This is a genomic window from Cryobacterium sp. 10S3 (assembly GCF_034344045.1).
Lineage (GTDB): Bacteria > Actinomycetota > Actinomycetes > Actinomycetales > Microbacteriaceae > Cryobacterium > Cryobacterium glucosi.
The window spans coordinates 2,745,936-2,802,261 of the sequence record NZ_CP133773.1; the positions used below are offsets into that span (position 1 = coordinate 2,745,936).

Annotated in this window: 53 protein-coding genes and 1 tRNA gene (2 of these 54 only partly in view); 20 read left to right on the top strand and 34 right to left on the bottom strand. The window is 68.8% G+C overall.

Annotated elements, in window-relative coordinates; translation table 11 throughout:
- Nucleotides 1-531: the 3' portion of an IclR family transcriptional regulator gene (locus RHM57_RS12725; protein WP_134560538.1), read on the top strand. It extends 339 nt beyond the left edge of the window; the window shows 531 of its 870 coding nt (coding positions 340-870); its start codon lies off the left edge, out of view; the stop codon is at nt 529-531.
- 18 nt (nt 532-549) lie between these two features.
- Here the strand turns inward: RHM57_RS12725 and RHM57_RS12730 are convergent, their stop codons facing one another.
- The 4 genes from RHM57_RS12730 to RHM57_RS12745 all read right to left on the bottom strand — a co-directional run bounded on the left by RHM57_RS12730 (nt 550) and on the right by RHM57_RS12745 (nt 4,398).
- Nucleotides 550-1,095, bottom strand: a complete 546-nt coding sequence (locus tag RHM57_RS12730; RefSeq protein WP_241975489.1) for a YbhB/YbcL family Raf kinase inhibitor-like protein — start codon at nt 1,093-1,095, stop codon at nt 550-552.
- Nucleotides 1,096-1,179: 84 nt separating this feature from the next.
- Nucleotides 1,180-2,745, bottom strand: coding sequence for a GMC family oxidoreductase (locus RHM57_RS12735; RefSeq protein ID WP_322135270.1), 1,566 nt, complete (start codon nt 2,743-2,745; stop codon nt 1,180-1,182).
- Nucleotides 2,742-3,320 carry a hypothetical protein gene (locus RHM57_RS12740; protein WP_174774654.1) on the bottom strand — a complete coding sequence of 193 codons (579 nt, stop codon included), beginning with the start codon at nt 3,318-3,320 and terminating at the stop codon, nt 2,742-2,744. The genes RHM57_RS12735 and RHM57_RS12740 overlap by 4 nt, the downstream gene beginning before the upstream one ends.
- A gap of 37 nt (nt 3,321-3,357) precedes the next feature.
- The gene (locus RHM57_RS12745) at nt 3,358-4,398 is read right to left on the bottom strand and encodes an NAD(P)-dependent alcohol dehydrogenase (RefSeq protein ID WP_134560542.1); all 1,041 of its coding nucleotides are present in this window, start codon (nt 4,396-4,398) and stop codon (nt 3,358-3,360) included.
- A gap of 252 nt (nt 4,399-4,650) precedes the next feature.
- Here RHM57_RS12745 and RHM57_RS12750 point away from each other — a divergent pair, with 252 nt between their 5' ends.
- Nucleotides 4,651-5,475: an aldo/keto reductase gene (locus tag RHM57_RS12750; protein ID WP_322135268.1), complete on the top strand. Its 825-nt coding sequence runs from the start codon at nt 4,651-4,653 to the stop codon at nt 5,473-5,475.
- Nucleotides 5,476-5,508: 33 nt separating this feature from the next.
- Here RHM57_RS12750 and RHM57_RS12755 read toward each other — a convergent pair whose 3' ends face one another.
- Genes RHM57_RS12755 through RHM57_RS12765 form a run of 3 tightly spaced genes read right to left on the bottom strand, consistent with a single transcriptional unit; the run spans nt 5,509 to nt 7,639 of the window.
- Entirely contained in the window at nt 5,509-6,495 is a 987-nt protein-coding gene (locus RHM57_RS12755) for an aldo/keto reductase (protein ID WP_322140945.1), read from the bottom strand.
- 34 nt (nt 6,496-6,529) lie between these two features.
- On the bottom strand, nt 6,530-7,414 hold the full coding sequence (locus RHM57_RS12760) for an alpha/beta hydrolase (RefSeq protein ID WP_322140946.1): 885 nt from the start codon (nt 7,412-7,414) through the stop codon (nt 6,530-6,532).
- Between the two features lie 3 nt (nt 7,415-7,417).
- Entirely contained in the window at nt 7,418-7,639 is a 222-nt protein-coding gene (locus RHM57_RS12765; RefSeq protein WP_134449340.1) for a hypothetical protein, read from the bottom strand.
- 209 nt (nt 7,640-7,848) lie between these two features.
- On the opposite strand from RHM57_RS12765, the gene RHM57_RS12770 reads away from it, so the two are divergent.
- Nucleotides 7,849-8,760 (top strand): DUF4349 domain-containing protein, encoded by a 912-nt coding sequence (locus RHM57_RS12770; RefSeq protein WP_322135266.1) that lies wholly within the window; start codon nt 7,849-7,851, stop codon nt 8,758-8,760.
- Nucleotides 8,761-8,827: 67 nt separating this feature from the next.
- Nucleotides 8,828-10,174, top strand: a complete 1,347-nt coding sequence (locus RHM57_RS12775; RefSeq protein ID WP_134449338.1) for a threonine/serine ThrE exporter family protein — start codon at nt 8,828-8,830, stop codon at nt 10,172-10,174.
- A gap of 94 nt (nt 10,175-10,268) precedes the next feature.
- Here RHM57_RS12775 and RHM57_RS12780 read toward each other — a convergent pair whose 3' ends face one another.
- Nucleotides 10,269-10,511, bottom strand: a complete 243-nt coding sequence (locus RHM57_RS12780) for a hypothetical protein (protein WP_134449337.1) — start codon at nt 10,509-10,511, stop codon at nt 10,269-10,271.
- Between the two features lie 150 nt (nt 10,512-10,661).
- Here RHM57_RS12780 and RHM57_RS12785 point away from each other — a divergent pair, with 150 nt between their 5' ends.
- On the top strand, nt 10,662-10,784 hold the full coding sequence (locus RHM57_RS12785) for a hypothetical protein (protein WP_255453709.1): 123 nt from the start codon (nt 10,662-10,664) through the stop codon (nt 10,782-10,784).
- 79 nt (nt 10,785-10,863) lie between these two features.
- On the opposite strand, the gene RHM57_RS12790 is transcribed toward RHM57_RS12785, so the two are convergent.
- The 4 genes from RHM57_RS12790 to RHM57_RS12805 form a co-directional block, all read right to left on the bottom strand.
- Nucleotides 10,864-11,661 carry a hypothetical protein gene (locus RHM57_RS12790; RefSeq protein WP_322135265.1) on the bottom strand — a complete coding sequence of 266 codons (798 nt, stop codon included), beginning with the start codon at nt 11,659-11,661 and terminating at the stop codon, nt 10,864-10,866.
- A 66-nt stretch (nt 11,662-11,727) separates the two neighbouring features.
- On the bottom strand, nt 11,728-12,921 hold the full coding sequence (locus RHM57_RS12795; protein WP_322135264.1) for an acetyl-CoA acetyltransferase: 1,194 nt from the start codon (nt 12,919-12,921) through the stop codon (nt 11,728-11,730).
- Nucleotides 12,918-13,631: a CoA transferase subunit B gene (locus tag RHM57_RS12800; RefSeq protein ID WP_322140947.1), complete on the bottom strand. Its 714-nt coding sequence runs from the start codon at nt 13,629-13,631 to the stop codon at nt 12,918-12,920. The genes RHM57_RS12795 and RHM57_RS12800 overlap by 4 nt, the downstream gene beginning before the upstream one ends.
- Before the next feature lie 72 nt (nt 13,632-13,703).
- Nucleotides 13,704-14,420 (bottom strand): CoA transferase subunit A, encoded by a 717-nt coding sequence (locus RHM57_RS12805; protein ID WP_322188268.1) that lies wholly within the window; start codon nt 14,418-14,420, stop codon nt 13,704-13,706.
- A 176-nt stretch (nt 14,421-14,596) separates the two neighbouring features.
- Between RHM57_RS12805 and RHM57_RS12810 the strand changes: the two genes are divergently transcribed.
- Entirely contained in the window at nt 14,597-15,415 is an 819-nt protein-coding gene (locus RHM57_RS12810) for an IclR family transcriptional regulator (protein ID WP_322135262.1), read from the top strand.
- Between the two features lie 105 nt (nt 15,416-15,520).
- Here the strand turns inward: RHM57_RS12810 and RHM57_RS12815 are convergent.
- The 4 genes from RHM57_RS12815 to galU all read right to left on the bottom strand — a co-directional run bounded on the left by RHM57_RS12815 (nt 15,521) and on the right by galU (nt 18,560).
- Nucleotides 15,521-15,593, bottom strand: a tRNA-Ala gene (locus RHM57_RS12815).
- Between the two features lie 96 nt (nt 15,594-15,689).
- Nucleotides 15,690-16,787, bottom strand: a complete 1,098-nt coding sequence (locus RHM57_RS12820; RefSeq protein WP_322135261.1) for a hypothetical protein — start codon at nt 16,785-16,787, stop codon at nt 15,690-15,692.
- 144 nt (nt 16,788-16,931) lie between these two features.
- Entirely contained in the window at nt 16,932-17,591 is a 660-nt protein-coding gene (locus RHM57_RS12825; protein ID WP_322135260.1) for a GNAT family protein, read from the bottom strand.
- A 75-nt stretch (nt 17,592-17,666) separates the two neighbouring features.
- The gene (gene galU / locus RHM57_RS12830; RefSeq protein ID WP_134558259.1) at nt 17,667-18,560 is read right to left on the bottom strand and encodes a UTP--glucose-1-phosphate uridylyltransferase GalU; all 894 of its coding nucleotides are present in this window, start codon (nt 18,558-18,560) and stop codon (nt 17,667-17,669) included.
- A 34-nt stretch (nt 18,561-18,594) separates the two neighbouring features.
- Here galU and RHM57_RS12835 point away from each other — a divergent pair, with 34 nt between their 5' ends.
- The 3 genes from RHM57_RS12835 (at nt 18,595) to mscL (ending at nt 20,125) form a co-directional block, all read left to right on the top strand.
- A complete protein-coding gene (locus RHM57_RS12835; RefSeq protein ID WP_134558258.1) occupies nt 18,595-19,173 on the top strand; it encodes a 5-formyltetrahydrofolate cyclo-ligase in 579 nt (192 codons plus the stop codon).
- A 74-nt stretch (nt 19,174-19,247) separates the two neighbouring features.
- Entirely contained in the window at nt 19,248-19,679 is a 432-nt protein-coding gene (locus RHM57_RS12840; protein WP_322135259.1) for an FmdB family zinc ribbon protein, read from the top strand.
- An 11-nt stretch (nt 19,680-19,690) separates the two neighbouring features.
- Nucleotides 19,691-20,125 carry a large conductance mechanosensitive channel protein MscL gene (gene mscL, locus RHM57_RS12845; protein ID WP_134449326.1) on the top strand — a complete coding sequence of 145 codons (435 nt, stop codon included), beginning with the start codon at nt 19,691-19,693 and terminating at the stop codon, nt 20,123-20,125.
- A gap of 65 nt (nt 20,126-20,190) precedes the next feature.
- Here mscL and RHM57_RS12850 read toward each other — a convergent pair whose 3' ends face one another.
- Entirely contained in the window at nt 20,191-20,472 is a 282-nt protein-coding gene (locus RHM57_RS12850; RefSeq protein ID WP_281535693.1) for a hypothetical protein, read from the bottom strand.
- 61 nt (nt 20,473-20,533) lie between these two features.
- Complete coding sequence (locus RHM57_RS12855; RefSeq protein WP_322188271.1) at nt 20,534-24,322, bottom strand: AAA family ATPase; 3,789 nt, start codon at nt 24,320-24,322, stop codon at nt 20,534-20,536.
- A 197-nt stretch (nt 24,323-24,519) separates the two neighbouring features.
- Between RHM57_RS12855 and RHM57_RS12860 the strand changes: the two genes are divergently transcribed.
- From RHM57_RS12860 to RHM57_RS12870, 3 genes are read left to right on the top strand one after another with little or no spacing between them, the layout of a single operon-like run.
- Nucleotides 24,520-25,512, top strand: coding sequence for an adenosine deaminase (locus RHM57_RS12860; protein WP_322135258.1), 993 nt, complete (start codon nt 24,520-24,522; stop codon nt 25,510-25,512).
- 33 nt (nt 25,513-25,545) lie between these two features.
- Nucleotides 25,546-25,833: a hypothetical protein gene (locus RHM57_RS12865; RefSeq protein WP_322135257.1), complete on the top strand. Its 288-nt coding sequence runs from the start codon at nt 25,546-25,548 to the stop codon at nt 25,831-25,833.
- Nucleotides 25,826-26,767: an alpha-L-glutamate ligase gene (locus tag RHM57_RS12870; protein ID WP_322135256.1), complete on the top strand. Its 942-nt coding sequence runs from the start codon at nt 25,826-25,828 to the stop codon at nt 26,765-26,767. The genes RHM57_RS12865 and RHM57_RS12870 overlap by 8 nt, the downstream gene beginning before the upstream one ends.
- Nucleotides 26,768-26,826: 59 nt before the next feature.
- Here the strand turns inward: RHM57_RS12870 and RHM57_RS12875 are convergent, their stop codons facing one another.
- Nucleotides 26,827-27,843, bottom strand: coding sequence for a magnesium and cobalt transport protein CorA (locus RHM57_RS12875; protein ID WP_134558253.1), 1,017 nt, complete (start codon nt 27,841-27,843; stop codon nt 26,827-26,829).
- Nucleotides 27,844-27,906: 63 nt separating this feature from the next.
- Between RHM57_RS12875 and RHM57_RS12880 the strand changes: the two genes are divergently transcribed.
- Nucleotides 27,907-28,602 carry a 4'-phosphopantetheinyl transferase family protein gene (locus RHM57_RS12880; RefSeq protein WP_322140949.1) on the top strand — a complete coding sequence of 232 codons (696 nt, stop codon included), beginning with the start codon at nt 27,907-27,909 and terminating at the stop codon, nt 28,600-28,602.
- Here RHM57_RS12880 and RHM57_RS12885 read toward each other — a convergent pair.
- The 9 genes from RHM57_RS12885 to RHM57_RS12925 form a co-directional block, all read right to left on the bottom strand.
- Nucleotides 28,559-29,983 (bottom strand): M1 family metallopeptidase, encoded by a 1,425-nt coding sequence (locus RHM57_RS12885; RefSeq protein ID WP_322188274.1) that lies wholly within the window; start codon nt 29,981-29,983, stop codon nt 28,559-28,561. The genes RHM57_RS12880 and RHM57_RS12885 overlap by 44 nt on opposite strands.
- Nucleotides 29,980-33,945, bottom strand: coding sequence for a Pls/PosA family non-ribosomal peptide synthetase (locus RHM57_RS12890; RefSeq protein WP_416172953.1), 3,966 nt, complete (start codon nt 33,943-33,945; stop codon nt 29,980-29,982). Before RHM57_RS12890 ends, RHM57_RS12885 begins: the two co-directional genes overlap by 4 nt.
- 97 nt (nt 33,946-34,042) lie before the next feature.
- Nucleotides 34,043-34,912, bottom strand: a complete 870-nt coding sequence (locus tag RHM57_RS12895) for an ATP-binding cassette domain-containing protein (protein ID WP_322188276.1) — start codon at nt 34,910-34,912, stop codon at nt 34,043-34,045.
- Nucleotides 34,909-35,895: an ABC transporter permease gene (locus tag RHM57_RS12900; protein ID WP_134449318.1), complete on the bottom strand. Its 987-nt coding sequence runs from the start codon at nt 35,893-35,895 to the stop codon at nt 34,909-34,911. The genes RHM57_RS12895 and RHM57_RS12900 overlap by 4 nt, the downstream gene beginning before the upstream one ends.
- Nucleotides 35,892-36,869: a sugar ABC transporter substrate-binding protein gene (locus tag RHM57_RS12905; protein ID WP_134449317.1), complete on the bottom strand. Its 978-nt coding sequence runs from the start codon at nt 36,867-36,869 to the stop codon at nt 35,892-35,894. The genes RHM57_RS12900 and RHM57_RS12905 overlap by 4 nt, the downstream gene beginning before the upstream one ends.
- A 130-nt stretch (nt 36,870-36,999) precedes the next feature.
- Nucleotides 37,000-38,457 (bottom strand): DUF2252 domain-containing protein, encoded by a 1,458-nt coding sequence (locus RHM57_RS12910; protein ID WP_322188278.1) that lies wholly within the window; start codon nt 38,455-38,457, stop codon nt 37,000-37,002.
- A 67-nt stretch (nt 38,458-38,524) separates the two neighbouring features.
- Entirely contained in the window at nt 38,525-38,902 is a 378-nt protein-coding gene (locus tag RHM57_RS12915; RefSeq protein ID WP_322135251.1) for an SHOCT domain-containing protein, read from the bottom strand.
- 122 nt (nt 38,903-39,024) lie between these two features.
- Nucleotides 39,025-40,650 (bottom strand): MFS transporter, encoded by a 1,626-nt coding sequence (locus RHM57_RS12920; RefSeq protein WP_322188280.1) that lies wholly within the window; start codon nt 40,648-40,650, stop codon nt 39,025-39,027.
- 149 nt (nt 40,651-40,799) lie between these two features.
- Nucleotides 40,800-41,942: a M20/M25/M40 family metallo-hydrolase gene (locus tag RHM57_RS12925; RefSeq protein WP_322135249.1), complete on the bottom strand. Its 1,143-nt coding sequence runs from the start codon at nt 41,940-41,942 to the stop codon at nt 40,800-40,802.
- Nucleotides 41,943-42,198: 256 nt separating this feature from the next.
- Here RHM57_RS12925 and RHM57_RS12930 point away from each other — a divergent pair, with 256 nt between their 5' ends.
- Genes RHM57_RS12930 through RHM57_RS12945 form a run of 4 tightly spaced genes read left to right on the top strand, consistent with a single transcriptional unit; the run spans nt 42,199 to nt 45,786 of the window.
- Nucleotides 42,199-43,038 (top strand): GNAT family N-acetyltransferase, encoded by an 840-nt coding sequence (locus RHM57_RS12930; RefSeq protein ID WP_322140950.1) that lies wholly within the window; start codon nt 42,199-42,201, stop codon nt 43,036-43,038.
- Nucleotides 43,035-43,676, top strand: coding sequence for a MurR/RpiR family transcriptional regulator (locus RHM57_RS12935; protein WP_322140951.1), 642 nt, complete (start codon nt 43,035-43,037; stop codon nt 43,674-43,676). Before RHM57_RS12930 ends, RHM57_RS12935 begins: the two co-directional genes overlap by 4 nt.
- Nucleotides 43,677-43,720: 44 nt before the next feature.
- A complete protein-coding gene (gene menC, locus RHM57_RS12940; RefSeq protein ID WP_322188282.1) occupies nt 43,721-44,842 on the top strand; it encodes an o-succinylbenzoate synthase in 1,122 nt (373 codons plus the stop codon).
- On the top strand, nt 44,839-45,786 hold the full coding sequence (locus RHM57_RS12945) for an aminodeoxychorismate lyase (protein WP_322188284.1): 948 nt from the start codon (nt 44,839-44,841) through the stop codon (nt 45,784-45,786). The genes menC and RHM57_RS12945 overlap by 4 nt, the downstream gene beginning before the upstream one ends.
- A 39-nt stretch (nt 45,787-45,825) precedes the next feature.
- Here the strand turns inward: RHM57_RS12945 and RHM57_RS12950 are convergent, their stop codons facing one another.
- The 6 genes from RHM57_RS12950 to RHM57_RS12975 all read right to left on the bottom strand — a co-directional run bounded on the left by RHM57_RS12950 (nt 45,826) and on the right by RHM57_RS12975 (nt 53,064).
- Complete coding sequence (locus RHM57_RS12950) at nt 45,826-46,455, bottom strand: hypothetical protein (protein ID WP_322135243.1); 630 nt, start codon at nt 46,453-46,455, stop codon at nt 45,826-45,828.
- Nucleotides 46,456-46,546: 91 nt separating this feature from the next.
- Nucleotides 46,547-48,673: an EAL domain-containing protein gene (locus RHM57_RS12955; protein ID WP_322140953.1), complete on the bottom strand. Its 2,127-nt coding sequence runs from the start codon at nt 48,671-48,673 to the stop codon at nt 46,547-46,549.
- A 103-nt stretch (nt 48,674-48,776) separates the two neighbouring features.
- The gene (locus RHM57_RS12960) at nt 48,777-49,793 is read right to left on the bottom strand and encodes a LacI family DNA-binding transcriptional regulator (RefSeq protein WP_322135241.1); all 1,017 of its coding nucleotides are present in this window, start codon (nt 49,791-49,793) and stop codon (nt 48,777-48,779) included.
- A gap of 19 nt (nt 49,794-49,812) precedes the next feature.
- The gene (locus RHM57_RS12965; RefSeq protein ID WP_322137272.1) at nt 49,813-50,643 is read right to left on the bottom strand and encodes a carbohydrate ABC transporter permease; all 831 of its coding nucleotides are present in this window, start codon (nt 50,641-50,643) and stop codon (nt 49,813-49,815) included.
- 63 nt (nt 50,644-50,706) lie between these two features.
- Nucleotides 50,707-51,576 (bottom strand): sugar ABC transporter permease, encoded by an 870-nt coding sequence (locus RHM57_RS12970; protein WP_322135240.1) that lies wholly within the window; start codon nt 51,574-51,576, stop codon nt 50,707-50,709.
- A gap of 183 nt (nt 51,577-51,759) precedes the next feature.
- Nucleotides 51,760-53,064 (bottom strand): ABC transporter substrate-binding protein, encoded by a 1,305-nt coding sequence (locus RHM57_RS12975; RefSeq protein WP_322135239.1) that lies wholly within the window; start codon nt 53,062-53,064, stop codon nt 51,760-51,762.
- 194 nt (nt 53,065-53,258) lie between these two features.
- Here RHM57_RS12975 and RHM57_RS12980 point away from each other — a divergent pair, with 194 nt between their 5' ends.
- The 3 genes from RHM57_RS12980 to RHM57_RS12990 form a co-directional block, all read left to right on the top strand.
- On the top strand, nt 53,259-55,298 hold the full coding sequence (locus tag RHM57_RS12980) for a beta-galactosidase (protein WP_416172954.1): 2,040 nt from the start codon (nt 53,259-53,261) through the stop codon (nt 55,296-55,298).
- Between the two features lie 241 nt (nt 55,299-55,539).
- Entirely contained in the window at nt 55,540-56,316 is a 777-nt protein-coding gene (locus RHM57_RS12985) for a TetR/AcrR family transcriptional regulator (protein ID WP_322135238.1), read from the top strand.
- On the top strand, nt 56,306-56,326 hold the 5' portion of the coding sequence (locus RHM57_RS12990; RefSeq protein ID WP_322135237.1) for a hypothetical protein. It continues 753 nt past the right edge of the window; only the first 21 of its 774 coding nucleotides appear in the window; it begins with the start codon at nt 56,306-56,308; its stop codon lies off the right edge, out of view. Before RHM57_RS12985 ends, RHM57_RS12990 begins: the two co-directional genes overlap by 11 nt.

The window sequence follows — 56,326 nt, forward strand, 5'->3', positions numbered from 1 at the left end:
GGCGTGCCCGCCGAGGTGCGCACCGAGATCGCCCGCCTGCACCGCAACGCCCAGGCGGCCGCGTACTTCGCCGTCTACCGGGGGGCCGATGTCGTCGTCACCTACATCGTGGATTCCCCGGCAGCCCCGCGCCTCACCCCGTTGAGCTTCGGGTTCCACGAGGCCGCGCACGCGACCGCGTTCGGCAAGATCATGTTGAGCGGCATGACCGGCGAACAGCGCGACCAGTACCTCGACGCTCATGGGCTGCCGCAGCTGACCCCGGCGACGATCACGGATCGCGGAGAACTCGAACGCCAGCTCGAGTCGATCTCCCGGTCACACGTCGCCTGGGAGCACGAGGAATTCGTGCCGGGCATGACGTGCGCCGCGGTCGGCGTGCGCAACTCCGCAGGCCTGCTCGTCGGCTCCGTGGCGATCTCGGCCCGCGCGGACTCCATCGCGATCCGCGAACGCGACCACGAGCGGATGCTGCGCGAGACCGCTGCCGGACTCTCGCGGTACTTCCGCTCCGGCAGCGTCCGGCGCTGAGCATCCGCTCCGCGACGGTCAGCGGGCCTCCCACCAGGGCGTGATCACGGCGCGCGCGAGGGTGTGCGCGCCGAGGTTGAAGGTGAGGAACGCGGGCGTCGACGTCTCAGGGATCCCGATCGTGTCGACGTCGAGGGCGTGCACGGCGATGTAGTAGTTGTGCCGACCGTGGCCGGCCGGCGGGGCCGCACCGAGGTACCGGCGGAGGCTCGCGTCGTTGGTCAGCTGCCAGGCGCCGGGCGGGAGCAGGGTGCTGTCCTCCTCCCCCGCACCGGTCGGCAGGCTCGTCGTCGAAACGGGGATGTCGGCGACGGCCCAGTGCCAGAATCCGCTCGCCGTCGGGGCGAGCGGGTCGTACATCGTGACCGCGAAGCTTCGGGTTCCCGCCGGGAAACCGCTCCAGTGCAGTTCCGGGGACGTGTCGCTGCCGCCGGCGCCGAAGATCCCGCTGCGCTGGGGCGGGTCGAGTTCCCGGCCGTTCTCGACATCGTTCGATTCGAGGGTGAAGGTCGGCACGTCGCCGATCTGGTCGTACGGGGTTCTCATCATCTGGTCGTGGGTCATGGGTGCGTCATCTCCTTGTCGAGCATGGTTCGGGACGGTGTCCGGGTGCCGGAGTGGTCCCGGATCCCGGAGCCGGTAGCCCGGTCACAGGGACCGGTTGGCGAGCTGTTCGGCGATATGGTCGGCCTGCCGGATGGCGAGGGCCACGATCGTGAGCGTCGGGTTGGCCGCGGCGCCGGTCGTGAAGACCGACCCGTCGCTCACGAACAGGTTCGGCACATCGTGGGCACGCCCGAACTTGTTCACCACGCCGTCCTCCGGTCGTGCGCTCATCCGGCTCGTGCCGAGGTTGTGGGTCGAGGGATACGGCGGGGTGCGGTGCGCCGAGATCGACCCGACCGCGTCGTAAAGCAGTTCGGCCTGGCGGTAGCCGTGGTCGCGCATGGCGACGTCGTTCGGGTGGTCGTCGAAGTTCACGTTCGCGACCGGCAGGCCGGCAGCATCCGTGACCGAGCCGTTGAGGGTGATCCGGTTGGTCTCCTGAGGCATGTCCTCTCCGACGATCCAGAGCCCCGCGGTGTGCGCGTAGCCGTCGAGGATCGACGTGAAGTCGCGCCCCCACGAACCCGGGTCCGCGAAGGCCGCGAGGAACGCCGGCCCGAGGGAGAGGGTCTCGAGGTAGTAGCCGCCCGCGAAGCCGCGGCGCTCGTCGTGGCGCGCCTCGTCCGCGATGATCCCGGCCATGGTCTCGCCGCGGTAGGAGTGCACCGGGTCGGGGAACTGGGCGTAGACGGAGCCGGTGGTGTGCCGCATGTAGTTGCGGCCGACCTGGCCGGAGGAGTTCGCGAGTCCGTCCGGGAACAGTGAGCTCGCGCTGAGCAGCAGCAGTCGAGGTGTCTCGATCGAATTCCCGGCGACACAGACGATGCGTGCCCGCTGCCGGTGCATGCCGCCGGCGGCATCGAGGTACAGCACGGCATCGGCGCGCCCGGTCCGGTCGTGCGTGATCTGCACGGCCTGGCTCAGCGGCCGCAGGTCGAGGTGGCCGGTCGCCTCCGCACGGGGAATCTCGCGCACGAGGGTGCTCCACTTCGCGCCGGACTTGTCGCCCTGGAAGTTGAAGCCGTCCTGCACGGATGCCGGGCGCCCGTCGTACGGCTCGGCGTTCGTCGCGTACGGACCGGTCGCGTAGAAGTTGTAGCCGACCCGGGCGGCACCGTTGGCGAACACCTTGTAGTTGTTGTTGGCGGGCAGGGCGGCGCGACCGTGCCGGTGCGTGGAGCCCATCGCGATCTCGGCGCGGTCGTAGTACGGCGCGAGTTCGGAGAGGGTGATCGGCCAGTCGAGCAGGTTCGCGCCGTCGATACCGCCGTAGGCGCTGCGGGCCTGGAATTCGTGGGCGAGGAAGCGCGGCGTGGCGCCGGACCAGTGCGTGGTGCTGCCGCCGACGGCCTTGACGATCCACGCCGGCAGGTTCGGGAAGTCACGGGCGATGCGCCAGGAGCCACTCGTCGTGCGCGGGTCGAGCCAGGCCATCTGCGAGAACGCCGCCCACTCGTCGTTGACGTATTCCGCATTGGTGATGTGGGGCCCTGCCTCGAGCACGACGACCGGGATGCCCCGGGCAGTGAGCTCGTAGGCGAGGGTGCCACCTCCCGCTCCGGACCCGATGATGACGACGGCCTCCTCGTCGTGGTCGATGGCGGTCACTTCGTCACCTCGTCCCTGCCCGAAGCGGATTCCGGGGCTGCGGATGCCGCAGCCGGGGTCGCGGGGGTCGCGGCACCGACCTGCCGGGTGAGCGGGCCGATCTCGACGTAGCGCAGTTCGCCGGTGTATTCCTCGATCCGCGGCTCGGGGAGCCAGTCGAGGTCGTTGAAACCGCGGTGCAGATAGCCGCCCTTGTCGAAGGATGCGCCCTCGTAGCCGAGCGCTTGCCAGACCTCCGGGAGGTTGTAGAGGGTCAGTACGGTGTTCGCACGAACGAAGCCGAAGAATTCGGTCTGTTCGATCGCGCGGAGGCGGGCCGTGGCATCCATCGCATTGAGGTCGAGGAACGCTCCGGCCGGGAGGGTGTCGAGGCTCGCGAGGCCGGACGACAGGGCGAGGAAGTGCCGTGGCGTCTTCTCGGCGAGCGCGATCAGGGCGTCTGCAGTCTTCTCGTATGCGGTGTCCGGCAGTTGCGCGTGCGGGAATGCCACCCGGATGACGCGCACGAGCAGGGCCCGCGCCTGCGGGGAGTCGAGGAAGCCGCTCGGGGCTTCCGAGGTTTCGAGGAACGTCACTGTTGGTCTCCTTCGGATGGATCGGGGTGGATCGGGCTCAGGCGGCGTGACCGGGTACGAGGATGCCGCGGCCGACCAGGCGACCGCTCTCGAGGTCGGCGATCGCGTCGTTGGCGGCCTCGAGCGGGTAGACAGCGGTGTGCAGGGTGACCTTGCCCTGGGCGGTGAGGGTCATCAGTTCGACAAGGTCGGTGTATGTGCCGACGAGGTTGCCGATCACATTGATCTCGCGGGAGATGATCTCGATCGTCGGCAGGCTGACCGTACCGCCGTAGCCGATCACGTAGTGCGAGCCACGGTTCCGGAGCAACTTCGGGGCGAGCAGTTCTGCGCCGCGTTCGCCGACGAAGTCGAAGACGATGTGCGCGCCGCCACCGGTGATCTCGGCGACGGCCTTCTCGACCGCCGCGTCGCTCGTCGCGAGCACGGTGTGGTGTGCGCCGATCTGCCCGGCGAGCTCGAGCGCCGCTTCGGAGCGGTCGACGACCGTGATTTCCGCGCTCGTGATCGCCGCGAGGCTCTGCACGCCGATGTGCCCGAGGCCGCCGGATCCGATCACGACGGCGTGGCTGCCAGGGAAGAGCACCGGGGCGGCCTTCCGCACGGCGTGGTACGCGGTGAGTCCGGCATCCGCCAGAGCGGCCACGTCCCGGGGCTGGAGCGCGGGGTCGAGCTTCACCACGGCGCGCGCGTTCGTGCGCAGCACCTCGGCCATGCCGCCGTCGACGTTGATGCCGGGGAAGGTGGCGTTCTCGCAGTGCGAGTCCTGGCCCTCCCGGCAGGCGGGGCAGAGCCCGCAGCTGGTGAGCGGATGCATGATGACGGTGTCCCCGACCGCGACGTTGTGCACGGCCGAGCCGCACGCCCGCACCCAGCCGGCGTTCTCGTGGCCGAGGGTATAGGGCAGGTGCGGGTGCTGGATCGGATCCCACTGGCCTTCGATGATGTGCAGGTCGGTGCGGCAGAGCCCGGCGGCGCCGACGTCGACGAGCACGTCCCACGGGCCGAGGATCTCGGGCTCCGGCACGTCGTCGAGGGTCGGCTGTGCGCCATAGGAATGGATCCGGACAGCCTTCACCGTGACCTCCTGCATCCCGGGTTCTCGCCGGGCGACGTTGCCCGGCCTGCCGCACCCCCGAGGGGTCGGCACGAGATCCTCATACTCTCGGTGCTGGGCCGCCGACTCGAAAGCGCGCCTCTCACCACGTGAGAAGCGCGCACCCCGCCGGGCCGCCCCTTCCGCGAAAGCGGGTGAATCGTCGTTCAGGCCGTGTCTAACCGACGATTCACCCGCTTTCGCGGAAAGCTGCATGGCCGGTTTAATGGAGCTATGACCTCTTCACCCGTTCTGCAGTTCCACGACGGCCACTCCATCCCGCAGCTGGGGCTCGGGGTCTACAAGATTCCGGATGCCGACGCGGCCGACGCGGTGCAGGTCGCGCTCGAGTCCGGGTACCGGCACGTCGACACGGCAGCGCTCTACGCCAATGAGGCCGGCGTCGGCCAGGGCATCGCCCGGGCCGGCCTCCCCCGCGGCGACGTCTTCGTGACGACCAAGGTGTGGAACGCCGACCACGGCTACGACAGCACCCTGCGTGCCTTCGACGAGAGCCTCGGCAAGCTCGGGCTCGACTACGTCGACCTGTACCTGATCCACTGGCCGGCCCCGCGCCAGGACAAGTACGTCGACACCTGGCGGGCCCTCGAGGCGATCCGCGCCGACGGGCGGGCCCGCTCGATCGGCGTCTCCAACTTCCACCCGCATCACCTCGACCGGCTTCTCGCCGAAACCGATGTCGTTCCCGTGGTCAACCAGATCGAGCTCCACCCCTGGCTGCAGCAAGCGGATGCCCGTGCCTACGACGCCGCCCACGGCATCCTCACCGAAGACTGGTCACCCCTCGCCCGCGGCAGGGCGATCGGCAACCCGACACTCGACGCCATCGGCGCCCGCTACGGCAAGTCAGCGGCGCAGGTCGTGATCCGCTGGCACCTCGACCTCGGGAACATCGTGATCCCGAAGTCGGTGACACCGTCCCGCATCCGCGAAAATCTCGACGTCTTCGACTTCAGCCTGGACGCGGCCGACCTCGCCGCGATCGCGACCCTCGACTCCGGCGAGCGCACCGGCCGGGACCCCGACGACCTCGGCTGATCGCACCCGCACGCACCAGCATCCGCGAGAGTTCTACCAGCGCGGGTGGATCTGGGCGCGGAGGAGGCGGTCGTAGATGTCGCGCACGCCGGCGAGGAACTCGGCGCTGAGCGGGGGAACCGACCCGGCCGCCGCGTTGCCCTGCGCCTGCGCGATCGAGCGCGCGCCGGGGATGACGGCGCTCACGCCGTCCTGCTGGGCGACCCAGGCAAGCGCGGCCTGTGCGGGCGTGAGTCCGGCGGGAACGAGTGCGGCGAACTCGGCGGCCGCCGTGAGCCCGGTCTCGTAGTCGACGCCCGAGAAGGTCTCGCCGACGTCGAAGTGGCTGCCGTCGCGGTTGTAGTTGCGGTGGTCGTTCTCGGCGAAGGTCGTGGCACGGGTGTACTTGCCGGTGAGCAGACCGCTCGCGAGCGGCACCCGGGCGATGATGCCGACCCCGGCGGCGCGGGCCGCGGGAAGCACGTTGTCGAGCGGCTTGAGCCGGAACGCATTCAGGATGATCTGCACCGTCGCGGTGGCCGGGCGGGAGATCGCCGCGAGGGCCTGGTCGCAGGTCTCGACGCTGAAGCCGTACGCGGCGATGGTGCCGTCGGCGACGAGGGTGTCGAGCGCGTCGTAGACCTCGCCCGATTCGACGACCGCGCTCGGCGGGCAGTGCAGCTGCACGAGGTCGAGGGTGTCGACACCGAGGTTGCGGCGGGAGCGTTCGGTCCAGGCCCGGAAGTTGGCGAGCACGTAGTTCTCGGCGAGCTGGTCGACGCGGCGGCCCATCTTGGTCGCGACCGTGATCCCGGCGTCCTTGCCGTCGCCGGCGAGGTAGCGCCCGATGATCTGCTCGCTGCGTCCGTCGCCGTAGACGTCCGCAGTGTCGAAGAAGGTGACGCCGGCGTCGACGGATGCTGCGAGAACGGCGGTCGCGTCGGCCTCGCTGACGTCCCCCCAGTCCGCTCCCAGTTGCCAGGTTCCGAGCCCGATCACGGAGACGGTTCGGTCGGTTCTTCCCAGGGTGCGTGTGTCCATGTCCCTAGCCTAATCACCCGGCCGGCCGCCCTGGTCAGCGTGCGACAGCGGATGCCGGTGTGCGCGGCCCGTCCGGGTCCACCGGTCGGTCGTCGACCCCGGTAGCAGTCTCGATGACCGCGAGCAGCTCCCTGGCCAGGCGCGGCCGGATCAGGTGGTCGTTCGCCTCCACGCGGTGCATCGAGACGTGGCGCATCCGCTCGATCACGGTCAGGCTGCCCGACTGGATGAACGCGTCGAGGCTGCCGTAGACGACGTCGACGGGCACGCGCAGGATCGCGATGTCGCTCACCAAGGTCTGCGATTCGATGCAGTGCTCGAGGGACTTCACGAAGGGGGTCCAGTTGCGTTCGGTGATCTCGAACACGCCCTTGGGCAGCAGCCGCGAGATGATCGCGGCGTTGCCGATGGTGAAGTCCTTGTTCTCCCTCAGGAAGGCGTATGCACGCAGGTAGACGCTGACCCGGGCGCGCACCCAGCGGTCGCCGATCTCCGTGGGTGAGAGGTACACGGGCGGCCCCACGAGCACGACCCGGGAGATCCGGATGCGACGGTCCCGCCATGAGGCCTGGAGCGCCGCGAGCCGGGCGACGATGAGGCTGCCGAGGGAATGGCCGACGAGCACGAACGGCTCGCGCAGCCGGAGCGAGCGGATCGTGGCTGCGAGCGCCTCGACGTGGTCCTCGAGCCGGTACTCGCAGCCCTCAGGAGCCGGCGATTCGCCGAAGCCGAGGATGTCGACCGCGATGACCCGGTGCCGCGGGGTGAGCAGCGGCACCAGTTCCCGGAACGTCACGGACGAACTGGCGATGCCGTGCACGAGGATGACGACCGGCCCCGTGCCTTCATCGGTCGCGATGTGCAGGAGGGGCGGGCGGCGTCGACGGAACCGATCCCTCATCGCCGCCCACCATCCCATGACTCAAGTATCGTCGCGCAGGCCTTCCTTGAACTCCTTGGTGGCCTTCGTCGCGTCGCGCTCGGCCTCGGCGTGCTTGACGCCGGCCTCCGCGCGCTTGACCTCGGCATCCGCCTTGATCTCGTCGACCTTGTCTTCGATCCGGTCCTTGGTGTCCTCGAACGTCCGGCTGATCTTCTGCCCGGTCGCGTCGAGGGCGTCCTTGGCGTTCTCTGCGAATCCCATGTTTCCTCCGTCGTGTGTCGAATGTGTCTCATGGAGCGTGCGTGTCAGGGAGAGCGCGTCTCGTGGAACGTGTGTCCCGTGGCACTCGGCCGGCGTTGCCTGGCCGATGAATCGACCCTAACAACTGCGCCCACACCGAGACGGGATTGTGATTCGACTCCCAGACGGCGTCCAGACAGTGGCCTCAGGGCGCGCCATACAGTTGCCCCATGAAACGTTTTCCCGCCGCCGCAGCGCTCCTCGCTGCCGTGCTCCTGCTGGCCGGATGCTCCGCCTCCGGCTCGTCGAACGATGCCGGCTCCTCCGTGACGAACCCCGGAACCGGCGCCGCAACGGGCGGCGGAACGACCAGGGATTCCGGGATCCTCGGGGCCCCGCAAGCCGGAGACGCCGCAGGGAGCGCCACCTCGGGCACCGTCGCCGGCAGCACGAGCGAAGTCGCGTCGGGCCAACGCGACGTGATCATGACGGGATCGATGTCGGTCACGGCAAAAGACCCGATCAAGGCGACGCAGGACGCCGTGACGATCACCGAGCAGGCCGGCGGCCGCATCGACAGCCGCACCGAGAACCCCGCGACCGACAACCAGCCGGCCAGCGCAACCCTCACCCTGCGCATCCCGGCCGCCGCCCTCGACCGCACGGTTACCGACCTGAAGAAGCTCGGCACCCTCAACTACGTGTCGCTCAACGCCTCGGACATCACCCAGCAGACCCAGGACCTCGACGCCCGCATCACCGCCCTGAAGACCTCCGTCGACCGGCTGCTCGCACTGATGCAGCAGGCGACGACGACGACAGACCTGATCGCGATCGAGGGCACGCTCTCCCAGAGGCAGGCGGACCTCGAAAGCCTGCAGTCGCAGCGCAATTTCCTGTCCGATCAGGTCGACTTCTCGACGATCACCCTCTCCCTCTATTCAACGGGCACCGTCGCGCCCGGCGCTCCCGGCGACTTCTGGACCGCGATCGGGGCCGGCTGGGCGGCCCTGGTCGGCGCGCTCGGCGCCGCGCTCGTCGGCATCGGCTACGCGCTGCCGTGGATCGCACTCCTCGGCGTGACGGCGCTCATCGTGATCCTCATCGTGCGGATGTCCCGGCGCAAGGGAAAGGCTGCTTAGGCTTGGGGGGTGACCCACTCCACCCCCCACCGCTCCCCGCCGGGCCCCACAAAGGTCCGTCGAACGGATGTCTGACGCCACCGTCAGCATCGGGGTCTTCGACAACGCGGGCTACACCCGCGCGGTCCTCGACCTGACCATGCGCCTCGCCGAGGTCATCTTCGCCGCCGGTGCCGGCGCCGAGGATGCCACCGCCGCGATGGAAGCGATCACCCGCGCGTACGGGCTCAAGGGCACCGAGGCGAACGTGACGCACACGATCATCGCCCTCACCCACGAAGACCCTGGCACGCACGAGTCGATCACGCGCAGCCGCAACGTCAAGTACCGCTCGCTCAACTACGGGAAGCTCACCGCCACGAGTGAGCTGATCGCCGAACTCATCGAGAATCCCATCGATGTCGCCGACGCGCGCAAGGCCCTCGCGACCATCGTGAGCGCCCGGCCCCAGGTCACCGCGCTCTGGCGTCGGCTCGGCTGGAGCCTCGTCGGCGCCGGCGCCGCCGTACTGATCGGTGGCGGCCTCACCGTGCTCGTCGCCGCGTTCATCGCGACCTTCTTCATCGACCTGATCACGACGGCGCTCGACCGGCGACAGGTGCCGGTCTTCTACCAGAACGTCGTCGGCGGGGCCATCGGCCCGATGACGGCCGCTGTCGTCGCGCTCGTCGACCCGTCCGCGAATCCCTCCCTCGTCGTGATCGCGACGATCATCATGCTCCTCGCCGGGGTCACGACCTTCGGCGCGGTCCACGACACCCTGTCCGGCTTCTACCTCACCGGAACCGCCCGCATGATGGAGGCGCTCCTCATCACCGGCGGCCTCGTGACCGGCGTCGCGGGGGCGTCGCTCCTCCTCGCCCGCTTCGGCCTGGTGCTGCGGGTGAATGGCAACGTCGCGTTGACGTTCGCCGACGTGGCCGCGCTGCTCGCGGCATCCGTCGTGATCGTCGTGGGCTTCGCGCTCGCGGTGCAGGTGCCGTGGCGCGCGTACTGGGTCGTCTGCCTGCTCGGGGCGCTCGCCGAAATCCTGTACCTGGGCGGCACGAGCGCGGGCTTCGGGCTGGTCTGGTCGTCGGCGGCCGCGGCCGTCGGAGTGGGGCTCGCCGCCGCGCTCACGTCACGGGTCGTGCGCACGCCGCCGCTCGTGATCGTCGTGACGGCACTCGTGCCGCTCGTACCGGGGCTGACCCTGTTCAGCGGCCTGCTGCAGCTCTCCGACGGCAACATCGACGGCGTGCTCAGCATGCTGACCGCCGGTGCGGTCGCCGTGGCGCTGGCGGCGGGGGCGATCCTCGCCCAGTACCTCGTGCAGTTCGTCTGGGGCCCGGCACGCAGGCTGCAGCGCCGCTTCGTCGGTCCGCTGATGGCGCTTCCGGTGCGGCTCAGCCGCAGCCCGGGCAAGCGCATCTAGCCACGCCACGTGCACCGTTCCGGTCGAGAGCGCCCGTTCGGCGCGTCACTCTCGACCGGAACGGAACACCTCCTGTCCGTCCGGCAGCCCGGGGTCAGTTCGGGACGTCGGCCTCTCCGGTTTCGTCGTGGAGGTCCTCGACGTAGCGGTACGAGATCGGTTCCTCGGTGACGTGCCCGAGCTTGAAGACGCGCCGCACGATCTGCCCGTCCTCCTCGACTTCGAGGGTGACCTCCTGGGCGTATCTGCCGTTGACGTATTCCAGTACTCGTTCGGTTCCCGCGGCGATCGGGTTGGCGCCGTAGAAGATCGCCCGGTACGTGTCGTTCTCGCTCATATTCCCTCAATCCCTCAGGTGGCTGGTCGCACACAGCCTACGACCGGCGCGCCCGGGCACAAGGGCCGGGCCGAGCGGATGCCGTTCCCAGCGATTCCGCGTAGGGTCGAGGAAGACGATGCCGCTGGGGCTCGGGTCGAAGGAGTGCACATGGCTGACAAATCACCCAAGAAGGACGCGACCAAGAAGGTCGCCGGAAAATCTCTCAAGGAGAAGCGTGCCGACAAGCACGCCAAGTCCAACGAGACGGCCGAGAAGGCACGGAAGGCATAGCTTCCGCCCGATTAGTTTCGCTCAGTTCCACTGCAGACAGGGTGCTGTCCCGCTTCGGCGGGGCGGCACCCTTCTTCCGTTAGGCCAGGTCCCGCCGGATGCCGGAGACGGCCTCGGAACCCCGGATCTCGACGAGGAGCTCCAGGATCCGGTCGACGACCGCCGTCGTCACCGCCCGGCAGACGATGCTGTGGCGGCCCAACTCCGTGAGGCCGCCCGCCCGCACCCGGATCACCTCCCAGCCGACCTCGTTCAGGGCCGCGTCCTTCTCCCGGTCTGAGGCCTCCTTGAGGCCGCGATGCGCCAGGCCGTCGCGCCCAGGGTCGTCGTATTCGATCGCGATCCGGAGCGCCGGAATGATGATGTCCGGCCAGACCTCGGGCTTGCCGTAGAAGGTGCGGCTGATGCGCACGGCATTCACTCGGTGCGGCAGACGGATGCGCTCCCCGAGCGCCACCCGCAGCCGTTGCTCGGTCGCGGAGGTGCCGAGCCGCAGGCCGGGCTTCATGAACGGCACGCCGCCCTCGAACCGGGCAGCCGGGGCGGCGGCGTTGGCCTGGCACCGGGGGCACCCGGGGCCGGTGAGGGCTTCACGGACCGTCGCGGTGTACCGGGAGTGGCCGCGGGTGCAGATCCAGTCGTAGACGGCGCCGATGCGGGTCTCCTGCGCGAGGGCGCCGCGCGCGCCCGCCGCGACCGTGCCGACCAGCTGGGCCCTGGTGCGCCGGGTCTCACGCAGGAGCACGCAGAGCGGGCAGTCCCTGTGCAGGGTGATGCGGGCATCCGCTGCCGGGGCGCCGTGGCCGCAGCGGAACCGCACCGCAGTGCCGCCGCTCGCTGTGCCGCCGCCTCCTGCCGGGATGTCCGTGCCGCTCATGCCCCGCTCCCTCGTTCGTGGCCGAGGCTACCGGGCACCCCCGACACCGGTGCTGCGGATGCCGCGTCAGACGGCCTCGAGCACGCTCACGTAGTTCGCGACGCCGACTCCACCCATGTTCTGCACGAGCGCACGGCGCGGGGCATCGAGCTGCATGTCGCCGGCCGTGCCGGTCAGCTGCATCGCGGAGACGACGTGCTGCGACACCCCGGTCGCCCCGACCGGGTGGCCCTTCGCCTTGAGTCCGCCGGAGATGTTGACCGGGAGCCTGCCGCCGCGGTACACCCAGCCCTCCTCGACGGCCCGGCGGCCCTCGCCGGGCGGGGTGAGCCCCATCGCCTCGTACATGATCAGCTCGGCGATCGTGAAGCAGTCGTGCACCTCGGCGAAGTCGAGCTCGTCGAGGCCCACCCCCGCCATCCGCAGGGCGCGTTCGAACGAGATCCGGGTCGCCGCGAAGGCGGTGGGGTCGCGGCGGGCGGCGGGCAGGAAGTCGTTGGCCTGACCGAAGCCGGTGAGCCGCACGGGATCGGTCGCGGCTCCGGAGCGGCGGGGCGCCCCTGCCGTGAGTACGATCGCGGCGGCCCCGTCTGAGACCGGGGAGCAGTCGGTGCGCCGGAGCGGCCCTGCCACGATCGGATTCTTCTCCGAGACGGTGCGGCAGAAGTCCTCGCCGAGGTCCTTGCGCAGCTGGGCGAAGGGGTTGTCGACGCCGTTGCGGTGGTTCTTGGCGGCGATGGAGCCGAGCACGTCGCCGACGTCGCCGTAGCGGTCGGCGTATGCCTCGGCGACGACGGCGAAGAGGCCGGCGAAACCGGATGTCGACGGCTGGCCGGCCAGGTCGTAGTCGGCGCCGAGCAGCGCGGATCCCACCCGCTCGGATGAGGCATCCGTCATTTTCTCCGCCCCGATCACGAGCACGGTGCGGGCGGTGCCGGCGAGCAGGGACTTGACGCCCTGCTGGAACGCGGCCGAGCCGGAGGCGCAGGCGTTCTCGACCCGGGTGGCCGGAACGTACGCGAGCGCCGGGTCGGTCTGCAACGCGAGCGAGGACGCGAAGGCGAGCGGAACGAGCCCGGAGTTGAACTGGCCGAGGTAGATCTCGTCGATCTCGCCGGCGTCGACGCCGGAGTTCGCGATCGCCTCGGCGGCGACCTGCACGATCAGGGTCTCGAGGGTGTCGTCGCTGAGCTTGCCGAAGCGGCTGTGCCCCCAGCCGGCGAGGAGGACGTCGGTGCCGAATTGTTCCTGGAGGCTCACAGTCGCACTGCTTTCTGGTCGGTTGCGGTGTTGGTTGCGGTGTCGGTTGCGGTGTCGGTTGCGGTGTCGGTTTCCGTCTCCGAGACGGTGAAGTCCGGTTCCGTGCAGGCGCGGAGCTCCTTGAGGGTGACCCCGGGGGCGCGGCGACGCAGCACGAGCCCGGTCTCTGTCACGTCGAACACAGCGAGGTCGGAGATGATCCGGTTGACGACCCCGACGCCGGTCAACGGCAGGCTGCACTCGGTCACGATCTTGGGGGCGCCGTCCCGTGCCACGTGTTCGGTCAGCACGACCACCCGCGGGGTGCCCGCGACGAGGTCCATAGCGCCGCCCATTCCCTTGATCATCTTGCCGGGGATCGTCCAGTTGGCGAGGTCCCCGCTGCCGGACACCTGCATCGCACCGAGGATCGCGACCTTGACGTGGCCGCCGCGGATCATGCCGAACGAGGTCGCCGAGTCGAAGACGGATCCGCCCGGCAGGATCGTCACGGTCTGCTTGCCCGCGTTGATCAGGTCGGCGTCCTCCTCGCCCGTCCAGGGGAATTGCCCCATGCCGAGCAGCCCGTTCTCGCTCTGCAGCGTGACCGAGACCCCCTCAGGCAGGTTGTTGGCGACGAGCGTCGGGATGCCGATACCGAGGTTGACGTAATCGCCGTCGTGCAGTTCGCCGGCCGCGATCGCGGCCATCTGGTCTCTGGTCCACGTCATGGGGTACTCCCTGGGTGTCGATCGGATGGGGGGTCTCTGGTGGGTGGGTCGCGGGCGGCTCAGACCGGACCTTCAGGCCGACACCACGACCGCGCGCTCGCGCACGGTGCGCTGCTCGATCGGCTTGGCCCGGGCATCCGCCTGCACGAGGCGTTGCACGTAGACGCCCGGCGTCACCACGTCGTGCGGGTCGATCGTGCCGCGCGGCACGATCTGTTCGGCCTCGGCGACCGTGACGATGCCGGCGGTCGCGACGAGCGGGTTGAAGTTTCGGGCGGTGTACCGGTAGACGAGGTTGCCCTCCGTGTCGGCGCGCCAGGCGTGCACGAGGGCGACGTCGGCGACGATGCCGCGTTCCTGCACGTAGCGGATGCCATCGAACACCGCGTGGGGCTTGCCCTCTGCCACGAGGGTGCCGACCCCGGTCTTCGTGTAGAAGGCGGGGATTCCCGCTCCCCCGGCCCTGAGGCGCTCGGCGAGGGTGCCATGGGGGCTGAATTCGACCTCGAGCTCGCCCGCGAGAAGCTGCTCGGCGAAGAGCCGGTTCTCGCCGACGTACGACGCGATCACCTTCCGCACCTGCCCGGTTTCGAGCAGCCGACCGAGACCGATCCCGTCGACGCCCATGTTGTTCGAGACGACCGTGAGATCACGAACACCGGATGCCCGCACCGCGTCGATCAGGTCGGCGGGAATCCCACAGAGGCCGAAGCCGCCCACCGCGAGCACGATCCCGTCGTGGAGGACGTCACCGAGTGCGTCGGCCGCGCTGGTCAGTACCGTGGACATGGTCGTCTCCTCATTGAGCATTCACTGTGTCCACCCTGTGGACACGCTGTCTGACGGCCATGCTAACCGGGCGGCGAAGACCCTGTCAATCGCGGAAAACCGTGCGTTCGATTGCGCATCCACCCCGTGAACACTAGGCTCACCATTATCCACATTATGGACACATAGGAGTCGAGATGACCACGGTTGACGCAAAGGGACCGAGCGGCACCGTGCAGGGCGGCACCGTGCAGGGCGCCCAGGTGACGGCCCGGATCGCCCTGCTTCTCCGGCTCGTGGGCCGCGCGCCGCGCGGGGCTGCGCTCTCCGACATCGTGCGGGACTCCGGCCTGACCCGGCCGACCGTGCACCGCCTGCTCACCTCGCTCGCCGCAGAGGGGCTGCTCGACCACGATCCCGTGCGGCACACCTGGCACTACGGGCCCGAGATCTTCGTGATGGGGGTCGTCGCCGCCGACCGATACCCGATCGAGGAGCTCGCCCGGCCGAGCCTGCGCCGGCTCGCCGAGGAGACCGGCGAGAGCGCCTTCCTCTCCATCCGCCGCGGCGCGGAGACCGTCTGCCTGCTGCGGGAAGAGGGCAGCTTCCCGATCCGGTCGTTCGTTCTGCACGAGGGCGTGCGGTTCCCGCTCGGCGTCGCCTCCGCCGGGCTCGCGATCCTCGCGTACCTGCCGGAGGACGAGGTGACGGCATTGCTGGGCGGCGAGCTCGCAGCGACGTGGGGTCCGGCGCACACGGCGGCGGGCATCCGCTCGAACCTCGAGCTCACCCGCACCACGGGGTATGCGGTCAACCCCGGGCTGATCCTGGAGGGCAGCTGGGGCATGGGAGCGGCGATCTTCGACCGGTCCGGCCGGCCGGCGTGGGCGCTGTCCCTGACCGGGATCGAGCCCCGGTTCCGGCCGGAGCGACAGGAGTTCCTCGGTCGCCTGCTCCTCGAGGAGGCGAACCGGATCACCCAGGAGTTGCAGAAGCCCGGCCCGCTCGCGCACTGATGCGCGCAACCATCACGTGTCGCCGAGTATCGTCGTGGCTGGAATTCACCCCGGAAACGACAAAAGGACCGGGGCCGCTGGGCCACGATCCTTCTGTCTTGCCGGTGGAGCTAAGGAGATTCGAACTCCTGACCTTCTCATTGCGAACGAGACGCGCTACCAACTGCGCCATAGCCCCCAACCGCTTATGAAGAATATCACGCGTTGGGCCTCGTTCTGAGCACACCCCGTGCGCGGCGACCTCCTGGCGGAACGGGGGCGCTCCTCCGAGTGCCTACCCGGCGGCGCGGCGGCGGCGCAGAACGGCGTCGAGGTCGGTCATTCCCGGCTCGGTCTCGCCGACGATGCCCATCGACGCGAAGCGGCTGACCGGTGCGGCGACCGTTGCCTTGCCCGCGACGGCGACCGGCCCTGTCTTCGTGGCCGGCCTTGTGCCCACGTTCGTGCCCACGTTGCTGCCCAGGCTGCTGCCCTGGGCGAAGATCGTTCCGGTGTGCCGGAGCGGCGTGACCGCGACCTGCAGCTGCTCGGCTCGGCGGGCCACCTCGGCCTCCGCGGCTGCCCGGCGGAGCTGCGCGGCGGCATCCGCTGAAGCCATGGCGACCTGGGCGACCGTGCCGGGGGCGAGGTGCAGCGGGCGGGGCAGCGGGTGCGGCGTCCAGGTCTGCACGGGAACGGGGGTCTCCTCGAACTGCACCGGTTCGAAGTCCTGCCCGACGAGCGGCCGGGAGCGGGCTTCGGCGACGGCGGGGCCCGCGGCGACGGACCGGGCCCTGGCGTGCGCGCTGGTGCGGGCGAGGCGGTTGAGGGTGCCGAATGCGAGGACGCCGGAGGCGGCGCCGACGGCGAGGAGGACGGCCGAGCCGCCGGAGACCAGGGCGACGAGGCCGAGTGTGACGCCCAGGAGGCCGCCGAGGAGCACGAGGGTCGCGAGGGCACGCACGCGGCGCACGCGCCGGCTCCTGGCCGCTGCGTGCCCGATGACGGTGGACTGGGCGGCGCGTTGGGCGGCGGCCTGTACCGCGGCGACCTGCGCGGCGGCGGCGCGTTCTGCTGCGGCCTGGGCGGCGACCGCGCGGCGGGCGGAACTCGCGGCGGCCATCACGGCCTTGGCCTCGACGCGAGCGTCCTCCTCGGCCTGCGCGAGCAGCTTCTGCTGGGTCACGACGGTGCGGGCATTCGCCTCGAGTCGTACCTCCTGCGGAATCTCCGACGTCTCCGCGAGGATACGCATGGTCTGCTGCAACCGAACCGCATTGCGTTCGATCGTGAGATATTGGCGTCGTCGGGTCCAGGTCGGCATCAAATAGGCCACCCAGAGCACGGCGGCGACCCCCACCATGACTCCGCCACCCAGGACCTCGCTACTCATGCTCCCTACGGTATGAGTCAGGGGCCGTTCCGGCGCTGATTAGACGGGGTGTGTCCGCCGACTCGCCGGTGAATCGACGATTCTTTTTGCGCGGCGTGTCTTTTTGCGCGGCGTCTCTGTTGTGCGCGGGTTGTGGTTCGATGCTCAGTACTCGGCCACACCGAGCGGATGCGCCGCCGCGGCCCGGTCCGCGGCGGTCACCGCCGCAGCATCGGCGGGGGCCGCCCCGTCGCGCCAGCGGCGCAGCACGCCCTGGCGCACTTCCTCGGCCACGAGGGCGAAGCAGAAGTGGTCGCGCCAGTCGCCGTTGATGTGGATGTAGCGGCGGCGGAGGCCCTCGTAACGGAAGCCGAGCTTCTCGACGACGCGCAGGGAGGGGCCGTTCTCCGGCCGGATGCAGATCTCCATCCGGTGCAGGCCGAGCTGCCCGAAGCAGTAGTCGGTCGCGAGGGCCACGGCGATCGGGGTGATCGAACGACCGGCGAACTCCTCGGCGACCCAGTATCCGATCGTCGCGCTCGACAGCGAGCCCCAGCTGATCGAGGAGACGTTGAGCTGGCCGGCCAGCCGGCCCTGGAATTCGATCACGAACGGCAGGCCGTTCCCGGTGCGCGAGTGCGCGAGCAGGCTGCGGATGCTCGCGCGGGTGTCGAAGGACATCGGCGCGTACGGGCTGGTCGCCTCCCAGGCGCGCAGCCAGCCTCGGTTCTCCATCAGGGAGCGTTCGAGGTTTTTGTCATCGCGCAGCCGGATGGGACGCAACGTCACATCACCGTCGAAGAGCGTCGGAATCGCGATCGCCACAACCTGCCTGTCTACTCGGATTCAACTGGTGTTCCCCCACTGTAGTCACCCGGATCAGTCCCCGAGTCACCCCGATCAGTCGAGGGTGGCGGCGAATCCCTTGAGCCATGGGCGCAAGTCGGGACCGAGGTCTTCGCGGTCGACGGCGAGCTGCACGATGGCCTTGATGTAGTCGAGCCGGTCGCCGGTGTCGTAGCGGCGACCGCGGAAGATGACGCCGTAGACGCCGCCCGTGGTCTCGGGGTTCACCGCCATCTCCTGCAGGGCGTCGGTCAGCTGGATCTCGTTGCCCTTGCCCGGCTCGGTGTGCTCGAGCACGCCGAAGACCGAGGGGCGGAGCACATACCGGCCGATGATGGCGAGGCTCGACGGGGCATCCGCTTCAGCGGGCTTCTCGACGAGGCCGGTGATGCGCACGACGTCGGGGTCGTCGGTGGCCTCGATCGCGGCGCAACCGTAGAGGTGGATCTGCGAGGGCTCGACCTCCATGAGCGCGATGACGCTCGTGTTGCGTTCGACCTGCTCGGTGAGCATCTTCTCGAGCAGCGGGTCGCGGGCATCGATGATGTCGTCGCCGAGGAGCACGGCGAAGGCCTCGTTTCCGACGTGCATCTTCGCGCGGAGGACGGCGTGGCCGAGGCCGAGCGGGTCGCCCTGGCGAACGTAGTGGATGTCGGCGAGGTCTGTCGCGAACTGAACCTTGGCGAGGCGGTCCTTGTCGCCCTTCTGGATCAGGACATCCTCGAGCTCGGTCATCCGGTCGAAGTGGTTCTCCAGGGCGTTCTTGTTGCGCCCGGTGATCATCAGGACGTCGTTCAGGCCGGCCGCGACGGCCTCTTCGACGACGTACTGGATCGCCGGTTTGTCGACGACGGGGAGCATCTCCTTCGGCATTGCTTTCGTGGCCGGGAGGAAGCGAGTTCCCAGACCAGCAACGGGAATGACGGCTTTCGTGATGCGTGTACCCATGGCCCCTACGCTATCGGCATCTAGGATGACTTATATGGACTCCGAGACCGTTCACCGAAAGCGGGCGCTCCGCGCCGAACTGCGTGAGCGCCGGCAGAACATGACCTCGGTCGAGACGGATGCCGCGACGGCGGGCTTCACCGCGAACCTGCAGAGCATCGTCGTCGACCTCAGCGCTCGCTCCATTTCCTGCTACCTGTCCGCCAGGAACGAACCCAATACCCGGCCGTTCGTGAACTGGGCCGAGGCCCAGGGCATCCGGGTGCTCTTCCCGGTCTCCCGGGACGACGGCCTGCTCGACTGGACCGTCGGCGAGGACCAGACCGAATTCCCCGGTGTCTCCGGGATGCCAGAACCCGCGGGCAGCCTGCTCGGGCCGATCGCGATCAATGACGTCGACCTGATCATCGTCCCCGCGGCCGCCGTCGACACGACCGGGCTGCGGATGGGCTGGGGCCGCGGCTACTACGACAAGACCCTCGGGTCGATGGAGAAATGTCCCCCGGTCTACGCCGTCGTCTTCGACAACGAATACGTCGACTCCGTGCCGCGTGAAGTGCACGACCAGCCCGTCGACGGCCTGGTCACGCCCACGCGCATCATCACCTTCTAACTCATCCACCCTCACGTTCATCTATTTCAATCAGGGTTCCCGGCGCGCGCCGGGTTCCTACAGCCGGAGTTTCAGTGCCTACCTATTCCTACCGTTGCACCGAGTGCGACACCGCGTTCGATATCCAGCAAGCCTTCACCGACGACACGCTGACCGTCTGCCCGACCTGCGGCGGCAAGCTGCGCAAGGTGTTCTCCTCGATCGGCGTGAGCTTCACCGGTTCGGGCTTCTACCAGAACGACTCCCGCTCGGACGCGAAGGCGGCCCTGCAGGCGCACCCGAAGAAGCACGCCAAGTCGCACGCGGACGCCGCGTCGCACGGCGAGAAGGGTTCGCACTCCGACAAGGGTTCTGACAAGCCCAAGAAGGCCGAGAAGTCGGAGAAGAAGTCGGGCGCGTCGTCCGAGAAGTCGGGCGGGGCATCCGCCGGCCCGTCGTCGTCATCGGTATCATCAGCATCACGTTCGACCCCCACTTCGAGTGCGGCCCCGTCCGCAAAACCCTAAGGAGGATCCCCATGATCCAGGGCTTTAAAGAATTCATCATGCGCGGCAACGTGATCGACCTCGCGGTCGCGGTCGTCATCGGCGCGGCGTTCACGTCCGTCGTCACCGCCATCGTCACCGGGATCTTCAACCCGTTGATCGCGGCGATCTTCAACGCGGAAGACATCTCCAAATCGATGAATGTCCCGTTGCCCGGCGGCGGCAGCCTGTCCTTCGGGCTCGTGCTCGCGGCGATCATCAACTTCCTGCTCATCGCAGCCGTCGTGTATTTCGTGTTCGTGATGCCGATCAACAAGCTCAAGGAGGCGCAGGAGCGCCGCCGAGCGGCAGGCCTGCCGCCGAAGGACGCGACCGTCCCCGCGACCGAGCTCGACCTGCTCACCCAGATCCGCGACCTCCTCGCCGCGGACGCCGCCAAGCCCGACACCGGCCCGTCCCCGAGGTAGCTCTCCTCCGGCGTGCCTGCCGTAGCGTCAGAAGCGCGTACGCAACGGCGGATGCCGGGCGCAGGCTACCAGTGCGGCGGGCGGTCCTGACGCAACTGGGCCTCGTTCGCGCTCCGTGACGGCTCGGTTCCGGCGACGTGCGGTGCGACGCCGCCCTCCTCGCGCAGGACCGGCGGGTGCGGGTTCGGATCCGTGTCCGGCGCCGGCGTCAGGCGCGCCCGGCGGGCTCCGCCGCGGGCTTTCACGACGGACTGGCGCGGCGCTGACGCGGGATTCGCCGGGTCGAGTCCGTGCGACCGGTCGGCGGCACTCTCCGGGGTTTCGACCCAGTCGTCGGTGTCTTTCACGACAGGTCCTTCAGGTCTTCCCCGGACGGCACTGCAGTCACGAGGGCGCGGGCGCCGTCCGTCACGCGTGCGGGTACTGAGCTGCCGGCGGCGTGGGGGGTGTGACGCCGACGAGGCCGGCGACGCGGGTGGCGACGGCGTCCGGGTTGCTGAACAGTTCGAAGGAGTGCACCCGCAGGTAGTGCCAGCCGAGTCGCCGCAGCACCTCTGGACGGAGCCTCAGCGACTCGCGCAGGCTCGCCCGGTCGACGACGGCATCCGTTTCGACGACGACGGCTCGACCGGCGTGCGAGCCCGCGAGGGCGAGCTTGCCGCGATGGCCGAGCGTCACGGTGACGCCGAGGCGTTCGAGGCGCTGGGCGAGGTCGACGAGCATCGGCTCGGTGGCATCGGGGACCTGCGCCTCGTTGTGCCTGGCTTCGGTCTCGGTGAGCACCTGGGCGAGGGCGAGGATGCCGTGGCGCTGGCGGTCCTCGTCGATGTCGGCGGGGCGGAAGCAGGAGACGATGTCCATGGCGCGGCGGGCCCGGGTCATGCCGATCGCGAGCAGGCGGTCGCCGCCGGGTTCGCCGAGCGAGCCGAAGTTGGTCAGCAGGCGTCCGTGCGGGGTGCGGCCGTAGCCGATCGAGAAGATCACCCGGTCGCGGCTCTGGGCGACGGCCTGTTCGAGGGTGAGCACGGTGAACGGTTCGGCCCGGTCCTTGAGGATGAAGTCGGCCAGGTCTGTGCGCTTGGAGAAGGCGGAAAGCACCGCCTGGTGCACGCGAACGGCGTGGCGTGCGCTCGCGGTGATCACCATGAGCGATTCGCGCGGGCGCTTGACGGCGTGGTCGAGCACGAGGTCGACGACCTTCGTGACCTCGGCGTCGACGCTCTCGACGGCTCCGCTGTCGGCGTCGGGCATGCCGTGGCCGCCCGCGACGTAGTTCAGGGTGAGGCTGCCGTGACCGAGGTAGCTGCCTGCCCACGGGAGGGAGTCGATGCGGCCACCGTAGAAGCGGTGGTTGACGAGTTCGGTGAGGTCTTTGCCGCCGGCCCGGTAACTGCGGGTCAGGGTGAGGGTGGGCAGCAGTTCGCCGAGGCGGGCGAGGGCGGAGTCCGCGTGCAGGGCGTCGACGTTGGTTTCGCGCTCTGCGCGGTCTGCGAGGCTGACGCGGCTGACGCGCGCGTTGGCGTTCGTGCCGCCGCCGGCATCCGTGATACCGGTCTCGAACGGCGACGGCGTCTGGGTGACGGGGTCGCCGAAGGCCACGATCTGCTTGCCGCGACGGATGGCGCCGACGTTCTCGGCGAGGGTCGTCGCGCCGGCGTCGACGAGGAGCACGGCGTCGAAGTGCTGGTCGTCGAGCTTGGAGACCTCGTACGGCGAGGCGAGCCAGACCGGGGCGAGCACGCGGCCGAGGTGCGGGGCCGCCTTGTTCAGGCGGGACGGGGTCGCGCGGTCGGCGCGCAGCAGGCGGCGAAGGCGGTCGGCCTCCTCGGGCCAGTCGACGATGCCGATCTTCCAGGTTTCGGCGAGGAGCCAGCCGAGGCGCTGCCCGGTCGTCGACGCGTGGGCCTCGTCGACGAGACGGAAGTCGGCCTCGAGCCGGTCGAGCACCTGGGTGTTCGCGTTCAGGAGCGCCTTGTCGGCACCGAGCATGGTCTCGAGCACGGACTGCCACCAGGCGAGCTCGAGTTCGTTGGCGACGTTCTCCTCTGAGACGTGCCGCTTCGCGAGGTCGGTCATCAGGGGGTCGAGGTTGTGTTCGCGCAGCGTTGCGAGCAGCGCGGTGCGCTCGTGCAGGTTGGCGAGCACCTCGCTCTCGGCGGCGAGGCCGGAGATCGTGTAGATCAGTTCCTTGACCGGGCGCATCGCGAGCTGCCGGTTCGTGCCGGTGTTGCGCAGTGGGATGTCGAGAGCCGCGAGGTCCTCGGAGACGCGCTGGAAGGCGACGTGGACGTCGGAGATCCCGACGGGCACCTCCGGCATGACGCCGGCGACGACGTAGCGCTGCCAGAGGGTGCGCTGCTGCTGGATCCGGCGGAGGCTGTCGTTCAGGTCGGTGACGTGCACGCCCGGCCGCAGGTATTCCTCGGCGAGGCGGCGCAGGCGCCGGCGGCTGGTGCCGGTCATGTCCGGAGAGTCGCGGCGGGCGGAGGTCGCCGAGATGAGCTCGGTGAGCGAACGGTCGAACACGGCCGGCTGGAACTTGTCGAGGGTGTCGCGGATGTCGAGCAGCAGCCGCAGGTACACGCCGAGCTCTGCGATGGTTTCGAAGGGCCGCAGCCGGGTCTGGCCGACGAGGCCGGCGGCACGCTCGAGCAGGCGCGGCAGCTCGACCTGGTTGACCCGCTTGGCGAGCTGGTGGGCAGCGGATGCCTCGGCCGGCACCGCGAAGGACGCCCCGTACCAGGGCGAGTCGCCTGGACCGTAACGGAACTGGCCGAGCGCGGCCGCCTTGATCAGCGTCTGCGCCGCGGTCGCCCGGTTCTGGGCGAGGCGCTCGAGCGCGTGCCGCTCGAGCCGGGCGGTCGTCGACGGCGGGGAGGACAGCTGGGCGAGCCTCGCGAGTTCGCCGAGGGCGTCGAGCACGGAGACGCCGAGGGCAGGGTCGCGCCGGGTGAGGGCGCCGCGGTAGTCGAGCAGCACCTTGCGGAGCCGCACGAGGGCGTCGTCGACGTCGCCGACCATCGGCTGGACGGCCTTCTCGTTGCGGGTGATCGAGGCGATCAGGTCGCGGCGCAGCAGCCGTGGGGTGACGGCGACGCCGGGGAGGCCGACCTGGGTGAGGCGCTGGTTGATGCCGTCGAGGCTCGAGCGGCGGGCGCTCACGACGAGGACACGCTTGTGCTGGGAGATCAGGGAGCCGATCGCGTTGACGATCGTCTGGGTGCCTCCGGTACCGGGCAGGGTCTTGACGACGAGGGAGTTCCCTGCCGCGATCTGCGCGACGACGTTCTCCTGTTCGGGGTCTGCGTCGAGCAGCAGCACGTCGGTCGCGGGCGGCCGGGAGTCCTGGCCGATCGGCACGACGGGGTTGTATGCGCCCTCGATGGCCTGTCGGGCGCTCGGGTTCCCCGCGATCGCGTCGAGCAGCGGATGCTCGAGGTGCGCGGCATCCGCCTTCATGGCCCGGCCGACGTCGGCGAAGGACGATGCGACGAGGCGCGGGGTGACGTTGAACCAGGGCAGGTGCGAGGTGAGGCCGCGGAGGCGGTCGATCACGGGCTGCGGTTTGAAGGCGCCGTTGGTCACGGCGAGCGCGACGAAGGCGTCGGCGTCGAGGGTGATCTGGAACTGCTCGTGCAGCGCGCGGCCGAGTTCGGGATTCAGGAACGGCTGGCCCTTGAGCTTCAGCTCGAAGTCGCGGCCGTAGCGGCGGATCGCGAGCGGGCGGAGCAGCACCGGGCCGAGGAAGTCGACGTCGCCGAAGCGCCATTCGGCGAGGCCGATGCCCAGGTGCACCGATTCGATGCCGCGCATGGAGCGCAGTTCGATGCCCTTCTGGGTGATCTCACCGGCCGCGAGGCGGGCGTTGCGCAGCGCGAGTTCGTCGCGGATGAGGTTGGAGAGCAGGGTGGACTTCCCGGTGATGAACTGCGGGAGTCCTCCGGGGTGGGCCTGGCTCAGTTCGATGCGGGTGCGCGGCTCGTCGGCGAAGTGCAACAGAGGCGAGCGCCCGCCGATCTCGGCGAGTTCGGTGCGCCATCGGTTCCAGACCGGCTCGGCGATGTTTCCCGCGACGACCGAGGGATCCCCGAGGCTCACGGTCTGCGGGGAGACCGCATTCCGCGGCTCACCCGACGGAGCATCCGGGTTGGTCGACAGGATGTCGTCGTCATCTTGTTTTCTATCGAGGCGCCACACACCGACACCCTAAGTCCGGAAAACACCGTTCGGCCGCAGGCTCCCCGGGTTTCGCGGGGATTCGCGGGAAAACCCGCGGATTTGTCGTGTTTGCCGACCGTCGTGCTGGACCGTGCGCTGGCGGGCGCTTCCGCCGGTGCGCTGAAGGAGGACACCACTGGTGAATCGGAGCCGACCGGGCTTGCGAGAATGGGGAAATGAAACTCCCCCTGGTCGAACTCCACCTGCACATCGAGGGCACTCTCGAACCGGAGCTCATCTTCGAGCTGGCCGAACGCAATGCCGTCGTCCTGCCTTTCGCGACCCTGGCGGAGTTGCGGGCGCAATACGAGTTCACCGATCTGCAATCCTTCCTCAATCTGTACTACCACAACCTCGACGTCCTGCGCCAAGCCGCCGACTTCACGGACCTGACCCGGGCCTACCTCCGCCGGGCCGCTGACGCGGGAGTGCGGCACGCCGAGATCTTCTTCGACCCGCAGGCGCACACGAGCCGCGGCATCCCGTTGCTGACCGCGCTCGGCGGGGTGGCGGATGCCCTCGGCACCTCGGTCCCGGACTTCGGCATCTCGACGAAACTGATCGTGACGTTCCTGCGCGACCGGCCCGCGAACGAGGCCCTGCAGATCCTCCGCGAGATTCTCGCGAGCGGCTACACGATCGACGGTGTCGGACTCGACTCCGCGGAGGTCGGCTACCCTCCGGAACTGTTCGAGGAGGTCTTCGCGCTCGCCGCGGCGAACGGGCTGCGCCGGGTCGCGCACGCCGGCGAGGAGGGCCCGCCCGAGTACGTCTGGAGCGCGCTCGACCGGCTCGGGGTGGAGCGGATCGACCACGGCATCCGCAGCCTCGAGGATCCCGCGCTCGTCGAACGGCTCGTGCGCGAGCGGGTGCCGCTCACGGTCTGCCCGTTCTCGAACGTGCGGCTGCGTGCGATCGACACGCTCGCCGACCACCCCATCGTGCGGATGCTCGACCTCGGCCTGCTCGCGACGGTCAACTCGGACGACCCCGCGTACTTCGGCGGGTACATCGACGACAACCTCGCGGCGCTCGACGCCGAGTTCGGACTCGGGCCTGACCGGCTCGCCCTCCTCGCCCGGAACGGGATCGAAGCCTCGTTCCTCGATCCGGCGGAGAAGGCCGCGCTCGGCGCGGACGTCGACGCCTGGCGCGCCGCCCAGGCGTGACCGGCACCGCGAACGAGGGCTAGGGCCCCTGAGGTGCAGGGCGCCGGGACCGGTGAGGCCCTCGTCCGTGCCGCGATCGACGAGGCCCGCGCCTGGGGCGTCTCCGCCGTCGTGCCGGTTTTCACCGCCTGCAGGACCGTGCGATCCCGACAGCAGCGAGACGAACAACTGGATGTCCGAGTCGGCTGGCTCGTGCTCGGCACGGTGGTTGTCCGGGTCCCCGAGCGCGGTGCTCGCCGGTCACGCACCGTCACAACCTGCCACGGAGACGACCCTGGTCGCGCGGCCTCTGCCGTGTTCGTACGCTGGAGTGATGACTGAGCTGCCGCGCGTGTACATCCTCCACGAGAACCCCGACTGGCTGCCGCCGTTCACCGCGGCCTTCGCCGCAGAAGGCGTCGCTGCGGAGGAGGTCCTGCTGACCCGTGGCTCCATCGATCTCGACGCCGAACCCGCACCGGGCGTGTACTGGTCGCGGATGAGCGCCTCGGCGCACAGCCGCGGAAACGTGCACTCGAAGGACTACACCCGGGCCTATCTCCGCTGGCTCGAAGACTCCGGACGCCGCGTCGTCAACGGCGGGGACACGATCAACTTCGAGGTGAGCAAGGTGCAGCAACACCGCGCCCTGCGCGCGGCGGGCTTTGACGTTCCGAAGACCGTTGCCGTGTTCGGTCGTGACGACCTGCGTGAGCGCTCCCGCGAATTCGCGACGCCGTTCATCACGAAGCACAACCAGGGCGGCAAAGGACTCGGCGTGCGGCGCTTCGACTCGTTCGAGGAGTTCGACGCCTACCTGGCCTCGCCGCTCTTCGAGGAGCCGGCCGACGGCATCACTCTGCTCCAGGAATACCTGCCCGCGGAACGGCCCTTCATCACCCGGGTCGAGTTCGTCGGCGGGCGTTACGTCTACGCGGTCCGGGTCGACATCTCGGCGGGTAGTTTCGAACTGTGTCCGGCAGACGCGTGTGTCATCGACCCGGGAAACGACGCGGCACCGGTCGAGCCGTTCGCCCTGCGCGAGGGCTTCGACAGCGACCCACTGATCGCCCGGTACGAGGCCTTCCTCGCCGACCACGGCATCGAGATCGCCGGCATCGAGTTCATCGAGACCGCCGACGGCCGCCGGGTCACCTACGACGTCAACACGAACACGAACTACAACCCCGCCGTCGAGGCCAGCGCCCCGCTGCCGGCTGCCCGGGCGATCGCCCGGTTCCTCGGCGGGTTGCTGACGGCGAGCGTCCCGGCCTGACCCTTCGCTTCGGGCCTCAGGCGATCGGTTCTGATCTGCGCGGCGGGCGCCCGAAGCAGCTACAGCCAGTTGTTCTTCTTGAAGACGCGCCAGAGCACGAAGCCGCCCGCGACCATCAGCCCGAGGGCATAGGGGTAGCCGTACTCCCAGTGCAGCTCCGGCATGTTCTCGAAGTTCATCCCGTACACGGTTCCGACGAGGGTCGGGGCGAACAGGATCGCCGCCCAGCTCGAGATCTTCTTGACCTCTTCACTCTGGGCCAGGCCCGTCTCCGAGAGGCGCCGGGTCTCGTCGTTCTGGCGCTGGGTGACGAGGGTCGAGTGCACGATCAGCGCGTTGTCGAGGATCTGCCGGAAAGCCGAGCCGCGCTCGTTGATCCGCAGCACGTGGTCGAGCACGTCGTCGAGGTGGTGGTGCAGCTCGACCTCGACGTTGTACTTCGCGAAGCCGCGCTTGAGGGCCTCGAGCATGCCGATCAGCGGCTGGGTCGCCCGCTGGAACTCGATCACCTCGCGGGACAGGTCGTAGATGCGCCGGGCGACCTCGGGGTCGCCGTCGAAGATCTCGTCCTCGATCTCGTCGATGTCGTTCTCGAGGCCGGCGATCACGGGCGCGTATTCGTCGACGAGCTGGTCGAAGATCGCGTAGAGCACCGCCTCAGGGCCGAGGGCCAGGAGCCTCGGCGTCGACTCCATCCGTGCGCGCACCTTCGCGAGGTCCGGGGATTCGGCGTGGCGGATGGTCACGACGAAATCGGGCCCGACGAAGACGTGCAGTTCGCCGAATTCGACCCGCTCCTCGGCGTCGATGTACCGGGCCGGGCGGAGCACCACGAAGAGGATGTCGTCGAACCGTTCGAGCTTGGAACGCTGGTGTCCCTTGAGCGCGTCCTCGACCGACAGGTGGTGCAGGTTGAACTCCGCGGCGATGGAGCGCAGCTCAGCCTCTTCTGGCCGGTACATCCCGATCCAGGCGAAGCCGCCGCATTCGGTCAGAGTCGCATAGGTCTCATCGAGGGAGGCGGGCGTCGCGAGGCGTCGACCGTCCACGTAGACCGCGTTGTCAATCAGTGTCATGTCGTGCTCCTCGAGTGCAGCTACCAGTGTGCCACCGGCCGTGGGTTCGGCCACACTTGGTGCATGGAATCCATCGGCGAGGTGATCGTCATGGTCGCGCCGCGTTCACCAACGGATGCCGCCGACCGAGCCGTGCTGGCGGCGGCCGCCGCGTGGGCGCTCGGCCTCGATCCCGCGAGCGTGCGGGTCTGTCGCCGCTGCCCGCACTGCGGGAGCGCCGAGCACGGGGTGCCCTCCCTCGCGGCCGTGACATCCGGGTCTGCGCCGCACCCGACCGTTCACCTGAGCCTCAGCCGGGCGTCCGGCCACGTCGCCGTCGCGGTGAGCTTCGCCGGGCCCGTCGGCGTCGACGTCGAAAGCGTGGACGCCGTCGCCCGCTCCCCCCTCGCCGACGTCGCCCTGTCTCCTCGCGAGCGGGCGGCGAACGCCGCAGACCTCGCCGGGATCTGGTGTGCGAAGGAGGCGATCCTGAAGTCGACCGGAGACGGCCTCCGCGTCGATCCGCGCGACCTCACCCTCGCCCCCGCCCCAACGGCCGGGTTCGGCCCGGCGCTCGCCTCCTGGCCCGGCGCCGGCGTCGCCCTGGCCGGCATCCTCCTCGCGAGCTTCGACCCCGGCGCCGGTCTCGGGCTCGTCGGCCGGGTCGCCGTGCTCGCCCGTCCCGGAACCGGCCCCGCGTCTCAGCCGGCCCTCCGACTGCTCGCCGCCCCCGACGTCAGAGCTTGGGGAGGGCGGTCCGGTAGATCCAGCGGTCGATGATGCGGCGGATTTCCTCGCTCCCGGTGTGGATGGAGACGAACTCGACAAAGGCATCCGTCGAGACGAGGCCGTGCCGGTTCGCGCGGGCCCAGGCGCGCAGGGTGTCGAAGAACACCGCGTCGCCGAGGGAGCGCCGCACGGCGTGCAGGGCGAGCGCACCGCGCTTGTAGACCCGGTCGTCGAACATGTTGTGCGGGCCGGGATCGCCGATGAGGAGGTCCTGCGGTTGCGCCTCGAGCCTGCCGCGGTGGAACACCGCGCTCTGCTCCGCGGTGCGTCCGCCGGCGTGTTCGCCCCAGATCCATTCCGCGTAGCAGGCGAAACCCTCCTGCAGCCAGATGTCGCGCCACGCGGCGGCGGTGAGGCTGTTGCCGAACCACTGGTGCGCGAGCTCGTGGGCGATCAGGCGGTCGCTGCCATGGTTGCCGTCGACGTGGTTGCGGCCGAACACGGCGAGGCCGTGCGCCTCGAGCGGGATCTCGAGCACGTCATCCGTCACGACGACCGAGTACCCCGGGAACGGGTAGGGGCCGAAGGTCGTGCTGAACACCGAGACCATCTCGCCGAGCCTGCCGAAGTCGACGCCGACGTTGTGCGCGAGGTTCGACGGGAAGTGCAGCATGATCGGCACCGGGGCCGGGCCGCCCGCCGCAACCGGCGGCAGCACACTCGAACGGTACCGGCCGATCATCACGGAGGCGAGGTAGGTCGCCATCGGTTCGACGACCTCGAAGGTCCACCTGGTGTGGCCGGAACGGGTCGACTTCGCGGTGAGCGTGCCGTTCGAGACCACGGTGTACGGCGCCTCGCAGCTCACCGCGATCCGGTACGTCGCCTTGTTGCTCGGGTGGTCGTTGCAGGGGAACCAGGACGCGGCCCCGCACGGCTGGCCCGCGACGAGCACGCCGTCGAGCAGTTCCTCCCAGCCGACCTCTCCCCAGATGCTCCGCAGCGGATGCGGCGCCCCGCGATACCGCACGGCGATCTCGAACCGTTCCCCGGCTTCCATCGTCGTCAGCGGGGTCACCACGAGCTTGCGTCCGGTGTGCACGAACTTGCGCGGCCGGGCGCCGTTGACCGTGACCCGGTCGACGCTCAGCCCGTCGAAGTCGAGGCTGAACCGGTCCAGGCGCATCGTCGCCACGAGGGTGATCGTCGCGGTCGCGCGCAACTGGTTGGTCGCGACCCGGTAGTCCAGGTCGAGGTCGTAGTGCAGCGCCCGGTAGCCGCCGTTGCCCGCGCCGATCAGATAGGGATCGCCGGCCGTGCCGGCGCCGATCGTCGTCGGGAGGTTGAGGGCGACCTTGCCGGGCGAGCCGGCGGAGCCCTTGCCTGCGGAGCCCTTTTCGGCGCCGTTCTTCCCGCCGGTCTGCGGGCTCACGGTGTCCACGGCAGTCTGCGCCACGGCGAGATCGGGTTCCCTGACCAGACCGACCCGGCAGGAACCCGCTCGCCGCGCATCACGAGAGACGCGGGGCCGACCGTCGCTCCGGCATCCACCGATGCGGCGGGCAGGATCACGCTGTGCGGTCCGAGGGTGGCACCCTCGGCGAGCGCGACCTGGTCGAGCTGCATGATCCGGTCGTGGAACAGGTGAGTCTGCACGACGCAGCCCCGGTTCACGGTGACCCCGTCGCCGAGGGCCACGAGGTCCGCTTCCGGCAGCCAGTATGTCTCGCACCAGACGCCGCGGCCCACCCGGGCCCCGATCGTGCGCAGGAACATCGACAGGGCGGGGGTCCCTGCGGCCTTCGCCGCGAACCACGGCCGGGCGACCATCTCGACGAAGGTGTCCGAGACCTCGTTGCGCCAGATGAACGATGACCAGAGCGGATGCTCGCTCACGGAGATCCTCCCGACGAGCGCCCACTTGGCGAGGCTCGTCACGACCGCGGCGACGGCACCGGCCGCGAGGAGCACGATCCCGCCGAGCAGGATCGCCCAGCCGAGACCGAGGCCGAGCCAGAGGGCGTCGAGCGCGGCGAGCACGCCGAGGGCGATCAGCCCGGTCACGACAACCGGCACGATCCGCAGCACCTCCCAGAAGGCACGGGCCGTGCGGAGACGGGCGGACGGCTGGAACGTGCGCGCCTCGTCGACATCCGTCACGAGCCGCCGCAGCCGCTCTGGCGGGTTGCCGAGCCACGAGGACCCGCGCTTGGCCTTGCGCGGCGTGGACGAGAGCACGGCGACGAGTCCGTTGCGCGGCACCGTGCGGCCGGCGCCGGCCATGCCGCTGTTGCCGAGGAAGGCACGGCGGCCGACCTTCGCGGGCCCGATGTGCATCCAGCCGCCGCCGAGTTCGTAACAGGCGACCATCGTGTCGTCGGCGAGGAACGCTGCGGGCGCGATCGTGGTGAGCGCGGGGATGAGCAGCACGGTCGACGCCTCGACGCCCGCGCCGACCTTCGCGCCGAGCAGGCGCAGCCACACCGGGGTGAGCAGGCTCGCGTAGACGGGGAAGAGCAGAGTGCGCGCGCCGTCGAGGATGCGCTCGGTCATCCAGACCTGCCAGCCGAACCGGCTGCGCACCGGGTAGTAGCCCTCGCGGAGCCCGACGCCGAGCACCCGTACGGCGAGCACGACGAGCAGCGCGTACACGAGCCCGGCGACCACCACGGCGAGCGGCATCATCAGCGCGGCCCGGCCGAGCGCGAGGCCCAGGGTGCCGGCGTCGCCGATCGCGGCGCCGACGAGGAGGGCGGCGAGAATCACCGCGACCGCGGGCATCGCGGTCATGCCGAGCGCGCCGAGGGCGTATGCCGCAAGCCAGCGCCGGCCGCGTGGCGGGTGTTCGGCCGGCCAGGCTCCGCGGGCGGCCCCGACCCGGGTGGCGGGCGAGCCGGCCCAGCGTTCGCCTTCCGGCACGTGTCCGGACACGGCGGCGCCGGGTTCGATCACGGCGCCCTCGCCGATCACCGCTCCGCCGAGGAGGGTGCTGCGCGCGCCGATCGTGGCGCCGGCGCCGATCTTCACCCGTCCGATGCGCAGCACGTCGCCGTCGATCCAGTAGCCGGACAGGTCGCTCTCTGGTTCGATCGCGGCGCGCTCGCCGATGGACAGCATCCCCGTCACGGGCGGGAGCGCGTGCAGGTCGACGCCCGGTTCGATGCGGGCGCCGAGGGCCCTGGCGTAGTAACTGATCCAGGGCGCTCCGGCGAGGCTCACGGCGTCGACGAGCAGGGACACCTGCTCGGCGAGCCAGAGCCGCAGGTGCACGGACCCCGCCCGCGGGTAGGCGCCCGGCTTCACCCCGCGGAGGAGGAGCCGGGACGCGAGCACGGAGAGCGCCATCTTGCCGGGCGGGGTGACGAAGACGAGGAATCCGGTGAGGATCCACCACCAGGACAGGGTCGGCGCGAACGTGGCGCCGCCCGCGGCGAGCAGGTTGTTCGCCGCCGCGAGGTAGACGAGCCAGCGGGCGCCGACGAGCGCGTGCAGCGGGATGCCGAGCAGGGTCTGCAGGAGCTGGCTGCGGAACGGGACCGGAAGCACGGTGCGCGCCGCGGCCACCGCGGCGGGGGTGCGGGAGTCGAGTTCGTCGGCGAGAGCGCCGATGCGGGGGTGGTCGTAGATGTCGTTGACCCGGGTGTCCGGGTAGCGTTCGCGGAGCGCGGAGACGAACTGGGCGGCCGTGAGCGAGCCACCGCCGTGTGCGAAGAAGTCGGCGTCCGGACCCTCGACGGTGGACCCGAGGATGGCAGCCCACTTCTCGGCGAGCCAGGCCGCCGTCGGAGACAGCAGGCCGGCATCCGTGTCGTCGCCCGTCGCCGGGAGCGGCCAGGGCAATGCAGCCTTGTCGACCTTGCCGGAGACCCGCGTGGGCAGCTCGTCGACGACGGCGAGCAACGGCACGAGAGCGGCGGGTAATTCCTCCCTCAGGCGCACGGTCGCCTGGCCGCGGTCGAAGGCGGATGCCCCGTCGACGAGTGCGAGGTAGCCCACGAGCACCTGGTTCCCGGCGGGGGTGCGCTGCACGACAGCGGCGGCACCGGCGACGCCCGGCAGCGTGCGCAGCGCTGCCTCGATCTCGCCGAGCTCGATGCGACGTCCGCCGAGCTTGACCTGGTCGTCGGCGCGGCCGGCGAAGACGAGGCCGGCCGCCTCGAAGCGCACGAGGTCGCCGCTCCGGTAGGCGCGCGGCCAGCCGAGGCCGGCGTGCGGGGCGTACTTCTCGGCGTCCTTGGCCGGGTCGAGGTAGCGGGCGAGGCCCACTCCCCCGATGATGAGTTCCCCGGTCTCGCCCTCGGCGACGCGGGCGCCCGCGGAATCGACGACGGCGAGGTCCCAGCCGTCGAGGGGCAGGCCGATCCGGATCGGCGCGCTGCCGTCGAGCAGCGCGGCGCACGCGACGACGGTCGCCTCGGTCGGCCCGTAGGTGTTCCAGACCTCACGGCCCCTGGCCTGCAACCGGTCGGCGAGTTCGGGCGGGCAGGCTTCTCCGCCGAAAATGAGCAGGCGCACCCGTTCGAGGGCTTCCTCCGGCCAGAGGGCGGCGAGGGTCGGCACCGTCGACACGATGGTGATCCCGTGCGCGATCAGCCACGGGCCGAGGTCGACGCCGCTGCGCACCAGCGAACGGGGAGCGGAGACGAGGCAGGCGCCGTTCCGCCAGGCCAGCCACATCTCCTCGCAGGAGGCGTCGAAAGCGACCGAAAGGCCCGCAAGCACCCGGTCGGCGGGGCCGATCGGGTCGGCCCGGAGGAACAGTCCGGCCTCGGCGTCGACGAACGCGGCCGCGGAGCGGTGCGAGACGGCGACGCCCTTCGGCACCCCCGTCGAACCGGAGGTGAAGATCACCCAGGCGTCGTCGCTGCCGCGGGGCAGGGTGCGGTGGGTGTGCGCGAGGGTCAGGTCCTCCTCTGGCGGCAGCATCCGCTGCCTGAGCATGACGTCGTCCACCGCCGGCCGGAACTCGAAGACGCCGCCGCGGCCGATCACGCCGACGACGCGGGCCTCGCTGAAGACCAGGTGAGCGCGTTCCTCTGGGTCGTCGGCGTCGACCGGGACATAGGCGGCGCCGACCCGCAGGGTCGCGAGGATGGACACGTAGAGTTCGCGGGTTCCGGAGGGGATGCGGATGCCGACGGTGTCCCCGCGGCGCACGCCGGCCTGGCTGAGGGCGAGGGCCTGCTCGTCGACGAGGTGCCGGAGCTGGCGGTAGCTGACGGTGCCGGACTGGTCTTCGAGCGCGAGGGCGTTGGGGTGCCTGGCTTCGGTGGCGAAGAGGATGTCGATGAGGGTGCGCGCCTCCGCCGTGCGCGATCCGGCCTCGAGCACGTCCTGGGCGGCGGACTGCGCTGCGGCCTGGGTTGCGCCCTGCGGAACGGGGGTCTCGGTCACGCTCGCTCCTCGGATCGGGACGCGGTGCTGCACACCGCACGACGATTCCCCAGTGTAGAACAGGCGTGTGAGGCCGGGGTGTCGGCCCGCACCTCGGTCAGCGGGCGTCCCCAGCGGATGCCGGTCGGCCGAGCACAGGACCGAGCGCGTCGAGCTCCTCGCCGCCGGCCATCAGCCTCGTGAGCTCGTCGACCGTGATCCCGTCGCGCGCGAACTCGCCGAGGCTCGTGCCGCGGTTGAGCACGAGGAACCGATCCCCGACGGCCCAGGCATGGTGCGGGTTGTGCGTGATGAACACGATGCCGAGGCCGCTGTCCCTGGCCCGCGCGATGTACCGCAGCACGAGGCCGGCCTGGGTGACGCCGAGCGCGGACGTCGGTTCGTCGAGGATGACGAGTTTCGCGCCGAAGTGCACGGCGCGGGCGATCGCGACGGCCTGGCGTTCCCCGCCGGAGAGGGTGCCGATCGGCTGGTCGACGTCGCGGAGGGTGATGCCCAGGGTCGCAAGGCTGTCCCGGGTGGTCGCCCGCATCCTGGCGACGGCGAGGCGGCGGAACGGCCCGCGGCCGACCGTCTCCTCCGCTCCGAGGAAGAAGTTGCGCCAGACCGGGAGCAGCGGCACGAGGGCCAGGTCCTGGTAGACCGTCGCGATGCCGAGGGAGAGCGCGTCACGGGGGCTCCCGAAGTGTTGTTCGACGCCGTGGGCGAGGAGGGTGCCTTCGGTGTGCCCGTGTGCCCCGGCGAGGACCTTGATCAGTGTGGACTTGCCCGCGCCGTTGTCGCCGAGCACGCAGAGCACCTCGCCGGCTCCGATCGAGGCCGTCACCCCGCTCAGCGCACGCACCGAACCGTAGCTCTTGCCGAGACCGCGGACCTCGAGAAGAGGCGTCCGGGCATCCGCCGCCGTGCCCAGGGGCTCCGCCGCGCCCAGGGGCTCCGCCGCGCCCAGGGGCTCCGCCGCGGTCATGAGCGCTCACCGGCCTGGCGGCGCACCCAGAGGTTGACGAGTACTGCGAGCAGCAGCATGCCGCCGAGGAAGGCCTTGAGCCAGTTGCTGTCCCACTGGGCGAAGACGATGCCCTGGAGCGCCATGCCGTAGATGAGGGCGCCGAGGGACGCGCCGATCGCGGAGCCGAACCCGCCGGTGAGCAGGCAGCCGCCGACGACGGCGCAGATGATGTAGACGAATTCCTGGCCGATGCCCGTCGTCGCCTGCACGGTCGATACGTCGAAGAGCTGGAGCATTCCGACGAGCCAGGCGGCGCCTGCGGTCGTGAGGAAGAGCCCGAACTTCACCCGGCGCACGGGCACGCCGACCTGGCGGGCGCTTGCGGCCTGGCCGCCGACCGCGAAGACCCAGTTGCCGAAGCGGGTGCGCAGCAGCACCCAGGTCGCGAGCGCGGTCAGCAGGATCCACCAGACGATCGAGATCTTGACGTCCATGCCGAACAGCGGGAACGAGGAGCCGAAGAGCACCCGGGCCTGGTCGAAGCCGGTGACGGCTCCGAGGCCCTGGATCGCGACGGTCCCGGTGAGCAGTTTGGTGACGGCGAGGTTCAGGCCCTGCAGGATGAAGAAGGTTGCGAGGGTCACGATGAAACTCGGCAGGCCGGTCGAGGTGACGAGCCACGCGTTGAATGCCCCGACGAGGAGGGCCGCGGCGAGCGCGAGCACGAGGGCGAGCCACACGTTCAGGCCCCACTGCGTCGTCGCGATGCCGACGATCAGGCCGGTCGTTCCCGTCATCGCGCCCGCGGAGAGGTCGAACTCTCCGCCGATCATCAGGAGCGCCACGGCGACGGCCATGATCCCGAACAGCGACGACGAATACAGCCAGGTTGCGACGCCGGCCGGCGTCAGAAAAGCGGATGTCGAGATCGAGAAATACAGGAAGATCCCGAACGCGGCGACGAACGCCCCGACCTCGGGGCGGCGGAGCAGCCCGGTCATCGGGTTCCGTGTGCCGCGTAGGTGGCGACCTGCGCCGCGTTCTCCTTCGTGACGAACCCGGGGCCGGAGAACACCGGCTGGCCGCCGCCGACGACGTCGCCGTTGCGCTTCTGCAGGGTGAGGAACACCACCGGAAGGTAGCCCTGGGAGTATGGCTGCTGGTCGACCGCGAACAGGATCGAGCCGGCCTCGATGAGCGTCGTCACGTCTTTGGACACGTCGAAGGTCGCGAGCTGCGCGTGGCTGCCTGCGTCGGTGATGGCCTGGCTCGCGGCGACGGCGATGCCCGGGTTCAGGCTGAGCACACCGTCGATCGTCGGGTCGGCCAGGAGCGTGCTCTTGATCGTGTTCTGGGCGTCCGCGAGGTTGGCGATGTCGACCTGCACGTTCGTGACCGGGCTGCCGAGCCCGGCGGCGGCTCCCCGGCAGCGGTCCTCGAGGCCCGTGTTGCCTGCCTCGTGGATGACGCAGATCACCTTCGTGGCTCCCGCCTTGGCGAGGCGCTCCCCCGCGGACTGTCCGGCGGCGTACTCGCTCTGGCCGACGTGGGTCTGGGCGCCGAAGGCGAGGGACTCCTCGAGTCCCGAGTTGATCGTGATCACCGGGATGCCGGCCGCCACGGCCTTCTCGACGGACGCCTTGACCCCGTCGGGGTTCGCCATCGAGACGATTAGTCCGTCCGGATGCGTCGCGACGGCCGAATCGATCAGCTGGCTCTGACGCACGGGGTCACCGTCGCCCTGGTACGTCACGGTCGCGCCGAGGTCGGTGCCTGCCTGCTCTGCGCCACTCTTGACCACGTCCCAGAACGCGTCGCCCGGGTTTCCGTGGGTGACCACCGCGATGGTCGTCTTCCCGGCGGATGCCGCGTCCGATCCGGTCGCGGTGCTCCCGTTCGTCGAGCATCCTGTGAGGGCGAGCGGAAGCAGGACCAGGGCGGTGAGCCCGGCGAGCAGGCTGGTTTTGTGCAACATCGGTGGGTCGTCCTTCGAGGCCAGTCGTCAGCCAGCTGCCGGAGTTCGGCAGGCGAGCGGGACGCCGCTGAGGATGACCCTCCTGAATCTTAGGCTGCAGCGCTGCGCGGCTGGTTCGGAATTGACGTTCCTACAGGCCGGCGATGGACGGCAGCCGTCCGGAACGGACGGCCTCGGCGAAGGCCTCATAGTCGCGGTCGTTCTGGTCCGCGTAGCGCAGCGAGAAATCAGTGATCGCCGTGTCGAATTCAGCTCTCTTCCCGAGGTAGGCGGCGATGGCGACGGGGTCACCCGAGCGTGCGTGCGCGCGAGCGAGCGTCCAGCCGCACAGTCCGGCATAGAGGGTCATGCCGAACGGCACCATGTTCTCCACGACGACGGACCCCTTCATGTCGCGCAGCTGGCGCCAGTACAGGAACCGGTTCTGCTGCACCCCTTTCGTCCAGCCCAGGTAGATGTCGCTCGCGGCCTGCATCATCCGTTGTCCCTGTACGACGCGCTCACCGGGTTGTCCGTAGCGGCTCGTGTCGAGGTGGTCCTCGAGCACCGAGGCCCTGGCCTCCTTGACCTGGAGAAAGAGGGGATCCTGCTGGTCACGCCCCTGGAGCAGCGCTATGTAGGCGCGCGTGCCGACGCTCCCGACGCCGACGACCTTACGGGCAACGTCGACGAGTTCGAAACGTTCGAGCAGCTGGCGGCGATCGTCCTGGAGATTGGCACGGTAGGAGCGGAACGCCGTCCGCACCGATTCCTCGATCTCGTCGGGCGACAGTCCCGTTGTCGTCGTCAGCTCCCGGACGGGGATGACGATCGGCGGCTGGCTGATGATGCGGTACTCCCCGTCGACGAACTCCGCGAGCTTCGACAGCGCCTGCAGGCTGTCCCGGGTGCGGGCCTTCTCGGCGATCGCCCTGGTCCTCTTCTCCGCGTTCACCGCAGCCTTGCGCTCCGTCCGGTCTCCGCTCGTCCTGCCCGCGGCGACCTGGAGGGTCGCCAAGACCGTGTCCTCGGTCATGCGGGCGTACCAGACGTCCATCGTGCGCATCTTCGCGAATTCCGCCATCGCCTCGCGATACGCCCGCACCGAGGCGAGCGTCACGTCGTGGACCTGGGAGCTCGTGAACCTGTTGTTGCGGGCCGCGATCGTGAAACTCGCGCACATCCGCTGGACGTCGTATTCGAACGGGCCGGGCAGGGTTTCGTCGAAGTCGTTCAGGTCGAAGAGCAGGGCGCGCTCTGGCGAGGCGAACAGGCCGAAATTGGACAGGTGGGCGTCACCGCAGAGCTGCACGATCAGCCCGGACCTCGGGGTGTCCTTGAGGTCGGCGGCCATGATCCTGGCCGCGCCCCGGTAGAACGTGAACGGCGATACCAGCATCCGGCCGTGCCGGACCGGCACCAGGTCCTGCTCCCTGGTGAGGTTCTGTTCCTCGAGCAGCGCGACCGGGTCTGGCCGGTCAGCGGCCGGCGACCAACCCGAGTGACTGGCGCGGGGAGTCTGCTCCCTGGCCCGCTTGCCCCTGGCCTTGCGCTCCTCCACGGTCGCGTGCTCGACGACATTGTCGAGCGCGGCCCTGTCCTCATACATGGTGGACGACATCCATGCTGGACGACCTCTCTGTCGTTTTCTTCTGTCGTTTTCTCCCCGGGCAGGACTAGCCCAGCGCGCGGGCCTTGAGCCGCTCGTATTCGGCCTGGGTGATGACGCCGGAGTCGAGTAGCTTCTTCGCGTCCGCGATTTCCGTGGACGGCGACGAACCCGCGACGGTCTTGATGTATTGATCCGTCTGGCCCCGGTACTGGTTCCTGCGCTGCTCCTGGCGCTCGGACATCCCGGAACCCCGCGCGATCAGGTAGACGAGGGCGGTGAGGAAAGGCAGGAAGACCAGGAAGACCATCCAGATGGCCTTGACCCCGCCGCTGACCTGATGGTCGCTGAACAGGTCCCCGATGACGGTCACGAGCACCATCAGGTAGGCGAGGAAGACAAAGGACCAGAAGAAGAACCCGACAAAGTTCCAGAAATTATCCATGAGCCGTCTTCCCTCGGATACCGGGACACCCGTGTGATGCCCTCGTCGCTGACAAAATACTGTCGTTCGGCCGCTTCTGGAATGGGCACTGCCTGGAATGGCACCGCCGGGAATGGGCCAGGTCACGGCGATTGCCGCGCCTCCGGGGTCTTCCCCTGACGCCTCGCGACGGTCTGGTTCGGAATGTTCCTGGAGAACACCAGGGATCCGAGGGCGAAGAGGACCAGCGCGAAGAAGGACACCCGCAGGGAGGACACCTGTGATTCGCTGTAGATCCTGGTCAACTCGGCACTGTCGGAGCTCGACAGTCCCGCGTCCGTCGCGATGCCGGCCACACTCGAGACGGGAACGATGGCGACACCGGCCGCTGTCTGCGTGCTGACCGCGGCTTTCGCGGAGTCGGGAAGGCTGCTGCTCTCCACCGAGCTCAGGAACGAGGACGAGAGCGACGCGATCAGCACCGATCCGATCAAAGCGGTACCGAGCGACGAGCCGAGGTTCTGGAAGACTCCCTGAAGCCCGCCGACCTCGCTCGTCCTCTCCTCGCCGACACTGGACATGTTCACGTTTCCGAGTTGCGAGGCGAGAAGGCCGAGTGCAGCTCCCGCGGTGAACATCCCGACGCCGAACACGACGCTCTTCAGGTCCAGGGAGACGGAACCGAGCAGGCATACGGCGCTTCCTACCAGGACGAGCTGACCGACGCGCACGATCCGGCGCGGTGACCACAGCGTCGACAACCGGGTGCCCACCACAGAGAAGAGGATGAGCGCGATCGACAGCGGGAAGATCTTCAGCCCGGTTTCCAGCGCGTTGAGCCCCAGGGTCATCTGCAGGTAGATCGGGATCATGAAGAACACCCCGGCCGTGAACGCGTACTGCGCACCGAGCACGGAGAGCCCGGCCCGCAGCTGCGTGATCGAGAACATCCCGACGTCGAGGAGCGGGGCGCGGCCCGTCTCGCCCAGTCGCCGTTGGCGACCGGTGAACAGCCAGAGGAGGAAGACGCCCAGCAGGATCAGGTAGGGCACGAGGGACAGGCCCAGGGGCTCGATCGGGGTCCCGTTGATCTCGGGAGCCTGTTTCGGGAGGATCCACCCCCAGGTCTTGCTCTGCAACATCCCGTACACGACGAGGACGAGGCCCGCCGCCGAGAGCAGGACGCTCGGGACGTCGATTCGGGTGCTGCTCGGCCTGCTGCTGTCGGAGATGAGGCGCGCCGTGAGGACGACGCCGATCATGATCACGACCTCGGACACGAGGACGTAGCGCCAGTTCAGGTAGGTCGTGACGTAGCCTCCGATCAGGGGGCCGGCCGCGACCGCGGCCCCGGACACGGCGCCGATGATCGCGTACGCGGTCACGCGGTCCCTGTCCCGGTAGTTCTCCGCGACGAGAGCTGCGATGGCCGGGATCACCAGCACGGCGCCGAGTCCTTCGATGACCGACCAGCCGAGGAAGAGCACCGCGAAATTCGGGCTCAGTGCCGTCAACAGGGAACCGCACGAGTAGACGACCGCACCGATCACGAACGCGCGCCGCCGGCTCCAGATGTCGCCGAGCTTTGCGCCGAGCAGCATGACCGCCGCCATCGTGAGGGTGTAGAACGTGATCGCGCTCTGCATGGCCGCGACCGTGGTGTCCAGGTCTGTGACAACCGTCGAGATCGACACGTTCATGACGGTGCTGTCGAGCACCATGACGAACTGCGCACTGCCGAGGACCGCGATTGCCGTCCACTTACTCATCGAGTCACCCGCAATCCGACGCGAACGCCGCTGGCCCCCTCATCCGGCCGGTTTCCGGCACCCCCGTTCGAGGCGAGTATGACATCGCTCCGAACCACGCGAAAGAGGATCGATCGGCCGCCGCGTCGACCCGCGACGGGCGAGACTGCTCAGCGCGGCAGGTGGATGACGGTGAGGACCTCGGCGAGGAGGCGGATGCGCTCCCAGAGCGACTCGATGATGATGTGCTCGCTGCGGGCGTGCGCACCGCCGCCGCGGGGTCCGAAACCGTCGACGATACCGAGAGCGGATGCGCCGAGCAGGTTGGTGTCCGCGGCGCCGGCCGCTGGACGAGCGCCGAGTGGAGCCCTGTCGGAACCACCGTCGCCGAACCCGGCGTCGCAGCCCGAGATGACGGCGGCCAGGGCCTGGTCGGCGGCGCGTGGCTGCCAGGCCGGGCGGTAGGACAGCCGGGTGACGGCCACCTGCGCACGCGGGCGGACGGGAGTCAGCGCCTCGATCTCGTCGAGGACTTCGCCTTCGATGTCCGGATCGGAGAAGCGGAAGCCGAGGACGGCCACGGCGTCGTCCGCGACGACGTTGGCCAGGCCGGGGGCTGTGATGGAACCGAGGTTGTAGAGCACCTTGGCGGCCGGGTGTTCTTCGGCGCGGATCGTGGCCCTGGCCGCGATGTCGCGCACCCGCAGCAACTGGTCGATGATCTCCTCCGTCGCGGAGACTCCCTTCTCGGGGTCGAGGGCGGCGTGGGCGGGAACACCGGAGACGGCGAGAGCGAGGCGGGTGCTGCCGAGACGCCCGACCTTGAGGTCGCCGTCGGGGTGCGGCGACTCGAAGCCGATCGCCGCAGAACAGCCGTCGGCCGTGGCCAGGAGCAGCGCGCCAGAGGTCGGGGAGCCGATTTCCTCGTCTGCCGTGACGATGATCCGCACCGGCACGTGGTCCACGGCACCGGCATCGCCCAGGGCGCGGAGCAGCTCGAGGGCCTCTTCCATGACCACCAGGCCGGATTTCATGTCGTAGGCCCCTGGGCCGGTGATGCGGATTCCATCGCTCGTCCACGGCACGTCGCCGGCGAGGGTGCCGACCGGCCACACCGTGTCGGAGTGCCCGATCAGGAGAACGGGAGCGGCGCCGACGCCACTGCCCCTCCCGGGGAAGTCAGCGACCACGTGGGGGCCTCCCGGAGTCGGGTGCAGCACCACCGTGCCGCCGAGTCCGGAATAGCGGGCGGCGAGTGCATCCGCGAACGCCGTGATGGCCGCGCCCGCCCCGGTCGGCGTTTCGCGCAGCACGTAGTGCTCGAGGGTCGCCAGCGCACGAGCCCGCGCGGAGGCGTCCGGAATGACGGGTCCAGTGGATGTGATGACGGCATCTCCTCAGGCGGTGGCAGGCTCGGAACAGGTAGAAGATATGTTACCTATCCTTCGACCAGTTCGCGGATTTGCTTGAGAGTTACGAAACGAATACGACACATAAGTTGTTTATGATTGTCAGATTGGTTCTGGAACATCGTGTTCCGACAAGACGAGGACAGGGAAACGACACAACATGGGTGACCTGAAACTCACGGTGGAATCCACCCGGTCACGCGCCGAGTTCAGCCACGCCAGCGAGCTGTATACCCGGGTGTTCGGCTATACCGCGGCCGATCACAGCCTGAACCCGAAGCTGCTCTCGGCAATCGTGGGCAACGGCGGTGCGGCCGTTGCCGCGCGGGACGGCGCCGGCGAGCTCGTCGGTTTCGCCTACGGCTTCGTGGGTTTCGAATCCGGGGCGCCCTACCTGTACTCGCAGGCCGCGTTCATCGACCCCGCCTGGCAGGGCAAGGGAGTGGGCCGCCTGCTGAAGCAGGAACAGGCCATCATCGCGAGAGCAGAGGGACTCACCTCGATGCGCTGGGCGTTCGACCCGACCCTTGCCCGCAATGCCCACTTCAACCTCGACGTGCTCGGCGCCTGCGGAGTGCGCTTCACCGCGAACTACTACGACGAGCCGTTCTCCGACCGCCTGATCGTCGACTGGGCGCTCTCGGGCGCCACCGGTACCGAGTCGGCCACGCCGCCCCGCGCCGCGGCGTCGATCCCCCCGGGCTTCCCCGTCGTGGACCCCACAGCACTGGGAACGACGCTACCCCGGCACTGGGGTCGGCCGGTGGGCGACGGCGACGTCATCCACGTGCCGATCCCGTCCGACAATCCCGCGAAGACGCTCGCCCCCGTCATCGTCCAGGCATTGAGAGCCGCCGTGGCCGAAACCTTCACCGAGCTGTTCGAGCGCGGCTACGTCGCCGAATCCTGCGTCCGGGTTGACGGCACGAGCGCCGCATACGTCTTCGTCGCGGCCAGCTCCCAGGAGGCCGCGCCGCGCATCCGCCAGGCAGCCCGTTGACAGAGGCGAACGAGGCCCTCACAAGCCCGGAGGACCGGTACGCCGCACGACTGCAGAAGCGGTCGTCGTCGTCGGTCTTGCGCGCGCGCATCGTGGAGAGCGAAAAGAAGAACCTTGCCGAGACCTTCGCCCACCTCGGGGAAGACGATGCCCTCGTTCGCGCGCCGGCCCGGATCGTGGCCGCCCGCAGGCGGTATGTGCTCGGCGCGGGCAAGTCATTCGCATACGCGACCCTGTTCGCCTGGGACCTCTCGGCAGGACTCTCTCAGGTGCTCCTTATCGACGAAGCCGCCGTCCGCTCGATCGACGTCCTCAGCGACGTCCGCCCGACCGATGTGCTCGTCGTGTTCTCGTTCCGCCGGTACCAGCGGCAGAGCGTGCTCGTCGCCGAACGGTTCGCCGAGGCCGGCGGAACCGTGATCGCCGTCACGGACTCCCCCGATGCTCCGGTCGCAGCCTTCGCCACCGAAACCGTGACCGTGCCGACCAGCAGCGCCTCGTACGCCGACTCCCCCACGGCGGTCGCCGCCGTCATCCACCTGGTGAGTACCTTGAGTATTGCCAGTGCCAAAGGAGCCCGGCGCAGGTTCGCCGAGCGGGAGCAGCTGAACCAGATCCTGAACAGTTACGTGGAGTGAACGATGGACGAGCGCAGCACCGAACGCAGCACCGAAGGAGCACGATGAAGGTAGTGGGCGTTTCCCTGTTCGTCACCCGGTTGCCGCTGGTGCACGGTTTCGAGACCAGTTCTCACCGCAAGAGCCACCTCGACCACATCGTGGTGCGCCTCACCGACGAATCCGGCGCGGTCGGCTGGGGCGAGATCGCCTCGGCGAGCGACCCCTTCTACTCCTCGGAGACCGTGGACACGGCGCTCCTCGTCGCGAAGAAATACATCGTCCCCGCGATCATCGGGCACGAGTGGGAGACGCCGGCCGAGCTGGCGACGACGTGGGCACGCATCCGCGGCCACGAGTTCGCCAAGGCCGGCTTCGACATGGCCGCGTGGAGCCTGTACTCCGGCGCGCGCGACGAACCGCTGTCTGCGGCACTGGGCGGCACCCGCGCCGAGGTCGCCGCGGGCGTCTCCCTCGGCATCGAATCCTCCATCGACGCCCTGCTCACCGAGGTCAGCCGCCATGTCGACGCCGGCTACCGCCGGGTGAAACTCAAGATCAAGCCGGGCTGGGACATCGGTCCCGTTCGGGCGGTACGCGCCGCCTTCCCGAAGCAGGACGTCCATGTCGACGCGAACGGGATCTACGCGGATACCGACGAAACCACGGCCCTGATGCGCGGTCTCGACGAATTCGGCCTCAGCATGATCGAACAGCCGTACGCACCCCGCAATTTCGTCGCCCATGCCAGGCTCCAGGCCACCCTGGAGACCCCGATCTGCCTCGACGAGGGGGTCGTGGACCTCGACGACATCGGCACGATGATCGGCCTCGGCGCCGGCCGGATCCTGAACATCAAGGTGTCACGGATGGGCGGTCTCACGGTTGCCCGCGCCGCACACGATCTCGCGAGGGATGCGGGCATCCCGGTGTGGTGCGGCGGGATGCACGAGTTCGGCATCGGGCGCGCGGCCAACGTCGCCCTGTCGTCGCTGCCCAACTTCAGCTACCCGTCCGATGTGTCGGCGTCGGAGAAGTATTACGCAAAGGACATCATCGACCCCCCGGTCACCGCACTCGACGGCATGGTGACCGTTCCCACCGGGCCGGGTCTCGGCTACGCGGTGCTGCCCGACTGGATTTCCGAGAACACGATCAGCCACGATCACTATGGAGTAGAACGATGAGCACAGCAGACACGAATCCCGTTGCGACGAACGCGGACGCCTCGCCCACAGACGGTGCGGACGCCCGCGTGCTGTTCATGCTGGACGACCCGACCCAGACCGGAACGGATGCCTCCGCGCTCGCGGCCTCGGTCCGTCGGGCCGACCCGGCAGACCCGCAGATCTCGGTGCTCGACCTCGCGGTGACCCGCGGCGACGGCATCTTCGAAACGCTCGACGCCATCGACGGTTTCGGCCAGGCCCTCGAGCCGCACCTGGCCCGTCTGTCCAATTCGGCCAGGTTGCTCGACCTGCCGGCTCCGTGCCTCGACCTCTACCGCGAGGGCATCTGCCAGGGAATCGCAGCGTCGACCCACCCACGCCTGTCGGTCAAGCTCGTGCTCACCCGCGGCATCGAGGGCGCCGGCCGGTGCACGGGCTGGGTCTTCGTCGACCCGGAACCCGACTTCACCGAAGCGCGCACCCACGGCCTGAAGGTGGTCACCCTGGACCGCGGTTACCGCCACGATGTCGCCCAGACGTCCCCGTGGTTGCTGCAGGGAGCGAAGACCCTCTCCTACGCGGTGAACAAGTCGGTCTACCGTGAGGCGGAGCGCCGGGGAGCCGACGACGTGATCTTCATCAGCAGCGACGGGTTCGTCCTGGAAGGGCCGACATCGACAGCCGTGCTGCAGTTCGGCAGGCACCTCGTCACGCCGTCGACCGACCAGGGCATCCTGGCCGGCACGGCACAGGCCGCCTTCTTCGCGTACGCGGAGGCGAACGGGCTGACCACCGAGTACCGCACCGTCACTCCCGACGAGCTGCAGGCCGCAGACTCTGTCTGGCTCGCCTCGAGCGTGCGGCAGATCGTGCCGATCGTCGAGATCGACGGGGTCGCCCGCGGCTTCGACGCCGAGCTCCACACCGCAGCGCTGGACTACCTGGTCACTCGCCGCAGCTGAGTCCGTGCTGTACGACCCCAGGCCTCGCGGCCCCGTGCGTCACGGGGCCGTGGGGATCGCGAGAGCCGCCACGATGTCCTCCGCCCGCGCCCAGTACGCCGCGTAGTGCTCGGGGTCGGCGTTGACCTGGACCGCGTGGGCAAGCAGTGTCGGCTCCATCTCCTTCCAGCCGGCGACCTTCGTCAGCTTGGTGAAGAAATTCTGCGCAGAGACGTAGGGGTCCATCCGGTCGGCCAGTGTTCCCCAGGCGCCGTTGTCGCGCTGCTGGAACAGCCCGCGGCTGTCGGCACCTGCCGCGTCGCCGTGGTCGAGCACCCGCAAACCCGACTCGCCCAGGGCCGTCATCACGCCGACGGTCTGGGTGTGCGTCCCGATCCCGAGATCCCGCCCGGCATTCATGATGTGCGCGGCATTGACCAGGCGGTCCTGGCAATAGCCGGCAACAGGCCCGGCGGGCACGGTGATCGCGCCGACGACGACGGGGTCGGCCGTCGGACACGTGACCACGGTGCCGGGCACGGCGCCGAATCCCAGGCCCACGAGGTTCCAGCCGGTGAAGCCGAGAACGGCGCAGAGTGCCACGGCCATACCGATGATCGCGATCCGGCGCGTTCGTCTGCCGTCCTGCCTCTCCAGCTGGGGCACGACGACTCCCTTCGCGAGCATCATTCGACGGTCCGTCGACGAGGTACTGGTGTCGACGAGGTACCGGTGTCGACGAGGTACCCAGTGGGGTACCTCACGACGTTAGCCAGTGAATCTATGCGCCAGCCCTGAGCCCGCCCGTCTGGCCCATATGTCCCGTCTGTGCAGTCTGTGCAGTCTGTGCAGTCTGTGCAGTCTGTGCAGTCTGGCCCACCTGGCCCGTGCTCTGGTCGACCAGCCAGTCGAGCAGGAGGCCGCTGGCTCGATCGTGACCACCGTCCACGCCATGTTGGAGGTCATGCCAGAGCTGCGGTGCGCTGCCGACGATGCCGCGGTCGGCGATGAATCCCGTCAGGGGGCAGGCATCGATGACGAAGGGATGCGGGGATCCCCAGCGTGTGAATTGCCAGTGATACGCGAGCGCGCCGAGCTCGGTGTGCAGTCGGCCGGCCCGGTCAGGACGATGGAATCCCTCGGGAAGCCCGAAACCTGCCGCCCAGGACGGCACGTCCGCGGCCGGCATCGGGCGTGCGAAGTAGTAGCCCTGGCCGAGCGAGGCGCCGAGCACGGATGCCGCCTCGGCGAGGCCGGCGTTCTCGATTCCCTCCAGAACGACGGCCGCGCCCATATCCCGACCCATCTGGGACAGGGTCGCGATGAGGCTGAGCGTCTCGACCGGTTTCGTGGCGACGCCGGCGAGCAGCCCGCGGTCGATCTTGATCGAGTCGAACGGCAACTGGGCAAGCCGTTTCAGGCTGCTGTGGCCGGAGCCGAGGTCGTCGAGGGCGAGCCCGACGCCGAGGCCGGTGAGCTCCTCGAGAACGGAGCGCGAGGCGGCCGCATCCAGCTCCTGCGTCTCGAGCAGTTCGAGGCTGAGCCTGTTCGGGGTCAGCCCGTGCCGGCGCAGTGCATTCGCGACCCATCGGGTGCACCGGGGGTGCCGCAGGGTCGACGGGGCAAGGTTCACCGAGACGTCGAGGGCCAGTCCGTCCTGCTCCCACCGGGCGACCCAGCCGAGGGCCTCGTTGAGTCCGATCCGGAAGAGCTCGTCGAGGTCGTTGCTACTGAGCTGATGCACAAAGCTGTCCGGCGGGACGACGGTGCCGTCGGCGAGAGTCAGCCGGGCGAGGGCCTCGACGCGACGGAGGGTCCCGTCGAACAGCCCGATGATCGGTTGCATGTGCATCGACAGTCCCCCGGCGAACAGGCGTTCCCGATGCGCGCGGGATCGCTCCCCTCGGCGGAAATCGCTCGCGGCCATCGTCGTGTCCCACTCGACAATCGGTCCTGTGGGAGCGAGTCGCCACCACGAGTCCGGACGTGACAGATCCGACCCCGGCTCGGGGAGCGCCTGGCTCGCCAGCCGGAGAACGTGAGGCCCGGAACTCCGCGCGGGAAAAGGCGTGATCCCCATGGTCATCCCGAGCATCACGGACTCGCCATCGACCGGGAACGGGGTCTCGACGGCTTCGTGCAGGCGCTCGAGCCGGGCGGCCAGCTCAGGCGATGCGTCGTCACAGAGGCCCTCGAGGACGACGACGAATTGGTCGCCGCTGAAGCTCGCGAGGTAATCGCCACCGCGGAGCCGGCCCTTCAGTCGTCGGGCGAATTCCGCGAGCACGTCATCGGCTCCGGAGAATCCGAACGAATGCCGGACCTGCCCGACATGCTCGAGGGCGATCAGCCCGAGCCCGGCACGGTCGGGGCGGCCTGTGGGTGCGGCATCCGTTGATCGCCGTTGCAGGTACGACTCGAAGCCGAACCGGTTCGGAAGTCCGGTCACGGCTTCGTGGCCGGCCTGGAAGTCCAGCTGCTCCTGCAGGGCGATCCTCGTGTTGATATCGCGCTGCACGCTGACGAAGTGCGTGATCACGCCGGCGGGGTCCCGGAGCGGCACGATGCTCAGTCCGTTCCAGAACGGCGAGCCGTCCTTGCGATAGTTGAGAATGTCGCCCTCGAAGCCTTCCCCAGCCTCGAGTGCCTGCCGGATCGACCCCCGGACGGCGGCACTGGACCCCGATCCCTGCAGAAGCCGACAGTTGGTCCCGAGGATCTCGTCCTCGCTGTACCCGGTGATCGCCGTGAACGCGGCGCTGACGTGCAGGATATTCTGCGCCGCGTCGGTGATCAGGGAGACAGTGGACGTCGCGGCGAACGCCCGCGCGAGCAGCTCAGCGCCGGCGCCGGGCACCGCGTTGTTCCCGACCGGTTCGGATCGGTTCGGAAAGATCGGACTGACCATGCGATTCATACATCCCCCGAGCGCAAGCGCCGCCAGACCCCGGAAACGGACGGACGCGATCTCACTCTAGACCGGGAAGAGCGCCGCGGATGCCGCATCGGTATTACGCCGATCCCCGCACAATCAGATCGGTGGGCACGACGATCGCGGCGGTCCGCTCCCCCTTGATCACTTCGAGAAGGAGCCGCACCATTTCTTCGCTGATCCGGTCGAATGGCTGGTGCATCGTGGTCAGTGGTGGCACGGCCGTGAGAGCGACGGGCGCGTCGTCGAATCCGGCGACGGCGACATCCTCCGGAACCCTCCGGCCGAGACTTACCAGGGCGTCGATGGCGCCGGCCGCCATCATGTCGTTCGCCACGAAGACTGCGTCCAGGTCCGGGCGCCGGTCCAGCAGCTCGGTCATTGCCTCAGCACCGCTCGCGCGACTGTAGTCTCCATGCGCGACCAGCGTCTCGTCGAAGTCATCGCCGAGCTCGTCGACGTAGGCCTGATACCGTTTCATTCCGCCGGACGTGTCTCCGGGACCGGTGATCGTCGCCAACCGGGCGCGTCCGGTCCCACGCAGATATTTCACCATCTCCCGGGCCCCGTCGTAATCATCGGCGGCAACGTAACCCAGCTTGCGTTCGAACCCGAGCGGCACCCCACAGGCGATCGCCGGGATGCCCGCGGCCACGATGTCCGAGATCAGCCCGTGCCTGCTGCTGTGCGAGGAAACCAGGAGGACACCGTCGACGTGACCTGCCGTGACGAACTCGGTCGCCCGACGCTGCTCGTCCTCACTTCCGGCCATCAGCAGCACCAGGGAGATGTCGTGCCGGGAGAGAGCCTTGGAGGCGCCACGCATCAGCACGGCGAAGTTCGGGTCTTCGAACAGGCGTTCCTGGTCCTCCGTGAGGAGGAACGCGACCGAGTTGGCCCGGCTCGTGGCGAGGCTCCTGGCGTGCGGGTTGACCCGGTATCCGGTCTTCTTGATGGCCGCATTCACGCTCTGCAGGGAATCCGGGCTCACCCAGTGACCGCCGTTGAGCACCCTCGAGACGGTGCCTCGAGAGACGCCGGCTTCCGCGGCGACATCATCGATCGTGGGGCGGCGTTTGGCGGTGGGCGGGGTCACGGACAAAGCCTACCCGCGCCTACTTGACGGCCCCGGCGGCCAGGTCGACCTTCCAGTAGCGCTGCAGTACGAGGAACAGGATCACCAGCGGGATGATCGACAGCAGCGCACCGCTGATCACGAGCGTGTACATCGCCGGGGCGGTCGCACCCTGGTTGAGCAGGCCGCTCAATCCGACCGTGACCGGGTACAGTGCGTCGTTGCCGAGCATGATGTACGGCAGCATGAAGTTGTTCCACACCGCCACGAACTGGAACAAGAAGATTGTCACGAGGCCAGGGGCCATCATCGGCAACGCGATCCGGTTGAAGATGCGCAGTTCGCCTGCGCCTTCGGTGCGTGCGGCTTCGATGACGTCGGTCGGCACAGAGGCGGCAGCATAGATCCGCGCCAGGTAGATGCCGTACGGACTGATGATCTGGGGCAGCAGCACGGACCAGAAGGTGTTCGTCATCCCCACGGAGGCGAACAGGAAGTATTGCGGGATCGCCAGGATGACGCCCGGAACGAGCACGCCCATCAGCAGGACGGAGAAGACCGCCTTCTTGCCCGGGAACTCGAACTTCGCGAGGACGTAACCGGAGATGGCGGAGATCCAGGTGGAGGCGAGTGCCCCGATCCCGGCGTAGAGCGCCGTGTTGAGCACCCAGCGCCAGTACAGTCCGCCCCGGTACTGGGTCAGTTCGACGATGTTGTCCCACAGGTGGGTGCTCGGCATCAGCGTGAACGTGGAGAACAGCTCAGAACTGTTCTTGCTCGCGGCCATGACAACCCAGAACACCGGAAAGAGGCAATAGATGGCGCCGACGAGCAGGATGCCGGTCGAGACGAAACTCGGCTTAACCCGGATCGAGTCGGCTGATCCGCGGACCCTGCGGGGCCTGGTTCGGGGAATGCTGAAGGTGGTCACGGTCTAGTCCTCCTGGCCGAACGCGCGTTTCTGCACGACTCGCAGGAACAGGAATGAGAAAGCAAAGGTGACGACAGCGATGATGATCGAGGTCGCGGCCGCAGAGTAGATGTCGTCGCGGGTGAAGGCGTCACGGTAGACGAGCATGAGTGGCGACCAGCTCGTCGAGAGGCTGTTGGTGAGCGGGCGCAGTGTCGTCGGTTCGGCGAACACCTGCAGCGTGGCGACCATGGAGAAGAGGGCGGTCATCACGATGGAGGGAGCGATGATGGGGATCTTGATCCGCCAGGCCACCTGCACCTCCGTGCAGCCATCGAGCTTCGCCGCCTCGTAGATGTCCGTCGGCACGGCCTTCAGCGAGGTGTACATCACGATCATGTTGAAACCGACCCCGCCCCAGAGCGCAATGTTCGCGATCGCGAAGAGCACCGTTGATGAGTCCAGCACTCCGGGCACGTCCCAGCCCAGGCGTTCGAAGACCCAGTAGAACGGGCTCACCGCCGGAAGGTAGAGGAAGCCCCAGAGGAGCGAGCTGATCACGGCGGGCACGGCGAAGGGCAGGAAGATGGCGGTCCGGGAGAATCCCGCGGCCCGGGTTCGGCGCGAGTCGAGCAAGAGAGCGAAGAGCAGGGCCAGGCCGAGCATGAGCGGGATCAGGACGAGACCGTAGAGCAGCACCCGGCCCACGCTCGCTCCGAAATCAGCGTTGGTGAGCGAGGTGATGTAGTTTTCCACGCCGGCGAACGCCGTCGTGCGGCTTCCCGAGCCGAGCCCGAGCCCCTTGACCTGCTTCTTCTGCAGGCTGAGGAACAGCGTGTACGCGATCGGGGCGGCCATGAACGCGAGGAACAGGATGATGCCCGGCGCGAGCATGAGATAGGGGGTGAGTACTCTCGAACGGAAATTTCCCGTTCGCGTACTCGACGGGAGGTCGGTTCGCGTTCGAGGCTTCGGCGCCTCGGTCACAGTGGCAGTCACAGGTGATCCTCAATCGAAGGGAGAAGAAGTGGGGAAAGCCCGCGGATGCCTGAGGCCGGCGGGCCTTCCCCGGTGGCACTACTTGACGGTGAACCCGCTCTTGGTCAGGTCATCGGTGGTGATTTTCTGCATGCTGGTGACCGCGGCCAGGAAGGCGCTCTTCGACTTCGCATCCGCGGCCTTGGCGAACTCGTCGTTGTATGCGCTGTACGCCACGTTGACATTCGGGCCGTAGTTGAACGGCGAGACGGTCTTGGCGACCTGGGCGGCGACGGTGTAGAAGTCCGGCTGGTTGCTGAAGAAGGCCGGGGCCGTCGTCAAGGCGGACTCTGCGGCGGACGCGTCGGCCGGGTAGATGTTCGCGGTGCTGACTAGCGCTGCGACGGCGGCCGGATCGGTGTTCAGCCAGGTGGCGAACTCGACGGCTTCCTTGGGGTGGGTCGACTGGGTCGTCACCCCGGTGGAGGAACCACCCCAGTTACCCGTCGAGGGAGCCGAGGCATCCCACTGCGGCATCGGTGCGACCTTCCAGAGGCCCGCGGTGTCTGCGGCGTTGCCGGCCAACACGCCGGGAGCCCAGACGGCGCTCAACCAGCCCACCTGGGTGCCCGTGTTCAGCCCGGCGTTCCATGCCGGCGTGTACATCGGCTTGTTGTCGATGACGCCCTCTTCGACCAGGCCGCCCCAGTACGCCGCGACCTTCTGGGTCGGAGTCTTGTCGATGTCGACACTCCACGCGTCCCCGTCGATCCCCCACCAGGACGCGCCGGCCTGCTGGGTCAGCCCGGTGAACCAGCCGGCGTCGCTCGAGGAGAAGGTGCCCAGATAATCAGCCGGGTTGGCGGCATGGATCGCACGGGCGTCAGTCGCGTACTCATCCCAGGTCGTCGGGACCGTGAGGCCGAGCTTCTCGAAGACGTCGGCGCGATAGTAGAACATCATCGGGCCGGTGTCCTGGGGGATCGCGTACAACGCGTCACTGCCCAGGGTGACCGAGTTCCAGACGCCGTCAGCGAAGGCGCCCTTCACGTCGGAGCCGACGTCGCCGGAGATGTCGGCGAGTGCATTCGCCGCGACCAGGGTGGGGATCTTCTGGTACTCGGCCTGGATCAGGTCCGGGGCGCCGCTTCCCGCTTTGACGGCGGTCAGCAGTTTGGTGATCGCGGGGTCACCGCCGTCCTGCTTCTGGACCGTGACCTGGATCTCGGGGTGGGCCTTGTTCCAGATGTCGACGACCTTGTCGAGGTTGGGAGCCCAGGCCCAGTAGTTCAGTGACACGGGGGCACCGGTGTCTCCGCCGGTTGTGGGGCTGGAACAGCCCGACATGAGCAAAGCGGCCGCAGCGGCCATGGCCACTGCTCCGACACGGAATGAAGTGCGCATTCGTCCTCCTTGAAGAAAGCTGGTGCTGTGATGGGTTCGCCCCGACTCGGTGAACGTTTGTCGACCTTGACTGTGAGCGGTTCTAGTACCTCACACTAGCCATTGTTCTGTCAACTAGGCGAATCCCGGACTTCTACAGAGCCGCATCCTGTGATAGAACTGGGAGCGCACACAGTCGAAGGAGCCACAAACCCATGCCATTCGAGTCTCTCTCCCGAGTAGTCGCGGTTCAGCAGGACCGCTGGATGCCCGGCACAACCAGCCTGCGCTACGGCGGCGACTACAACCCGGAACAGTGGCCGCGTGAGGTCTGGCTCGAGGACATTGCGCTGATGAAACAGGCCGGCATCAACCTCGTGAGCCTCGGCATCTTCTCGTGGGTCCTGCTTGAACCCCGTGAAGGCGAATACGATTTCGCCTGGCTCGATGACCTGTTCGAGCTGCTTCACGCTGCCGGGATCGACATCGACCTGGCCACCCCGACCGCGGCTCCCCCAGCCTGGTTCTGGAAGAAATACCCGGCCGCTCACCCGGTCACCCGGGACGGTGTGCACCTGGCCGGCGGCTCACGTGGGGTCGTCAGTCCCAGTTCGCCCGAATACCGCCGCGCCGCCGCCAACATCACCGAGCAGCTCGCCCGTCGGTACGCGGGGCATCCCGCATTGGTGTTGTGGCACGTGCACAACGAATACGGGGCCCCGATCAGCGAGTCATACGACGACTACTCCGTCGCGGCCTTTCGGCTCTGGCTGCAGAAGCGCTACGGCACCCTCCGCGCACTCAACGATGCCTGGGGCACCACATTCTGGGGACAGCGCTACGGGGAATGGGACGAAATCAATGCGCCCCGACTGTCCGCCTCCGTGACGAACCAGGCCCAACGCCTCGACTTCAAACGATTCTCCTCCGACGCCCTGCTGGCGTGTTTCATCAACGAACGCGACACCATCCGCCGGTTCACCCCGGACATCCCGGTGACCACCAACTTCATGGCCACCAACTGCCTCTCAGCCAACTACTGGACGTGGAGCCGCGAGGTCGACATCGTCTCCAACGACCACTATCTCGTCGCCGAACGCGCCGATAACCACATCCTCCTGGCCATGGACGCCGATCTCACCCGTTCGCTCGCCGGAGGTGCACCGTGGATCCTGATGGAACATTCCACGGGAGCCGTCAACTGGCAACCGCGCAACATCGCCAAGACGGCCGGGGAACTCGCCCGGAATTCGCTCTCCCACCTCGCCCGTGGCGCCGACGGGATCCTCTTCTTCCAGTTCAGGGCCTCCCGATACGGCGCTGAGAAGTTTCACTCCGCCATGCTGCCCCACGCCGGTACCGAGACCCGGGCCTGGCGCGACGTGGTCGCACTCGGTGCCACCCTTGCCCGGCTCGAGCCCGTCCGCGCGAGCCGCGTGCAGGCCCGGGTGGCCATCCTCTGGGACGTGGAATCGTTCTGGGCGCAGGACCTCGAGTGGCGCCCGAGCGTCGAGCTCGACCACCGCGAGCGCATCGAGGCGTTCTACTCCGCCCTGTGGAACCAGGGCGTCACCGTCGATTTCGCACACCCGGCCGCAGATCTGCGCGGGTACGACGTGGTGCTGGCCCCGAGCCTGTACCTGTTGGGTCGCGCTGCTGCCGACAATCTCACCGAATACGTGCGCGGCGGCGGCACACTCGTCGTGTCCTATTTCTCAGGGATCGTCGACGAACAGGATGCCGTCTATCCGGGGGCTGCTCCCGGCGCGCTGCGCGACGTGCTCGGCCTCGCCATCCACGAATTCCGTCCCCTGCACGAAAACGAATCGGTTGGCCTGAGCAACGGAAGATCGGGATCCGGCTGGACCGACGACATCCACGTGTCGACAGCAGAGGTGCACTCCCGCTACCTCGATGGGCCCGCCGCCGCGGGACCTGCGATCACCCGGAATTCCCTCGGTGCGGGCACCGCCTGGTACGTGTCAACGCGCCTGATCGGCCATGATCTCGATTCCCTTCTCGGTGAGATACTGACCTCCGTCGGCGTCGGGATCGGGTCGGAGCCCGGAATCGAGGTGGTGACCCGCACAAGTGCTCAGGGTGACTTCACCTTCGTCATCAATCACACAGATGCCGACGCGACCCACCCGGCATCCGGGGCCGAGCTCATCACCGGCGAGACGATCTCGGGCACGGTCACAGTGCCTGCGGGGCTGGCCCGCGTCGTGCACAGCGCCCCAACCGAAACGGCCTGATCTGCCGGAGGCCCGTGGCGAGCATGTTTCATCAGATTACCGGCGTGTAAAACGTCCTGTCCCGGCATTGTGCCTGTCCCGGCCGGCGTGCAAATCTTGCCTAGTTGGTCAACTGTCCAACTTTGCAACCGGGAGCACACGTGCCTTTGTCTCCACCCACAGATCCACCATCGCCGAAGAAGCCCGGTCATCTCGCCGTCGTCACGGACGTCGCAGCACGCCGCACGTCGGGAGCCCGCGGATGAGGCGCATCCCGCCCGCACAGCGTCGGGACGAACTCATCGCGGCGGCCACGCGCGTCATCGCCCGCGATGGGCTGACGGCCGCAACGACCCGCGCCATCGTCGCCGAAGCCGGGATGCCGCTCGGCGCCTTCCACTACATCTTCGACTCCCGTGACGATCTGCTCACGGCCGTGATCGACACCAACACAGAGGAACAGAAGTTCCTCGTGTTCACGAGCGTGGGAACCGACCAGGACCGCAGCGTCAAGGCCGTGCTCCGGGCCGGCCTCGACGCCTACATCGACTGGCTCGTGGCCAACCCGCACCGTGAACTCGCCCTCGCGGAACTTGCCCTGTACGCCTCCCGCACCGGGACCGCCGAAGCGGCACGCACCCAATACGACGTCTACTACCGGTCGGCGAAGGAGTCGTTGCGCCGCGTCACCGAGCTCACCGGGCAGTCCTGGACTGTACCCGTCGAGCAACTCGCGCGTTACCTCGTCGCGATCGTCGACGGGATGACGTCGACCTGGCTCGCGGACCGCGACACCGAGGCCGCCAGGTCCCTCGCGGGCTTCGTCGCTGCGTCGCTCGCGGGACACGCATCCGCGCCCGACAAGGCAGCCACCGAACCGAGTGATGACGAGAGCGACGACATCCGGATGCGCATCCACCTCGATATCGATCTCGATCTCGATCTCGACTGTGACGACAACGACTCCCTCAACAACACCGGCCACAACACCGGCAACAACACCGGCAACAACACCGAACAGGACCCCCGTGCTCACTGACACCGACCCC

What these genes read in the sequence shown, in the direction of transcription:
- RHM57_RS12730 (WP_241975489.1), bottom strand. Translation starts at nt 1,095, where the DNA reads ATGACCCACGACCAGATGATGAGAACCCCGTACGACCAGATCGGCGAC.
- RHM57_RS12750 (WP_322135268.1), top strand. Translation starts at nt 4,651, where the DNA reads ATGACCTCTTCACCCGTTCTGCAGTTCCACGACGGCCACTCCATCCCG.
- RHM57_RS12755 (WP_322140945.1), bottom strand. Translation starts at nt 6,495, where the DNA reads ATGGACACACGCACCCTGGGAAGAACCGACCGAACCGTCTCCGTGATC.
- RHM57_RS12760 (WP_322140946.1), bottom strand. Translation starts at nt 7,414, where the DNA reads ATGGGATGGTGGGCGGCGATGAGGGATCGGTTCCGTCGACGCCGCCCG.
- RHM57_RS12765 (WP_134449340.1), bottom strand. Translation starts at nt 7,639, where the DNA reads ATGGGATTCGCAGAGAACGCCAAGGACGCCCTCGACGCGACCGGGCAG.
- RHM57_RS12770 (WP_322135266.1), top strand. Translation starts at nt 7,849, where the DNA reads ATGAAACGTTTTCCCGCCGCCGCAGCGCTCCTCGCTGCCGTGCTCCTG.
- RHM57_RS12775 (WP_134449338.1), top strand. Translation starts at nt 8,828, where the DNA reads ATGTCTGACGCCACCGTCAGCATCGGGGTCTTCGACAACGCGGGCTAC.
- RHM57_RS12780 (WP_134449337.1), bottom strand. Translation starts at nt 10,511, where the DNA reads ATGAGCGAGAACGACACGTACCGGGCGATCTTCTACGGCGCCAACCCG.
- RHM57_RS12785 (WP_255453709.1), top strand. Translation starts at nt 10,662, where the DNA reads ATGGCTGACAAATCACCCAAGAAGGACGCGACCAAGAAGGTCGCCGGA.
- RHM57_RS12790 (WP_322135265.1), bottom strand. Translation starts at nt 11,661, where the DNA reads ATGAGCGGCACGGACATCCCGGCAGGAGGCGGCGGCACAGCGAGCGGC.
- RHM57_RS12800 (WP_322140947.1), bottom strand. Translation starts at nt 13,631, where the DNA reads ATGACGTGGACCAGAGACCAGATGGCCGCGATCGCGGCCGGCGAACTG.
- RHM57_RS12805 (WP_322188268.1), bottom strand. Translation starts at nt 14,420, where the DNA reads ATGTCCACGGTACTGACCAGCGCGGCCGACGCACTCGGTGACGTCCTC.
- RHM57_RS12810 (WP_322135262.1), top strand. Translation starts at nt 14,597, where the DNA reads ATGACCACGGTTGACGCAAAGGGACCGAGCGGCACCGTGCAGGGCGGC.
- RHM57_RS12820 (WP_322135261.1), bottom strand. Translation starts at nt 16,787, where the DNA reads ATGAGTAGCGAGGTCCTGGGTGGCGGAGTCATGGTGGGGGTCGCCGCC.
- galU (WP_134558259.1), bottom strand. Translation starts at nt 18,560, where the DNA reads ATGGGTACACGCATCACGAAAGCCGTCATTCCCGTTGCTGGTCTGGGA.
- RHM57_RS12835 (WP_134558258.1), top strand. Translation starts at nt 18,595, where the DNA reads ATGGACTCCGAGACCGTTCACCGAAAGCGGGCGCTCCGCGCCGAACTG.
- mscL (WP_134449326.1), top strand. Translation starts at nt 19,691, where the DNA reads ATGATCCAGGGCTTTAAAGAATTCATCATGCGCGGCAACGTGATCGAC.
- RHM57_RS12860 (WP_322135258.1), top strand. Translation starts at nt 24,520, where the DNA reads ATGAAACTCCCCCTGGTCGAACTCCACCTGCACATCGAGGGCACTCTC.
- RHM57_RS12870 (WP_322135256.1), top strand. Translation starts at nt 25,826, where the DNA reads ATGACTGAGCTGCCGCGCGTGTACATCCTCCACGAGAACCCCGACTGG.
- RHM57_RS12875 (WP_134558253.1), bottom strand. Translation starts at nt 27,843, where the DNA reads ATGACACTGATTGACAACGCGGTCTACGTGGACGGTCGACGCCTCGCG.
- RHM57_RS12880 (WP_322140949.1), top strand. Translation starts at nt 27,907, where the DNA reads ATGGAATCCATCGGCGAGGTGATCGTCATGGTCGCGCCGCGTTCACCA.
- RHM57_RS12895 (WP_322188276.1), bottom strand. Translation starts at nt 34,912, where the DNA reads ATGACCGCGGCGGAGCCCCTGGGCGCGGCGGAGCCCCTGGGCGCGGCG.
- RHM57_RS12900 (WP_134449318.1), bottom strand. Translation starts at nt 35,895, where the DNA reads ATGACCGGGCTGCTCCGCCGCCCCGAGGTCGGGGCGTTCGTCGCCGCG.
- RHM57_RS12905 (WP_134449317.1), bottom strand. Translation starts at nt 36,869, where the DNA reads ATGTTGCACAAAACCAGCCTGCTCGCCGGGCTCACCGCCCTGGTCCTG.
- RHM57_RS12910 (WP_322188278.1), bottom strand. Translation starts at nt 38,457, where the DNA reads ATGTATGAGGACAGGGCCGCGCTCGACAATGTCGTCGAGCACGCGACC.
- RHM57_RS12915 (WP_322135251.1), bottom strand. Translation starts at nt 38,902, where the DNA reads ATGGATAATTTCTGGAACTTTGTCGGGTTCTTCTTCTGGTCCTTTGTC.
- RHM57_RS12920 (WP_322188280.1), bottom strand. Translation starts at nt 40,650, where the DNA reads ATGAGTAAGTGGACGGCAATCGCGGTCCTCGGCAGTGCGCAGTTCGTC.
- RHM57_RS12930 (WP_322140950.1), top strand. Translation starts at nt 42,199, where the DNA reads ATGGGTGACCTGAAACTCACGGTGGAATCCACCCGGTCACGCGCCGAG.
- menC (WP_322188282.1), top strand. Translation starts at nt 43,721, where the DNA reads ATGAAGGTAGTGGGCGTTTCCCTGTTCGTCACCCGGTTGCCGCTGGTG.
- RHM57_RS12945 (WP_322188284.1), top strand. Translation starts at nt 44,839, where the DNA reads ATGAGCACAGCAGACACGAATCCCGTTGCGACGAACGCGGACGCCTCG.
- RHM57_RS12950 (WP_322135243.1), bottom strand. Translation starts at nt 46,455, where the DNA reads ATGATGCTCGCGAAGGGAGTCGTCGTGCCCCAGCTGGAGAGGCAGGAC.
- RHM57_RS12955 (WP_322140953.1), bottom strand. Translation starts at nt 48,673, where the DNA reads ATGGTCAGTCCGATCTTTCCGAACCGATCCGAACCGGTCGGGAACAAC.
- RHM57_RS12970 (WP_322135240.1), bottom strand. Translation starts at nt 51,576, where the DNA reads ATGCTCGCGCCGGGCATCATCCTGTTCCTCGCGTTCATGGCCGCCCCG.
- RHM57_RS12975 (WP_322135239.1), bottom strand. Translation starts at nt 53,064, where the DNA reads ATGCGCACTTCATTCCGTGTCGGAGCAGTGGCCATGGCCGCTGCGGCC.
- RHM57_RS12980 (WP_416172954.1), top strand. Translation starts at nt 53,259, where the DNA reads ATGCCATTCGAGTCTCTCTCCCGAGTAGTCGCGGTTCAGCAGGACCGC.
- RHM57_RS12985 (WP_322135238.1), top strand. Translation starts at nt 55,540, where the DNA reads ATGAGGCGCATCCCGCCCGCACAGCGTCGGGACGAACTCATCGCGGCG.